The sequence below is a fragment of the Variovorax sp. PAMC 28711 genome, from assembly GCF_001577265.1.
Taxonomy (GTDB): domain Bacteria; phylum Pseudomonadota; class Gammaproteobacteria; order Burkholderiales; family Burkholderiaceae_C; genus Variovorax.
This window is the reverse complement of record NZ_CP014517.1, coordinates 2,813,367-2,869,599: the sequence shown is the minus strand read 5'-3', so window position 1 is coordinate 2,869,599 and position 56,233 is coordinate 2,813,367. Positions and strand designations below refer to the sequence as shown.

Genomic DNA, 56,233 nt, shown 5'->3' with positions numbered 1-56,233 from the left:
TGGCCGCCCATGCCGACATCACCGTCGGCGTCGTGCAGCCGCTCACCGGCCCCGCTTCGGGCCTTGGCATTCCCGTGAAGAACGGGATCATGATCTGGCCCAAGACCATCGCGGGCGAGACGCTCAAGGTCGTGGTGCTGGACGATGCCTCGGATCCGACGCTCGGCGTGAAGGACGCGCAGCGTCTGGTCACTGAAGACAAGGTCGACGTGATTGTCGGATCGAGTGCCACGCCGGTGGCCATCCCGATGGCCGACGTGACGGCCGAAGCGGGCACGCCTCAGCTGGCCACCTCTCCGGCCGGCCTGCCGCCGGGCAAGGACAAGTGGTTCTTCCGCATGCCGCAGTCGAACGACGTGATGGCCTTCGCGGTCGTCAAGCACATGAAGGCTCACGGGGTGAAGACGGTCGGCTTTCTCGGCTACACCGATGCCTACGGCGAACTGTGGCTCAAGGCGCTGACGGCGGAGGCCGAGAAGAACGGCCTCAAGATCGTCGCAACCGAGCGCTTCGCGCGCGCCGACACCAGCGTCACCGGTCAGGTGCTCAAGCTCAACGCGGCAAACCCGGATGCGATCCTGATCGTCGCCTCGGGCAGCGGCGCAGGCATGCCGCAGAAAGCGGTGATGGAGCGCGGGTTCAAGGGCAAGGTCTACCAGACGCACGCCGCCGCAACGCAGGACCTGATGCGCACCGCCGGCAAGGACGCAGAAGGCACCTACGTCGTGTCCGGCCCGGCGACCGTCGCCGAGCAGCTGCCCGACAGCCATCCGTCGAAGGCCATGGCGGTGGCCTTCGTGCAGAACTACGAGAAGGCCTACGGCGTCGGTTCGCGCAACCAGTTCGCCGGCCACTCGGCCGACGCGCTCACGGTGCTCGAAAAAGCGATACCGGTCGCGCTGAAGAAAGCCAAGCCGGGAACACCGGAATTCCGCTCCGCGCTGCGCGACGCCCTGGAGAACATGGGGCGCACAGTGCTCGCTCACGGCGTGCTGAACTGGACGGCACAGGACCATTGGGGCTACACGAACGAGACCGGCGTGATGCTCAAGGTCGTCGACGGCAAGTTCAAGGTCGAACAGTAAACCGATGGATTTTTCGATCGCCAGCATCCTGACGCTGGACGGACTGACCAACGGCGCGATCTACGCCCTGCTGGGCATGGGCATCGTGCTCGTGTTCACCGTCACCCGCGTCATCTTCATCCCGCAGGGTGAGTTCGTGGCCTACGGCGCGCTCACGCTGGCGATCTTCCAGACCGGCAAGACGCCGGGCACCGTCTGGCTGCTGCTGATCCTCGCGGGGGTCGCGGCGCTGATGGAACTCGTCACCACCTGGCGGCACCGCGGCAGCGCGGGGCCGGCGGTGATGGCGGCGCTGCGCACGTTCATCGCGCCGGCGGTCATCTGCGCGATCGCGGCCTGGGCCGGCCCGCGCAACCTGCCACTCACGGTGCAGGCGCTGCTCACCGTGTGCATCGTGACCGCCTTCGGACCGCTGGTGTACCGGGTGGCGTACCAATCGCTGGCGGGCTCGAGTTCACTGGTGCTGCTGATCGTCTCGGTCGGCGTGCACTTCGCGATGACCGGCCTCGGTCTTCTCTTCTTCGGGGCAGAGGGTTTTCGCAACCCGCCGTTCTGGGACGTGCGCTTCGCGCTCGGCCCGATCAACCTGAGCGGTCAGACGCTCATCATCTTCGGTGCCTCGGCTGCGCTCATCGTTCTGCTGTGGCTCTTCTTCGAGCGCAGCCTCTACGGCAAGGCGCTGCGTGCGACCGCAGTCAACCGCCTCGGGGCACGGCTCATGGGCATCTCGACGCAGGCGGCCGGCCAGCTGACCTTCGCGATGGCCGGGCTCATCGGTGCGCTCTCGGGCCTGCTCATCGGGCCGACCACGACCATCTTCTACGACTCGGGTTTTCTGATCGGCCTGAAAGGCTTCGTGGCCGGCGTGATCGCGGGGCTCGCAAGCTACCCCGGCGCGTTGATCGGTGCGCTCGCCGTGGGCGTCATCGAGGCGTTCGGATCCTTCTGGGCCAGCGCCTTCAAGGAAGTGATCGTGTTCACGATCATCCTGCCGGTGCTTCTGTGGCGGTCGCTGCGCAGCGGCCATTCCGATGAGGACCACTGACATGGCGGCCGCACAAAAAAGCATGCTGCGCACCGGGGGCCCGCTGGTCCTGGTGGCGGTGCTCGTCGCACTGCCGCTGTTGCCGCTGCCCGACTTCTGGATCCTCCAGCTCAACTACATCGGCATCTACGCGCTGCCAGTGCTCGGGCTGGTGCTGCTCACCGGCGTGGGCGGGCTCACTTCTTTCGGGCAGGCGGCGTTCGTGGGCATCGGGGCGTACACCTCGGCCTACCTCACGACGACCCTGGACCTCTCGCCCTGGCTCACGCTCTTCATCGGGCTCGGGCTCACGGCCATCAGCGCGGCCCTCATCGGCGCGATCACGCTGCGCATGTCAGGGCACTACCTGCCACTGGCCACCATCGCCTGGGCGCTCGCGCTCTACTACCTCATGGGCAACCTCGATGCGCTCGGCAAGTACGACGGCATTCTGGGCGTGAAGGGGCTCTCGCTGTTCGGCTTGGAGATCGGGCAGCAGCGCGTCTTCTTCGGCGTGGTGTGGGCTTTCGTGCTGATCGCATCGCTCGCCGTCATCCGGCTGCTCGACTCGCGCAGCGGTCGCGCGATCCGTTCGCTGGCCGGCGGTTCGCAGATGGCCGAGGCGATGGGCGTGAACACGCTGCGCTTCAAGATCGGCATCTTCGTGCTGGCGGCGATGTTCGCCTCGGTGTCGGGCTGGCTCTTCGCGCACTTCCAGCGCACGGTGAACCCCTCGCCCTTCGGCTTGAAGATGGGCATCGAGTACCTCTTCATGGCAGTGCTGGGCGGCGCGGCGCATGTGTGGGGCGCCATCGCGGGCGCGGCCATTGTCAAGCTGCTCGAAGACCAGTTGCAGGTACTGCTGCCCAAGTTGATCGGCACCAGCGGCAACTACGAGCTCATTGTCTTCGGCATCATGATCGTGCTGGTGCTGAAGTACCTGCCCGACGGGCTCTGGGCTTTCGTCGACCGGCGCTTGCCGCGGCCGCAGCGCACGGCCGATTGGCACGACGGTACCGGCGTGGCCGACCTGCCGTTCCGCGTGAAGCCCGCAGCCGGCGCGGTGGTGCTCGACGTGCAGGCGATCCGCAAGACTTTCGGCGGCCTCGTGGCCGTGAACGACATCAGCTTCCAGACGCGCGCCGGCCAGATCGTCGGGCTGATCGGGCCGAACGGCGCGGGCAAGTCGACCACCTTCAACCTCGTGACCGGACTGCTGAGCCTGAGCGGCGGCGCAGTGCAGTTCCGCGGCGAACCGATCGCGGGCCTCTCGTCGCGCCAGATCGCGCAGCGTGGCATCTCGCGCACCTTCCAGCACGTGAAGATGGTGCCGGACATGACGGTGCTCGAAAACGTCGCACTCGGTGCCCACCTGCGCGGCCGCAAGGGCGCCGTCGCGGCCATGCTGCGCATCGATCGCGCGGAAGAGCGCGCGCTGTTTCGCGAGGCCGAACGCCAGCTGCAGCGCGTCGGCATGGCTGACTTGATGCACGAGACCGCGGGCAACCTGGCCATGGGCCAGCAACGCCTGCTGGAGATCGCACGCGCGCTGTGCGCCGACCCGGCGCTGCTGCTGCTCGACGAACCCGCCGCGGGCCTGCGCCACAAGGAAAAGCAGGCGCTGGCCGATGTGCTGCGCACGCTCGCCGGCGAAGGCATGAGCATCCTGCTGGTCGAGCACGACATGGGCCTGGTGATGGACATCTGCGATCACATCGTCGTGATGGAGTTCGGCACGCACCTGATGGAAGGCACGCCCGCCGAAGTGCAGCAAAGCCCGAAGGTGCGCGCGGCGTACCTGGGCACGGAACACTAGGATGAAGCTCACCCCCAGTCTTCGCGCACTTCGTGTCGCTTCGCCAACCCCCTCACCGGGGGCAACACCAGCGGCCCGGCAAAGCCGGTTCCGCGGTGTTCACCACGACAGGCAGGCCTTATGACCACTCCGCTTTTGCGCATCCGCAATCTGCACGCCGGCTATGGCCGGGCCGAGGTGCTGCACGGCATCGCCCTGCAAGCCGACAAGGGCAGCGTCGTGACGGTAATCGGCCCCAACGGCGCGGGCAAGTCGACCTTGCTCAACGCGCTCATGGCCATCCTGCCGGCCAAGGGCGGCATCGAGTACCAGGGCCAGTCGATCGCCGCGCTGTCGCTCGAGGAGCGCGTGATGCTCGGCATCGCGCTGGTGCCCGAGAAGCGCGAGCTCTTCGGCACGATGCCGGTCGAAGACAACCTCGTGCTCGGCGCGTTCCGCCAGGTGCGCCTGCGCAACAAGCAGTGGCGCGACCAGATCGACCAGGTCTACACGCTGTTCCCGCGCCTGAAAGAGCGGCGGGCGCAACTCGCCGGCACGCTCTCGGGCGGCGAGCGCCAGATGCTTGCGGTCGGCCGCGCGCTGATGTCGCGACCCTCGCTGCTGATGCTCGACGAACCCAGCCTTGGCCTCGCGCCGCTGGTGGTGCAGGAAATCTTCCGCACCGTCGAGGCGTTGCGCGCGACCGGCGTGACGATCCTGCTGGTCGAGCAGAACGCGCGCGCCGCACTCGAGGTGGCCGATCATGGCTACGTGCTCGAGATGGGCAATGTGAGCCTGGAAGGGCCGGCCCGTCAGCTCGCTGGCGATTCGCGTGTCATCGACACCTACCTCGGCGCTGCACGCACCTGATCGCACCATGAACTACCAGCCCCGCCTCGATGACGTGCGCTTCGTGCTGCACGCCGTGCTCGACGCCACGCCGCAACTGCGCGCGCTCTCGCCTTTCGCCGATGCCGACGAAGCGCTTCAATTGCAGGTGCTCGACGAGGCTGCGAAGTTCGTAGCCGAGGTCGTCGCGCCGGTGAACCGCGTCGGCGACGAGATCGGCTGCCGCTTCGAAGACGGCGAAGTCGTCACGCCACCGGGTTTTCGCGAGGCCTACGCCGGCTTCCGGCAAGGCGGCTGGCCGGCAGTGTCGGCGGCGCCCGAAGACGGCGGCCAGGGCCTGCCGGGCGTGCTCGAAGCGATCGTCTTCGAGTGGCTCAGCGGGGCCAACCACGGGCTCACGATGGCGCCGGGCCTGCTGCACGGTGCGTACGAATGCCTCAAGCACCACGCGAGCGACGACCTGAAGGCGCGCTACCTGTCGAAAGTCGCCACCGGCGAGTGGCTCGCGACGATGTGCCTCACCGAAGCGCATGCCGGCAGCGACCTCGGGCAGGTGCGCACACGCGCCCTGCCGCAGTCCGATGGAAGTCATGTCGTCAGCGGCAGCAAGATCTTCATCTCGGGTGGCGAACACGACCTCACGCCGAACATCGTCCACCTCGTGCTGTGCCGCCTGCCCGATGCACCGGCCGGGTCGAAGGGTCTGTCGCTGGTGCTCGTGCCCAAGCGGCTGCCCGACGGCACGCGCAACGCGGTGGTCTGCGAGCGCATCGAAGAAAAGATGGGCCTGCACGGCAGCTCGACCTGCAGCATGCGTTTCGACAATGCGACCGGTTGGCTCATTGGCCAGCCGAACCGCGGCCTGGCTGCGATGTTCGTGATGATGAATTCCGCGCGCCTGCACTGTGCGATGCAGGGCATCGGCCTGCTCGACGCGGCCTGGCAGAAAGCCGACGCCTATGCCAACGAGCGCCGCCAGATGCGCGCACCGGGCGCCGACGGGAGCGGTCCCAGCCTGCTGGCCGAACACCCCGCGATGCGCCGCATTCTCGATACGCAACGCGCGTGGATCGACGGTGCGCGCGTGCTGGCCTACCGCACCGCGATCCAGCTCGATGTGGCGAAGCACGCCGACGACACGAAGGCACGCGACAAGGCGCAACGCTGGTGCACGCTGGTCACGCCGGTGCTCAAGGCGGCGTGCACGCAACAGGCGTTCCAGGGCGCGAGCGAATGTCTGCAGGTGTTCGGCGGCCATGGCTACGTGCGCGAATGGGGCATCGAGCAGGTGGTGCGCGACGCGCGCGTGACCATGATCTACGAGGGCACCAACGAGATTCAGGCGATCGATCTCCTGGTCCGCAAGGTGCTGGCCGATGGCGGCACCGGCATGTCGGCCGTACTGATCGAACTGCGCGATGCGCTCGAAGCCTCGCGCGAGACCGATGCCGACGTGCAGCGCCGCCTGGCGCAACTGCGCTACCTCACCACCACCATCGCCATGGCATCGCACATCGATCCGGTGCTGCCCTACGAAATCGCCGACGACTACCTGCGCGTGGTGATGATCACGATGCTCGCCTGGGCCTGGGCGCGCATCGACGTCGCCGCGCCGCCCGGCGACGCGCGCTGGTCGCGGCCCTCGGCGGCTTTCCGTCGCTGGGTGCTGCCCGAATTCGACATGCGCCTGGGCATCGTCAAGCGGGCCTGCGACGCGACGATGGCAAAGCACGCCGCGTCGACGGCGGCCTGAGCCGCGTCTTTCGGCAGTACCCTTCGCCGATGGCCACCTCCCGCAAAAAACCCGCCGCAGCGCCGACCTTGTCGGAGCGGCTCGACAGCCAGGTGCTCGAAGAACTGGTCGGCTACAACGCGCGGCGGGCCTATTCGATGATCAGCGAGGTGTTCGCCGAGCGCATGGCGCCGTACGGGCTCAAGCAGGTCGATTTTTCGGTGCTCTCGCTGCTGGCGCACAACCCTGGCGCCACCTCGCGCCAGCTGTGCAGCACGCTCGGCATGCTGCCGCCGAACCTGGTGAGCCTGATCGCGTCGATGGACAGCCGCGGCCTGATCGAACGGCGCCCGCATCCGCACGACGGTCGTGCCGTCGGCCTGCATCTCACACCAGCGGGCAACACGCTGGTGCGCGAGGCCGAGCAAGCGGTGACGCAACTGGAGCTCGACGCCAGCGCCAGGCTGAGCGCGCGCGAGCGCGAGTCACTCATCCGCCTGCTGCAAAAAATCTACCAGTGACCGCGTCGGGCGCGGCTCAGGCAGCGTCGCGAACGTCCGCCACCGGGTTGCTGCCGAAGTCCGGCCGGGCCAGGTAGGCCAGCACCTTGCCGGCCGCGGTCGCAGGCGAATCCAGCAGGCCCTGCGCCTGCAGGTTGACGAAGCGCGTGCGGTCCGGGAACAGCGACGGATCGGTCGCACGCAACTGCACCTGCATGTCGGTATCGATCACGCCCGGCGCCAGCGACACGATGCGCGCACCGTTCTGCGCGGCCGCTTCCTCGAGCGCCACGGCGCGCGAGAAATGGTCCATGCCGGCCTTGGCCGCGCAGTACGACGCCTGACTCCCCATCGCGTTGCGGCCGAGCCCCGACGAAATGTTCAGCACCTTGCGTGCGGCGCGCCAGTCCCGGGTGGCGCGCAGGAACGCCGAGGTGAGCAGCAACGGCGCTTCGAGTCCGACGCGCATCGCCTGCGCCAGCGAAGCGGCATCGGCGGCGGCCAGTGGTCGCGGGTCGCCGATGGTGCCGGCGTTGTTGATGAGCGTGGCATGGTCGAAGGCTTGCGCATCCTGCTGGCCCAGCCACTCGGCGACGCGCGCCGCGACCGGCACCGGATCGGCGAGGTCTGCTTCCCATTGTTCGAGCGACACGTCGTGCGCCTTCGCGGCCGCCGAGAGTTCCGCCACGCTGTGGCGCGACAGGCAGACCAGCACATTGCCCGGCTGCAGCAACTGCTCGGCCATGGCGCGCCCCATGCCGCGTGAAGCGCCGGTGAGCAGGATGAGATGGGATGTGGACATGGGGTCTCCGGGTCGTGATGGGTTCGGGGTGGACCGCCATCATGCCCAGATCGGGCCCGCGCTGCGCTCAGCGTTGCGTCGCTGCGCTCCCGCCAGACGCCGGGTGCGTCAGGTGAAGGCGACGCGCAGGTGGCTGCCGTCGTGCGGCGCCAAGTTCCATGAAAGCGCTTTCCACCAACGGTTTTCCGTCGATCGTGTGCGCGCAGCTGTCGACCAGCACCGCCGATTCGCGGATGCTGTGCGCCAGCTCGTCATCCAGCGGGTTGGCGTAACGGCTCATCGCCACCACCACGAACAGCCCCACGCTGAGGACGCACAGAAGTGCGACGACGAATCCGGTCTGCGAGAGAACGTGCATGAGGGGCTCCCGCCGGTTTTCCGGCAGCGGTTGGGACGAAACGCAGTCTCACACTTCTGCGCGTTGGGCTCTATTCGCCATTTGGCTAACACCGGCACGCAAAACGCGCCCGGACGCGGCACAAAGTTCTAAGCCAAGCGACCTCCATCGCCGGGAGGACGGAAAAGCCGACTTCTATACTTCGAACCCGAGCACCGCGCGACACACGTTTTCATGAACTCCACCCTTTCGCGGCCTCGCATCTACCTCGCCGGGCCCGACGTTTTCTTCCCCCAAAGCCGGCAGGTTTTCGACGGGTTGCGCGCGACGTGCGACCGGCTCGGTCTGGCCGGCATCGAACCGTCGGACGGCGGTCTTGCAGAGGGATTCACCGGCTCGGACGAGGCGCTCGCGCAGCGCATCTACGACGGCAACATCGCGCTGATCCGCTCGGCCGACGGCGTGATCGCCAACCTGGTGAATTTCCGCGGGCACGAGCCCGACTCCGGCACCGTGTTCGAAGTCGGCTTCGCGCGCGCGCTGGGCAAGCCCGTCGTGGCCTACGGCGTGGCCGAAGACAGTTATGCCGATCGGGTCGGGCGCACCATTCCGTGCGCGCTCGACAGCCAAGGCGTCACACGCGAGATCGCGAGCGGCGCGATGGTCGAGGGGCTGGGCCAACGACTCAACCTGATGCTCACCCGTTCGGTGGACATCGCCCCCTCGTCGGCGGCTGCACTGGCGCAATTGGCCGTGCTGCTGCGCGCTTCCCAGCGGCCATGAGCGCGCCCGCGCCGGCGGCCGCTGGCGAATGGACCGTCTTCTGTGACGGCAGCGCGGTTCCCAATCCGGGACGCATGGGCCTCGGCGCCGTCATCACCGCGCCGGACGGCGCGCGCCAGACGCTTTCCGTCGCCACGCACGCCATCGGCTGCAACAACGAAGCCGAACTGCGCGCACTGATCGCGGCACTGCAGGCGCTCAACGCCCAGGGCGCGACCGCCGTGCGGGCGTTCAGCGACAACAGCGTGCTGGTCGCGCAGCTCGCCGCCGTGCCGGCGAAACCGGTCGTGCGCCTGGCCGCGCTCTTCGACGAAGCGCGCACGCTGCTGCACAGCTTCGAGCGCGCCGAGGTGCAGTGGATCCCGCGTCATCGCAACGGCGAGGCCGACGCCCTCGCACGCGCCGCGCTCGGTATCCCACCAAAACCCCCTGCCAAATGGGCCAAAAAACATCGACGCTGAGAGCGACGCGCTAAAGTTGCGGGTTCATTGCACAAGAGGTCACCCATGGCTGCCGGAAAATCCAAGATCATCTACACCCTGACGGACGAGGCGCCGCTGCTGGCAACCGCCTCCTTGCTGCCCATCATCAGGACTTTCGCGGCGCCGGCAGACATCGACGTCGTCAGCAGCGACATCTCCGTGGCGGCGCGTGTGCTCGGCGAATTCCCCGAGTACCTGACCGACATCCAGAAGGTGCCCGACAACCTGGCCGAGCTGGGCCGCCTCACGTTGCTGGCCGACACCAACATCATCAAGCTGCCCAACATCAGCGCCTCGGTCGGTCAGCTGCAGGCCTGCATCAAGGAACTGCAAGGCAAGGGCTACGCGGTGCCCGACTTTCCGGAGTCGCCCAAGACCGATGAAGAGAAAGCCATTCGCGCCCGCTACGCGAAGTGCGTGGGCAGCGCGGTCAACCCGGTGCTGCGCGAAGGCAACTCCGACCGCCGCGCACCCAAGGCCGTGAAGGAATACGCGCGCAAGAACCCGCACTCGATGGCCGAGTGGAGCCAGGCGTCGCGCTCGCACGTCTCGCACATGCACAGCGGCGACTTCTATCACGGCGAAAAATCGCTCACCCTCGACGCTGCGCGCGACGTGAAGATGGAACTGATCACCGCCAGCGGCAAGACCGTGGTGCTCAAGCCCAAGGTGTCGCTCAAGGCCGGCGAGATCATCGACAGCATGTTCATGAGCAAGAAGGCGCTCCTCGAGTTCTACGAGAAGGAAATCGACGACGCCTACAAGACGGGCGTGATGTTCTCGCTGCACGTCAAGGCCACGATGATGAAGGTCTCGCACCCGATCGTGTTCGGCCACTGCGTGAAGATCTTCTACAAGGACGCTTTCGCCAAGCACGGCAAGCTGTTCGACGAGCTGGGCGTCAATGTGAACAACGGCATGGCCAACCTGTACGAGAAGGTCGCCACGCTGCCCCAGTCCACACGCGAAGAAGTGCTGAAAGACCTGCACGCCTGCCACGCGAACCGCCCCGAGCTGGCGATGGTCGACTCGGCCAAGGGCATCACCAATTTCCATTCGCCCAACGACATCATCGTGGACGCCTCGATGCCCGCCATGATCCGCAACGGCGGCATGATGTGGGGCGCCGATGGCCGGCTGAAGGACGTGAAGGCCGTGATGCCCGAATCGACCTTCGCCCGCATCTACCAGGAGATCATCAACTTCTGCAAATGGCACGGCAACTTCGATCCGCGCACGATGGGCACCGTGCCCAACGTGGGCCTGATGGCGCAGCAGGCCGAAGAGTACGGCTCGCACGACAAGACCTTCGAGATCGCCGAAGCCGGCGTCGCCAACATCGTCGACCTCGCCACCGGTGAAGTGCTGCTGTCGCAGAACGTCGAACAAGGCGACATCTGGCGCATGTGCCAGGTCAAGGACGCGCCGATCCGCGACTGGGTCAAGCTGGCCGTCACGCGGGCCCGCAACTCCGGCATGCCGGCCGTGTTCTGGCTCGACCCGTACCGCCCGCATGAAGCCGAAGTGATCAAGAAGGTCGAGACCTACCTGAAGGACCACGACACCAGCGGCCTGCACATCGAAATCATGAGCCAGGTGCGCGCGATGCGCTTCACGCTGGAACGCGTGGCCCGCGGCTTGGACACCATCTCGGTGACCGGCAACATCCTGCGCGACTACCTCACCGACCTGTTCCCCATCATGGAACTCGGCACCAGCGCCAAGATGCTGTCGATCGTGCCGTTGATGGCCGGCGGCGGCATGTACGAAACCGGCGCCGGCGGCTCGGCGCCCAAGCACGTGCAGCAGCTGGTCGAAGAGAACCACCTGCGCTGGGATTCGCTCGGCGAATTCCTGGCACTGGCCGTGTCGCTCGAAGACCTCGGCATCAAGACCGGCAACGCCAAGGCCAAGGTGCTCGCGCAAACGCTCGACGCCGCCACCGGCCAGCTCCTGGACAACAACAAGAACCCGTCGCCCAAGACCGGCCAGCTCGACAACCGCGGCAGCCAGTTCTACCTCGCGATGTACTGGGCCGAAGCGCTGGCGGCACAGACCGACGACAAGGCGCTGCAGGCGCACTTCGCACCGCTCGCCAAGTCGCTCAGGGCCAACGAGAAGAAGATCGTCGACGAGCTGACCGCCATCCAGGGCAAGCCGGTCGACATCGGCGGCTACTACAAGCCCGACGTCGCCAAGACCGAAGCCATCATGCGGCCGAGCGCCACGTTCAACGCGGCGCTCGAAAGCGCCGCGGCCTGAGCCTGAGCCTGAACCCCTGACCGGCCGATCGACGGCCGGTCAGCTCAGGCCCAGCTGCTTCGCCTCAGCCTCGTAGGCCGCATAAGAGGCCTTCATCACCGCGCCGTTGAGGATCATCTCCGCCACCAACGCGCGCGAACCCGCTTCGTAGACACGCGTGCGGATCCACACCGATTCCGTGCGAGCGCTCTCGCTGAGCGCGACGATCTCGCGTTCGAGCTCGTAGTCCTGGTCGACGAACAGCGGTCCCTTCAGCAAACGGATCTCCTGCCCGGCGAACAGGCCGACCGCCGGTTTGCGCCCACTGAGCCCGGCTTCGGGGCTGGTGCTGCCGAGCAGCACGCTGATCATTTCCATCGGGATGATCGCGCGGCCCCACGGCGACTTCGCACCCTCTTCTTTCGTGTACCAGGCGCAGGGCTCGGTGATGACCTTCAGCTTGTCGGCCAGCGTGAATGGATAGTGGTCGCCCATGTGCTGGTCGAAGCCCATGCGGATTTTTTCGACCGCGGCGCCGCGCTGCCCGACCTTCAGGTCGCGGTTGATCACAAGCCCCGTCGCAGGGCGCAGTTTGGCCATGCGCAACTGGATCTCGTGCGGCAGGCCTTCGGCATTGCCGATCGACGCGCTGCCGGTGAGCACCGGTGTGCCGTCGCGCTTCTCGGCATGGATGCGCACGAAGCGGTCGTCCGGGCGCGTCGGCGGCAGCACGAAGGCACGCACCTCTTCGCCCTCGACCACCATGTTCTGGTAATGCGCGCTGATGCAGCCGGTCTCGAACCAGGCCTGCCCGAAGACCTGGAACAGGAGCGGATCGAACTGGCTGAAGTGCGTCGGCCCCTCGATCGGGCCGGCGCGCAGGCCGAGGCCTTCGGCCATCGCGTCGTCGTGGATGGACTTGTGGCCGTCGTACTTCTGATGCGCGAGCATCTGGTGCGGCTTGCGCAGCGGTCCGCAGAGGCTGGGGGTGTCGGTGAAGGGATGGGTCATGGCAGGTCTCAGACGCGTTCGAGGATCACGGCGATGCCCTGCCCCACGCCGATGCACATCGTGCACAGCGCATAGCGACCGCCCTGCTTGTGCAGCTGGTTCACCGCGGTGGTGGCCAGCCGCGCGCCGCTGGCGCCCAGCGGGTGGCCCAAAGCGATGGCGCCGCCGTTGATGTTGACGCGCGCGTCGTCGTCTTTCAGGCCCAGCAAACGCAGCACCGCGAGGCCTTGCGCCGCGAAGGCTTCGTTGAGTTCGATCACGTCCATCTGGTCGATCGTGAGGCCGGTGAGCGCCAGCACTTTTTGCGTGGCCGGCGCCGGGCCGATGCCCATCACGCGCGGCGCCACGCCCGCCGTGGCCATGCCCACCACGCGTGCACGCGGCGTCAGGCCGTACTTGGTGGCGCTGGCTTCATCGGCCAGCAGCAGCGCGCAGGCGCCGTCGTTCACGCCGCTGGCATTGCCGGCCGTGACCGTGCCGTCGGGCCGCACCACGCCCTTGAGCTTGGCCAGCGACTCCATGCTGGTCTCGCGCGGGTGCTCGTCCTTGTTGACGACGATCGCGTCGCCCTTCTTCTGCGGCACATGCACCGGCACGATCTCGGCGTCGAAGAAGCCGGACTTCTGCGACGCGACCGCGCGCTGCTGCGACGCGAGCGCCATGCGGTCTTGCGCTTCGCGCTCGATCTTGTAGTCGGTCGCGACGTTCTCGGCGGTCTCGGGCATCGAGTCGACGCCGTAGAGTTCCTTCATCTTCTTGTTGACGAAGCGCCAGCCGATGGTGGTGTCGTAAACCGCATTGGCGCGGCTGAACGCGCTCTCGGCCTTGGGCATCACGAAGGGGGCCCGGCTCATGCTCTCGACGCCGCCGGCGATCATCAGGCCGGCCTCGCCGGCCTTGATCGCGCGCGCCGCCGTGCCCACTGCATCGAGCCCCGAGCCGCACAGGCGATTGAGGGTCGCGCCGCCCAGTTCGAGCGGCAGGCCGGCCAGCAGCGCCGACATGCGCGCGACGTTGCGGTTGTCTTCGCCGGCCTGGTTGGCGCAGCCATAGATGACGTCGCCCACGGCCTGCCAGTCGACGTTGGGGTTGCGTTCCATCAAGGCGCGCAACGGCACCGCGCCGAGGTCGTCGGTGCGTACGCTGCTGAGGGCGCCGCCGTAGCGGCCGAAGGGCGTGCGGATGGCGTCGCAAATGAAAGCTTGATTCGTCATGTGGTGTCTCTCGTGAAGGGTGTTCAGGTGGCGATCGGCAGGCCGACCAGCTTTTCGAGTTCGGCGTGTTCGAGGCCGTCGACCTTGTCGATCAGCTTGAGGCCCAGCGGTGTGCATTCGAGTGTGGCGAGATCGGAATACACCCGCTTCACGCACGCGATGCCGGTCAGCGGATAGGTGCACTGCTCGACGAGCTTGCTCACGCCCTGCTTGGTCAGCAAATCCATCATGACCCAGGTCTGCTTGGCGCCGATGGCGAGGTCCATGGCACCGCCGACGGCGGGAATCGCGTCCTTCTCGCCGGTGTGCCAGTTGGCCAGGTCGCCGGTGGCCGACACCTGGAACGCGCCGAGCACGCAGATGTCGAGGTGGCCGCCGCGCATCATCGCGAAGCTGTCGGCATGGTGGAAGAACGAGCCGCCCGGCAGCAGCGTGACGGGCTGCTTGCCGGCGTTGATGAGGTCGTAATCTTCTTCGCCGGCGGCGGGCGCCGGACCCATGCCGAGGATGCCGTTCTCGCTCTGCAAAATCACTTCGCGGCCCGCGGGCAGATGGTTGGCGACGAGCGTCGGCTGGCCGATGCCGAGGTTGACGACGGCGCCGTCGAAGATGTCCTGTGCCACCCGCGCGGCGAGCTGGTCCTTGGTGCGCCGCTGATAAGTGGCGGCATGGGTTGGGGTGGAGATCATGGTCATGCTGCCTTCTTGAAGCCGCCGGCCTGGGTGGCGACGCGGTCGATCCTGACGATCTGTTGCACGAAGATGCCCGGCGTCACGATGGTTTCGGGGTCGAGCGTCCCGAGCTCGGCGATCTCGTGCACGGTCGCGATGGTCTGCTTCGCGGCCATGGCCATCACCGGGCCGAAGTTGCGCGCGGCCTTGCGGTAGACCAGGTTGCCCCAGCGGTCGCCGCGCTCCGCCTTGATGAGCGCCACGTCGCCGTGGATCGGGTACTCGAGCACGTAGTGCACGCCGTCGATGACGCGCGTTTCGCGGTCGCCGGAGAGTTGCGTGCCGTAGCCGGTCGGGCAGAAGAATCCGCCGATGCCGGCGCCCGCCGCGCGGATGCGCTCGGCCAGGTTACCTTGCGGAACCAGTTCCAGTTCGAGCTTGCCGGCGCGGTAAAGGCCGTCGAATACGTGGCTGTCGGCCTGGCGCGGGAAGCTGCAGATGATCTTGCGCACGCGGCCGGCCTTGAGCAGCGCGGCCAAACCCACTTCGGCATTGCCCGCGTTGTTGTTGACCACGGTGAGGTCTTTCGCGCCCTGTGCGATCAGTCCGTCGATCAGCTCGTTGGGAATGCCGGCGGTGCCGAAGCCGCCGATGAGGACCGTTGAACCGTCCTTGATGTTCGCCATCGCCTCGGCGACGGAGTGGGCGATCTTGTCGATCATGTGAGTTTGTCTCCTGTTGCATTGAGGGAAATCACCAAGCAAACGCGCCGATATTTTGTTCGCTGGATTTGTTCGCATAACGAACGTTTGTTCTTATAATGAATTTTAGGAGATCGCACACACCATGGCAAGCGCCCTCGAAAAAGCCGCAAATCCGCGCCCCGGCGACAGCTACGTGCAGTCGTTCGCGCGCGGCCTGGAAGTCATCCGCTCGTTCAGCGCGAAGGCACCGCGCCAGACGCTCAGCGAAGTGGCCGCCGCCAGTGGGCTCACGCGGGCCGGCGCCCGCCGCATCTTGCTCACGCTGCAAACGCTGGGCTATGTGGAGACCGACGGCAAGCTCTTCAGCCTGACGCCGCGCATTCTCGACCTCGGCTTCGCCTACCTCTCGTCCATGCCGATCTGGAACCGCGCCGAGCCGGTGATGGAAGCCCTGGTGCAGGCGGTGCAGGAGTCGTGCTCGGCGGCCGTGCTCGACGCGACCGACATCGTCTACGTGCTGCGCGTGCCCACGCACAAGATCATGAGCATCAGCCTGGGCGTCGGCTCGCGGCTGCCGGCCTGGTGCACCTCGATGGGCCGGCTGCTGCTGTCCGAACTGGACGACAGCGCGCTGCGAGCCCGCCTCGAAGCCTCGGCACCGGAGGCGCTCACCAAACACACGGTGTTCGACATCGAAGCGCTCGTCGCCAAGGTGTCGCAGGCACGCAAGCAGCGCTGGTGCCTGGTCAACCAGGAGTTGGAAGAAGGCCTCGTTTCCATTGCGGCGCCCATCGTCAACCGCAGCGGCCGCATGGTCGCGGCGCTCAACATCAGCGGCCAGGCGAACCGCACGAGCGCCAAGGTGATGCAGGAGACGATGCTGCCGGCGCTGCGCGATGCGGCGCAAAAAATCTCCGGCCTGCTCTGACCAGCCGATGACGCCGAGGCTCAGTCGAGCCCGAGGATCTTGCGGTTGACGCTGTTGCCCGCATCCCCCGCCGCGAAGTCGTCGAAAGCCCGGTCGGCCACGCGGATGATGTGGTCGGCGATGAAGACCGCGCCTTCGCGCGCGCCGTCTTCGGGATGCTTGATGCAGCACTCCCACTCCAGCACCGCCCAGCCCGGAAAGTCGTACTGCGCCATCTTCGAAAAGATGGCCTTGAAGTCGACCTGCCCGTCACCCAGCGAGCGGAAACGCCCGGCCCGGTTGATCCAGCTTTGGAAGCCGCCATACACACCCTGCTTGCCGGTCGGATTGAACTCGGCGTCCTTCACATGAAAGATCTTGATGCGCGAGTGGTAGTGGTCGATGTAGGCCAGGTAGTCGAGCTGCTGCAGCACGAAGTGGCTCGGGTCGTAGAGCAGGCAGGCGCGCGGATGGTGGCCGACGCGTTCGAGGAACATCTCGTAGGTCACGCCATCGTGCAGGTCTTCGCCCGGATGGATCTCGTACGCGACGTCGACACCGGCATCGTCGAAGGCATTGAGGATGGGCAGCCAGCGGCGCCCGAGTTCGTCGAACGCGTCCTCGATGAGCCGGGGCGGCCGCGGCGGCCACGAATACAGATACGGCCAGGCCAGCGCGCCCGAGAAGGTGGCGTGCGCCGTGAGGCCGAGGCGCTCCGACGCTTTCGCCGCATACATCAGCTGCTGCACCGCCCACGCCTGGCGCGCCGCCGGGTTGCCGCGCACTTCGGGCGCCGCGAAGGCGTCGAACGCGTCGTCGTAGGCCGGATGCACCGCCACCAGCTGGCCCTGCAGATGCGTCGACAGCTCGGTGATCTCCACGCCGTGCTGCGCCAGCGTGCCCTTGAGCTCGTCGCAATAGGTCTGGCTCTCGGCGGCTTTCTGCAGGTCGACCAGGCGCGGATCGGTCGGCAGCTGCACACCCTTGTAGCCGAGGCCTGCGGCCCAGCGGCCGAGTGAATCGAGCGTGTCGAACGGCGCGGTGTCGCCGAGAAACTGGGCCAGGAAAATGGCCGGTCCCTTGATGGTCTTCATGAGCGTCTCCTTTGCCGCAATGCTAGCCTTGCGACCATGTTCAATCCCACCCCGGAACAAGTCCGCCGCTTTTTCTGTGACGTCTACCAAAAGCAGCGCCAGGGCCTGCCGATGGAGGCGCTCGAAACCATCGCGGCCGGCTGGATCGACCAGCATCCTGAATACCACGCCGACCTCGCCGATGCAGACGCCGCCGTGGCGCGCGTCTACGACGGCAAGGACGGCCGCGAGAACCCGTTCCTGCACCTCTCGATGCATCTGTCGATCAGCGAGCAGTGTTCCATCGATCAGCCGCGCGGCATCCGCCAGGCGGTCGAGTTGCTGACCGCGCGCCGCGACTCGCTGCTGAATGCGCACCACGAAGCCATGGAGTGCCTCGGCCGGATGATGTGGGAAGCGCAGCGCGCCGGTCGCCCGCCCGACGGCGAGGCCTACGTGGACTGCGTTCAGCGCCGCGCGACGCGCGACTGACGCCGGCGCGGCAACGCACTTTGCCGCTTTGCACCCACGCGCAGCAGTGCCGCCATCGCACTGCGCAGGGCCGATGGTTCCGCGTCGCTGCGCAGCAAAAGACCGACCGGCTCTTCGGTGCCGGCCGTCTTGATCGGCAAGCGCACCAGTCGACCTTCTTCCAGATCGGCGCGCGCAGCACCGAGCGGCGTGATCCAGATCGCCTCCGAGAGCAGGACCAGCGCGCGCGCCACGGACACGTCGAGCGTCTGCAACGTGTTCGCCGGCAACGCCAGTCCGAGCGCCGACAGGAAGCTCTCGGTGTTGTGGCGCGGGATCGTGCCCTCGCCGTAGATCACGAGCGGACAGCCCAGCACACCCTGTACCGATGCGCCGCGCCGCGCCAGCGGGTGACCGGCGCGCGCGGCGAACACCAGCGGTTCGGCAAGCAGCAACTCGAAGCTCAGCCCGGCCATCAGCCCCGGCTCGCTCATGCGGCCAACGACGAGGTCGAGTTCACCGGCGCGCAACTCGTCGAGCAACGACGCATTGGCCGCACTCTTGACGATCACCTGCACGTGGGGCCAGCGCTCGCGAAACTCCGTGAGCGCCTGCGGCAGCAGCGCCGGCGCGACGCTGGGCAGCGCGCCGATGCGCAGCCGCTCCAGGCGCTCGCCAGATGAGGGCGCCAGAGACTGCGCGCTGGCCTCCAGCGCCTCCAGCACGCGCAACGCATGAGCGAGCAGTTGCTCGCCCGCCGCGCTCAAGCCCTGCACGCCGCGCCGGCCCGCGGTGCCGCGCTCGACGAGGCGCGTGCCGGCCATGGCTTCGAGTTCCGCCAGGGTCTTGGAAACCGCAGGCTGGCTCAGCGCCAGCCGCACAGCCGCGCGCGCGAGGTGACGCTCCTGCGCGACAGCGACGAAGCAGCGCAGGTGCCGCAGCTGTACGTTGCGCACGAAAGCCAACGAGGAATCGGGGTGCGATTTCAATTACCGATGCTTATGTAATTTCGATGAATCTTCAATTTACATCATCGAAGCTGCCGCCTAAAGTGACGCCACATCCACAGGAGACAAGCCATGCCGACTGCCATCCAGGCACCGCTCGCCACGCTCGCGCCACGCGACTGGGCCAGCCACCCCGAATACGTTTATTCCGGCTACAAATCGACCGCGAAACGTGGCCCGCTGCAGCCGCTGGTTCCGCTCAAGGCCACGCTCGGCGAACTGCAGCAGCCGGTGTACGGCCACGGCAGCATCGGCGAGCTCGACCACGACCTCACGCGCAACGCCCGCAAGAACGGCGAGCCGCTCGGCGAACGCATGATCCTCACCGGCCAGGTGCTCAACGAGCGCAAGCGCCCGGTCGCGAACACGCTGGTCGAGCTCTGGCAGGCCAATGCCTCGGGCCGCTACGTGCACAAGGTCGACCAGCACGACGCGCCGCTCGACCCGAACTTCCTGGGCGCCGGGCGCTGTCTCACCGATGCCGAAGGCCGCTACCGCTTCCTGACGATCAAGCCGGGCGCGTACCCATGGGGCAACCACCCGAACGCCTGGCGTCCGCAGCACATCCACCTGTCGTTGTTCGGCCCGCACTTCGCGAGCCGCCTGGTCACGCAGATGTATTTTCCCGGCGACCCGCTGTTGCAGTACGACCCCATGGTGACCGGCACGCCCGAGAAAACGCGCAACCGCCTCATCGCCGACTTCAGCCTCGACATCACCGAAGACGGCTATGCGCTGGGCTACCAGTTCGACATCGTGCTGCGCGGTGCCGACGAGACGCCGTTCGAAACCCGCTGAACAGAAGGAGCACCCGCACCATGATGAGTTCGCTCGAAACCAATTTCGGCCAGACGCCGTCGCAGACTGTCGGCCCTTACTTCGCCTACGGCCTCACGGCCACCCAATACGGCTACGACTTCGACCAGCCGTTCGACAGCGTGCTCGCGCTCGACGGCGCCAACGGCGAGCGCATCCGGCTCGAAGGCCGCGTGATCGACGGCGACGGCAAGGTCATCGGCGATGCGCTGATCGAGATCAGCCAACCCGACGGCGCAGGCCGCTATCCGCAATCGGTGGAAGAAGCGCACAACCTCGGCTTTCGCGCCTTCGGTCGCACGGGCACCGGCACCGATGCGCAGAACCGCTTCGTGTTCCACACAGTGAAGCCGGGCGCCGAAACCCCCGGCGAGGCGCCGCACATCAACGTGATCGTGCTCATGCGCGGCCTGTTGCTGCACGCGTTCACGCGTGTGTATTTCAGCGACGAGCAAAACGCCAACGCCAGCGACCCGGTCCTGGCGAGCGTGCCCGCCGAACGCCGCAACACGCTCATCGCCGAACGTGTTGCGCAAGGTGGCGCCGTGAGCTACCGCTTCGACATCCGCATGCAGGGCGCCGGAGAAACGGTCTTCTTCGACGTCTGATCGGCAACCCCGTCACGCCCGCAAAAAAGCCCGCTGACGCGGGCTTTTTCATTGCGGCGAAACGCCGTCCGAATCAATTGCCTGAAGCGCGATGAATGCGCGACTCAGGCACCGTTTTCACTTCGCCCGGCAGCGAGGCAATGTAGCCCGACAGGTCTTTGAGCTCCGCGTTGGTGTACTTCTTGGCGACGCCGCCCATCACACCGTTCGAGCGGCCGGTGAGCGGATGCGTGTCGGCCTTGTAGGCCTTGAGGGCGACGAACAGGAAGTCGGCGTTCTGGCCCGCGAGCTTGGGCACGGTACCGTCGTTCGGGGTGTTGAAGTTGACGCCGTGGCACTTGGTACAGGCGTTGTCCTTGTCGCGCGAGATGAGCGCCTGGACATTTTCGCTCGGTGCCTTTGCGGCACTGGCGGGCGGTGCGTCGCCTTCCTTCAGCCCGAGCTGGCTGTAGTAGGCGGAGAGGTCGGCGATGTCTTGTTCGGTGAGCGAATCGGCGATCGCGCGCATCGTCGGGTGCTTGCGGTCGCCACCCTTGTAGGCTGTGAGCGCGGCCGTGATGTACGTGGCGCTCTGGCCCGCAATCTTGGGCACTTTGTAGACCTCGGGGAAGCTGGCCTGGTAGCCGATGATGCCGTGGCAGCCCACGCACATCGCCACTTTCTTGGCACCGTTCTCGGCGTTGCCTGCGACCTTCTGGGCCTGGGCCGAGACCGTCACGCAAGCGACAGCGAGGGCAAACATCGTGGTCAACAACTTGTTCATTTTGCGCGCACAATCTCGTGGAACTTCTGGTTTCTCATCAACATTCGATTATATGCGGGGGCATCCTGATGCCCTCTGCGGCGAGTGCCAAACGCTCCGCCATGTCGATCGGATGTGCCTTTTCATCCACCTCTCATCGCGCTTCGCGTCACCTCATTCATGAAATTCCAGGGCTCTGACAATTACGTTGCCACGCAGGACCTGATGCTCGCGGTGAACGCCGCCATCACGCTCAAACGACCGCTGCTCGTCAAGGGCGAACCCGGCACCGGCAAGACCATGTTGGCCGAGGAAGTGGCCGAAGCATTGAAGCTGCCTTTGCTGCAATGGCACATCAAGTCGACCACCAAGGCACAGCAGGGCCTGTATGAATACGACGCGGTGAGCCGGCTGCGCGACTCGCAGCTGTCCGACGTCGACGGCGGCGAGCGCGTCAAGGACATCCAGAACTACATCGTCAAGGGCGTGCTGTGGCAAGCCTTCACCGCCGACCAGCCCGTCGCCTTGCTGATCGACGAAATCGACAAGGCCGACATCGAGTTCCCGAACGACCTCTTGCGCGAAATCGACCGCATGGAGTTCTATTGCTACGAGACGCGCGAGCTCATCCGCGCCAAGCACCGACCGGTCGTGTTCATCACGTCGAACAACGAGAAGGAACTGCCCGACGCGTTCCTGCGGCGCTGCTTCTTCCACTACATCAAGTTCCCCGACGCCGCCACGATGAAGCAGATCGTCGACGTGCACTTCCCCGGCCTGAAGCAGGAACTGCTCACCGCCGCGATGAAGACCTTCTACGACGTGCGCAACCTGCCGGGCCTGAAAAAGAAACCTTCGACCTCCGAACTGCTCGACTGGCTCAAGCTGCTGGTGGCCGAGGACATTCCAGTCGAAGCGCTGCAGAGCAAGGACGACAAGGTCGCGGTGCCGCCGCTGGTGGGCGCGCTGCTCAAGAACGAACAGGACGTGACATTGTTCGAGAAGCTCGTCTTCATGCAGCGCAACAACCGATGACGCCAGCGCCGCACCCGACGCGTCAGTTGCTCTTGCTGGGTGTCGCCCAGGCGGTGCTGTTCGTGGCCGGTGCGCTGCTCGGCCGCTGGATCGGCCTGCTGCTCGGCTTCGATGCCTTTGCGAGCGCAGGCTACGGCAACAGCGAGATTTTCGGCATTCTGCTGATCGGCCTGGGGGGTGGCGCCGGACTGCAGCTGGCACGCGCCTGGTACCGGCGCAAATACGGCAATCCGAGGAGTTGAAGTTGGCTTTTGTCGAACCTGTCACCTTGTCGTCGCGCGGTATCGCGTTGGTGCCGCTCAGCCCGGCGCACGAAGACGGGCTGCGCGGGGCGGCCGCCGACGGCGAGCTCTGGACGCTGCGGGTCACCTCGGTGCCGGAGCCCAGGGACACGCGCGCCTACATCGAGCACGCGATGCAATTGCGCGAAGCCGGGAGCCGCTTCGCGTTCGCCGTGACCGACCAGGCAACAGGCGAGGTGCTCGGCAGCACGAGCTATCACGACATCGTGCCGGCCGTGAAGCGCGTGGAGATCGGCTGGACCTGGTATGCCAAGCGCTGCCAGCGCACCCACATCAACACCACCTGCAAGCTGCTCCTGCTGACGCACGCTTTCGAGACGCTGCAGTGCAACGTGGTCGGCTGGCGCACCGACAACTTCAACTTCGCCTCGCAGAACGCGATCGAACGACTCGGCGCAAAAAAGGACGGCGTGATTCGCGGCCACGCGCTGCGGCGCGACGGCACCGTTCGCGACACCGTGATGTACAGCGTCGCGGCCGGCGAGTGGCCCGAAATCAAGGCCCAGTTGCTTTATCTGCTGAACAAGCCCCGACCCCCCAGGGAGTGATGCGCGATGCTGATCGACTTTTTCTACACCTTGCGCTCGGCGAAGCTGCCGGTATCGGTCAAGGAATACCTGATGCTGCTCGAGGCGCTCAAGGCCAATGTGGTCGGACCCGACTCGGACGGCGCCTACGGCCTCGATGATTTCTATTACCTGAGCCGCACGGCGCTGGTGAAGGACGAGAAGCACTACGACAAGTTCGACCGCGCGTTTGCCGCCTACTTCAAGGGCGTCGACATGCTGGCCGACTTCACGAAGGAAATGCCGCTGGACTGGCTTCGCAAGACGATGGAACGCGAGTTCACCGCCGAAGAAAAAGCCAAGATCGAAAAGATGGGCTGGGACGAGCTCATGGAAACCCTCAAGAAGCGTTTCGAAGAACAGAAAGAGCGCCACGAAGGCGGCAACAAGTGGATCGGCACCGGCGGCACTTCTCCCTTCGGCAACGGCGGCTACAACCCGCAGGGCGTGCGCATCGGCGGCGCGGGCAAGAACAAGAGCGCAGTGAAGGTGTGGGACCAGCGCGCCTACAAGGACTACGACGACTCGCAGGAGCTGGGCACGCGCAACATCAAGGTGGCGCTGAGGCGCCTGCGCAAGTTCGCCCGCGAAGGCCACGAGGAAGAGCTCGACCTCGATGAAACCATCAGCAAGACCGCGGCGAACGCGGGCTACCTCGACATCAAGATGCGGCCCGAGCGTCACAACAACGTCAAGGTACTGCTGCTGATGGACGTCGGCGGCACGATGGACGAACACATCCAGCGCGTCGAGGAGTTGTTCTCGGCCGTCAAAACGGAGTTCAAGCACCTGGAGTTCTATTACTTCCACAACTGCGTCTACGACTTCATGTGGAAGAACAACAAGCGCCGCTTCTCCGAGAAGTTCGCGACCTTCGACATCCTGCGCAAGTACAACAAGGACTACAAACTGATCTTCGTGGGCGACGCGACCATGAGCCCCTACGAGATCCTGCAGCCGGGCGGCAGCGTCGAATACAACAACGAGGAAGCCGGTGCGGAATGGATCCAGCGGCTGACCCATGCCTTCCCCAAGTTCGCCTGGATCAACCCCGAACCGCAAGGCGTGTGGCAATACCGCCAGAGCATTTCGGTGATGCAGCAACTGGTGTCGATGCGCATGTATCCGCTGACACTCAAGGGCCTGGAAGAGGCGATGCGGCTGTTGTCAAAATAAGAGCATTTCGAAAAACTTTGTAATAAAACGGAAACTTTCGACTACATTACACAAACTTTAACAGTCGACTTACATCTGTAAAAACAATGTCGAACGTCATGGCTCCCGATCCATTGCGGACCGAAGCGAGTGCCGCACCCGTTGCCACGGGCGAAGGCGATTTCGTCACCATCCGCGGCGTCCGGCTTCAGCTGTCGGAACTCGTCAACCGCAAGCTCTTCGAGCCCGAAGCGCGCAAGAAGCTTCGCGACGAGCTGCTCGCGGCCAAGCCCTTCCCCCACCTGGTGGTCGAAGGCATCTTCCATCCCGATTTGCTCAAGCTCGTTTGTGAAGAGTTCGAACAGCATTCGGGCCTCGCCTGGCAAGACGTCAAGACCCGCTACGAATCCTTTCGCCGCTCGGTGATGGGTGGCCGCCTCGGGCCGGCCTCGCAGCTCTATTTCGATGTCGTCAATTCGGGCTGGTTCGTCGAATGGGTGTCGAGCATCACCGGTGCGCCCTACCTGCTGTCCGACCCGCATCTTTATGGCGGCGGCTTGCACGAAAGCCGCACCGGCGCCGCGTTTGCGATCCATCGCGACTTCAACCGCCATCGGGCGACCGGCCTCCAGAACGAGATGGTGCTCATCACCTACCTCAACAAGGACTGGCAGCCCGAATGGCATGCCGCGCTGGAGCTGTGGGACAAGAACAAGAAGGCGTGCGTCAAGCGCGTCGAGCCGGAATTCGGCCGCAGCATCTTCATGCTGCACGGACCCGCCAGCTTCCACGGCCATCCGACCCCTTCCAAAGCGCCTGAAGGCCGGCCACGTCGCTCGATCGCAGCCTATTACTACAGCAGCCCCGAAGCCGGAAAGCCCAGCCAGGACAAGATGCTCACGAACTTCATGACGCGCTTTGGTGCCGACCGCTTCGTGGCCATCGCACGGGTGATGACGCCGCCCATCGTCTGGACGGCGCTGAAGAAAGTCACCGGCCGCTGAAGGTCCGCGGGCCGGGGTCTTACAAGCCACGCCGCGCCCTGCTGTCAGAATGGCCGGATGGTCAGGGTCGTGTCCCGTTTTGTGCCGGCATGGATGCCGGCTTTATTTTTTGCAAGTGTCCTGCTGCTGCAGGGATGCAGCTTGCTGCCGGGCCGAGCCAAGCCGGCCGATTCCCAGGAAGGCAGTCCGGTCGCCAGCAGCAGCAGCACCGCTGCGTCGCGCGACGCCTTCTCTCTCGAGGTCCGTGGGCCCGACACGGTGCGCGAGTACCTCACGCTGCATCTCGAAATCCAGCGCTATCGCCAGGTCGCCGACCTCGGGGCCTCCGAGCTGTCGCGACTGATGGTGGCTGCCGAGGGCAACGCGCGCGAGTTGCTCGGGACGCTCGGCTACTTCACGCCGACGCTCACCCTCGTACTGAACGAAACCCCCGACGCCAAGGCGCCGCGCGAAGTGGTGGTCACGGTCGAACCCGGAGAGCTGACCCGCGTCAGCAACGTGCAGATCGGCTTCGGCGGCGCGATCGCGAACGACGCCGCGGCCGAATCGCAGCGCGACACGCTCCGCACCGCGTGGTCGCTGCGCGCCGGCCAGCCTTTCACCCAGTCGGCGTGGGACAACGCCAAGACAGTGGCACTGCGCAACCTGACGGCCAAACGCTTTCCGACCGCCAGCATCGCTACCAGCCGCGCCGACATCGATGCCGACCGCAGCGAAGCCAAACTCGGCGTGAGCTATAACTCCGGCCCGGCCTACCGCTTCGGCCTCCTGCAGATCAACGGCAGCGAGCGCTACGCGGCCGATGGCGCGCGCCGCATCGCGCGCCTGCCGACCGGCACCGACTACGACCAGCAAAAGCTGCTCGATGCCCAGCAGCGCCTGGCCAGCAGCGGCTACTACGACTCGGTGTTCCTCACGCTCGACACGGAAGGCAGCGACCCGCAATTCGCCACCGTGGTGGCGCAATTGCGCGAAGCGCCGCTGCAGAAGATCGTGCTCGGCGTCGGCTTCACCACCGACAGCGGGCCGCGCCTGTCGGTCGACCACATCCACAACCAGGTGCCGCTGCTCGGCTGGCGCGCGGTGTCCAAGCTGTCGTTCGACCGCGAAACCAAATCGCTCGGCACCGAGCTCAACTCGATCCCCGACGACCGCGGCTGGCGCTGGTTCGGCGGCGGCGAAATCAAGCGGGAAGCTTCCGGCACCTACGAGGTCGACAGCGGCCGCGTGCGGGGCGGACGCAGCAAGTCGAGCGACCACATCGATCGCAGCTATTTCCTGCAATACGACTATGCCCAGAACCGCGGCGAGAACGCCCCGCCCTCTGCGTCGGCGGTCAGCGCCAACTGGGGCTGGACCGGGCGCTACTTCAACGACAACACGATCCCCACCCAGGGGCAGGCGCTCGCCCTGGAGCTGGGCGCCGGCTACACGCTCACGGGCGAACGCCTGCCTTTCGTGCGCACGTACGGGCGCTGGCTCGGCATCCTGCCGATCGGCAGCGTGGACGGCGAAGGTGACACCGAAGCGCGTCGCAGCCGGCTGCAATTCAGACTGGAAGGCGGTGTCGTGTCGGCGAAAGACAACGCGCAGGTTCCCTCCACCCTGCAGTTCCTGACGGGCGGCGACACGACGGTGCGCGGCTACAGCTACCGGCAGATCGGCACAGTGCAGGCCGACGGCACGATCGTCGCGGGGCGCTACCTCGGCGTTGCCAGCATCGAGTGGCAGCGCCCCTTCGTCTACCAGGGCAAGCTGACCGATTGGGAGACGGTCGCCTTCGTCGACGCCGGTGCGGTGGCCGACAAGCCGGCCGAGCTGAAAGCCAAGGTCGGCGTGGGCGTCGGCGCGCGCTGGCGCAGCCCGGTCGGCCCGGTGCAGGCCGATGTCGCGTACGGCGTCGATGTCAAGAAATTGCGGCTGCATCTGCGGCTGGGCTTCACATTCTGAGATGGCGGAACCGATCCCCGCTTCCCCATCCGCAGCGGCACCGCCTCCCGTGAAGCGTTCACGCGCGCGCCGCGTGCTGCGCGCGCTGGCGTGGAGCTTCGCCGGCCTGATCGCCCTGGTGCTGGCGCTCGGCGCCGGCAGCTGGTGGTGGCTCGGCTCCAACCAGTCGCTCGCTTTCGCGCTGGCGAAAGCTGCGCGCTACATTCCGGCAGGCCAGACGCTCGAAAGCCGCGATGTGAGCGGTTCGCTGCGCACCGGCGGGCACATCGGCTGGCTGCGTTGGCAAAGCCCGACGCTCGCGGTCGAGGTGAAGGACGCGACCATCGGCTGGCGACTCGCGCCGTTGCTGCAACGCAAGGTGCAGCTGGGCGAAGTGCATGCCGTGCAGCTCTCGATCGAGCGCCGCGGTCCGCCGAGCGGCAAGCCTTCCGAGCCGCTGACGCAGCTCGCGTTGCCGATCGACATCGACGTGCCCTTTCGCATCGACAGCCTGCGCTGGGCCGGGCCACCGCTCGTGGAAGCGATCCATCTTGCGGGGCACTATCGGTACGCCAACGCGCATCACGATCTCGAGATCGAGGGCGTCGACCTGGCCGACGGCCACTACAGCGCGCGCGTCAAGCTGCAAGGCCCTGCGCCGATGGCGATCGACGCGACGCTCGATGGCCGCGTCAAGGCGCCGCTGACCGAAGGCCGCAGCCTCGACGTGCTCGCCGCGGCCAAGGTGACGGGCACGCTGGCCGGCGCCGATGCGCGGCTCGACGTCGCGGCCGACCTGAAACCCGCCGACGAAGACGCCGACCGACCGATGCAAGCCAGCTTGCGCGCGCAGATCGCGCCGTGGCAACCGCAACCGGTGATCGAAGCGCACGCCGACCTGAAAAACGTCGATGCCGCCCGGCTGCTGCCGGACGCGCCGCAAACGCAGCTGACGGGCACCGTCGACATCCGCCCCGATGCGGCCACGGGCGCCTCGGCTTGGCAGGGCCAGGTCGACATCCGCAACGCCGTGCCGGGCCCGTGGGACAAGGGCCGGCTGCCGGTCGAACAGCTTGCCGCGCGCTTCGGTTACGACGGGAAGACCTGGACGCTGCCCGATGCGGTCGTGCGGGCCGGCGGCGGCCGCATCGCCGCCCAGGGGGAATGGAGCCCGGCACCCGAGCCGTGGCAGGCCAAGGCCACCGTGACCGGCGTGCGCCCCGGCGAACTGCACACCGAACTGGCCGGCGCACCGATCAGTGGCCGCCTCACCGCCGAGCAGAAGGGCGACGCGATCGATTTCGACGTCGCGCTGCAAGCCCAGGGCGGTGCCGGCAGCGCGGCGCTCAAGGGCTTCGGCCTCGATCGCGCGCTGGCCCAAGGCCGATGGAAAGACCAGGTGCTCGACCTGCGCATGCTGCGCATCGAGGCCGAGCGCGCCCGCGTCGAAGGCAAGTTGCAGGTGCGCGTGGCCGAGAAGGCCGGCAGCGGCAACTTGCTGCTCGTGTTGCCGGGCGGCGGCGCCGAACTGCAGGGCCGCATCGCGCCGAACCAGGGCAGTGGCGACCTCAAGGCGCGTATCGACGATGCGGCGACCCTGCAACGCTGGGTCGAGAGCCTGCCCGGGCTCGCGGGCGCATTCGGCGGCATGGCGGCGCAAGGCGCGGCGCAACTCGACGCCAAATGGCAAGGTGGCTGGCAAGCCGTGCAGCAGCGCCTGCAGAATGTGAACGCGCCGGCGGCGCGCGGCGTGACCGAGCCGACGCTGCAAGCGACGCTCGCCGCACCGAAGCTCGACCTGCGCCTGCCCGCACCCGCCACCGGGCCGGCGACCTCGGTCGAGCTGCGCAATCTGCGCGCCGAGCTCGGCGGCAGCCTGGCGCAGGCCACCTTGTCGCTGCAAGGCGAAGCGGCCACCGGCACCCGAAAATTCGCGCTCGACACGCGCGCCAGCGGCGGCCTGGAGCGCGCCAACCAATGGCGTGCCGCGCTCGCCAGCCTGCGCCTGCAAGCGCAGGACAGCACGCGCCCGGGTGCGTGGATGCTCGAACTGGGCAAGCCCGTCACCGCGAGCGTGCGCACCGGCGGCGATCGGCTCGACGTCGAAGCCTCGGCCGCATCGGCAAGCGTGCGCGGCCCGGCACCCGGCACCGTGCGCATCGACTGGCAGCCGCTGCGCTTCAGCCAGAGCGGCACCGCGGCCCAGCGCGCCTACCGCCTGCAATCGAAAGGGACGCTGCAAGGCCTGCCGATGGCATGGGCCGAAGTGCTGGGCGCCAGCACCGCGCTGGCCGACGCCGGCGTGACCGGCGACCTGCTGTTCGACGGCGACTGGGACATCGACGCCGGCGACGCCCTGCGTGCCCGCGCCCGGCTGGCGCGTCGGAGCGGCGACATCCGGGTGCAGGCGGGCGAGGCGGCACTGGTCACGCGCATCACCAGCCACGGCACCGGCACCGCCAGCGAGCGCACGATGACCAACGGAACGGCGGCCGGCGCAGGCGCCGTGAGTCCGAGCACGCCGGCCGGCCTGCGCCAGGCCGAGCTCACGCTCGACGCCCAGGGCGACGCGATCAAAGCCACCCTCGCCTGGGACAGCGAGCGCGCCGGCAAGGTCAACGCCGAAGCCGGCACGCGTGTCGTGCAGCGCGACGGTGGCTGGCAGTGGGCCGACGACGCACCGCTCTCCGGTCGCGTGAGCGCCAGTCTGCCGAGCCTCGGGGTGTGGTCGATGCTCGCGCCACCGGGCTGGCGCGTGGCCGGCACGCTCGACGCCAACGCCACGCTGTCGGGCAGCCGCGCAGCGCCGCGCTGGAGCGGCACGCTCGGCGCCGACCAGCTCGCGCTGCGGGCGCCGGTCGAAGGGCTCGACCTGCGCGATGGCCGCCTGCGCGCCGTGCTCAGCGGCGACCGCGTGCAGATCACCGAATTCACGCTCAAGGGCGGCGCCGGCAGCACCGCCCGCATCGGCGGGCAGAGTGGCAACCGCAGCACCGCGGCCAGCGAGGCCGCCACCGATGGCGGCAGCGTCTCGGCCACGGGCGACATGCGCTGGGGCGCCGACGCGCCCTCCGGTGGCTCGGGCATCCGCATGGCGCTGGAGGCCCGGTTGGCGCGCCTGCGTGTGCTGGTGCGCAGCGATCGGCAGGTCACGCTGTCGGGCGACCTGCAGGCGCGTCTCGACAACGGGCAGTTCACCGTGCGCGGCAACCTCAAGACCGATCGCGCCGTGATCATCCTGCCCGACGAGACCGCGCCCAGCCTGGGCAGCGACGTGGTGGTGCATTCCGCCGCCAAGGACCGCGAAGCCGCGGAAGCAGCGCGCAAGCTGGCGCGCCAGGCCGCGCGCGACGACGTCAAGGTGAACCAGCCGCAAACCGCCAAGCCACCGGACATCGCGGTGGTGTTCGACCTGGGCGACGACTTCGCGGTGCAGGGCCGCGGCATCACGACCCGGCTCGAAGGCAAGCTCGACATCCGCAGCACCGTGCTCAGTGCACCGCCGCGCATCACCGGCGAAGTGCGCACCGTGCGCGGCCGCTACCGCGCCTACGGTCAGGAGCTCGATGTGGAGAGCGGCATCGCCCGCTTCAACGGGCCTTTCGACAACCCAGCGCTCGACATCCTGGCGATCCGCCCGAACATCACCCAGCGCGCGGGCGTGCAGGTCACCGGCAGCGCACAGGCGCCGCGCGTGAAGCTGTATTCCGAACCCACCCTGTCGGACGCCGAAACGCTGTCGTGGGTGATCCTCGGTCGCGCGCAGGCCACCAGCGGCGGCGAGTCGGCGCTGCTGCAACAGGCTGCGCTGGCCATGCTCGGCGGCCTCGGCAAGGGCGGCACTGGCGGGAGCCTCGCCAGCCGGTTCGGGCTGGACGAGATCGGTTTCAAGGGGCCGGGCAGCGGCGGCGACCTGCGCGAATCCGCCGTCACGCTCGGCAAGCGACTGTCGAAAGACTTCTACGTGACCTACGAGCGCAGCCTCGGCGGCGCGTTCGGTTCGATCTTCATCTTCTATGACCTCACGCAACGCCTCACACTGCGCGGCGAGGCCGGCGTGAAGAGCGGGCTGGACCTGATCTACACGCTCAAGTACGACTAGGCTGGTAAAGTCGCCCGCGCTCTGCCGCACCCGAAGTCTTCGTAGTTCAATGGATAGAACGGGGCCCTCCTAAGGCTCAGATACAGGTTCGATTCCTGTCGAAGGCACCAGATTCCATGCTTCTCCCCACGCACGACGCCGCCGTCCTCATCGGCCGCTTCCAGCCTTTCCACAACGGCCATCTCGCCCTGCTGACCGCCGCGCTCGCGGCGGCGCCGCTGTGCATCGTCGTGATCGGTTCGGCCTTCCACGCGCGCTCGCCGCGGCATCCGTTCAGCTGGCAGGAGCGCGCCGAGATGGTCTGCGGCGTACTGCCTGCGGCCGACCGGGCACGGCTGCGCTTCGTGCCGGTGCGTGACCACCACGACGACGCGCGCTGGGCTGCAGCGGTGCGCCAAGGCATTGCGCTACACAGCGGCACGGCGCCCGCGAACACGCTCCTCATCGGTCACCTCAAGGACGCGACCACCGACTACCTTCGGCAGTTCCCCGAGTTTCAGCTGCGCATCCTCCCCGCCGTACCGCAGGCCACCGCCCTCGCCGCGCGCGATGCCCTGTTCGGCCAGGGCGTGGACGCCGCCGCCGAATGGGTGCCCGCAACGCTCGTCGAAGGGCTCCGCGCCTGGGCCGCACGACCTGCTTTCGCCGAACTCCAGCAGGAGTGGCAGATGCTGCAGGGCTACCGCGCCACCTGGGCCGTCGCGCCCTACCCGCCGGTGCTCGTCACCGTGGACTGCGTGGTCCGGTGCGGCGACCACGTCCTGCTGATCCGGCGCGGTGCGGCACCCGGCAAGGGCCTGCTCGCAGTACCCGGCGGCTTCATGGAGCGACGCGAAACGACGCGCCGTTCGGCCCTGCGCGAACTGGAAGAAGAAACGCACCTCGACGTGCGCGACGACGACCTGCATGCCTGCCTCCATGCGACCGCGGTGTTCGACCATCCGGACCGCAGCGAGCGTGGCCGCACGATCACGCACGTGCACTTTTTCGATCTCGGCGAGCGGCCGTTGCCCGCCGTGCGCGCCGACGACGACGCGGCCTCTGTCGCCTGGACGCCGATCGCGGAGATCGTGCCGCAGGAAGACCATTTCATGGACGACCACTTCCAGATGCTCATGCACTTCATCGCTCTGCCCGGCGCCTGAGGTGTAGGCACGCGCCCACGCGCAGCGGATGCGTTCTCCGGCAGGGTGGCCGAGTGGCACGGACGAAGCTCACTGCTTAGTTCAACCACCGGAGACCTTCATGAAAAGCATCATCCTCTGGCTCTGCGGCGTGCCAATCGTCGCGATCATCGCGCTGAAGATCTTCGGCATCCTGTAACCGGTTATTCCTCCTCCGGCGCGCACTCCGCGCCGTTCAAGGGCGCCCTTTGGGACGCCCTTTTTTTCGCCCGCTAGAAGGTGTCGCGGCGCAGTTGCTGCACGTCCTGGTGAAGCGACTGGGCCCAGCTCCTGCGCTCGCGCGCGTACGAGGATTGCGGTTCGCCGAAACGCACGATGGCCAGCAGCGGCGGCGCTTTGAGCGTGTTCCACACAGAGGTGAGCAGGTTGTCGTCGTCGATGTAGCGAGGCGCCTGGCTGGTTTCCCCGGTGGCCGCTTCGGCAAAGCGCAGCGCAGCGGGCTGCACCGGCGCGCCCGACGAGATTGCTGCCTGCAGCAGGTTGGCGTGAAAGGGCAACAGGCCGCGTCCATCGCTCGTCGTGCCTTCGGGAAAGATCGCGACCAGGTCGCCGCTGCGCAGTGCCTCGGTCATGTGGTGCACCACGCGCAAGGCATCGCGCCGCCGTTCGCGCTCGATGTAGAGCGAGCCCGCGCCGGTCGACAGCGCGCCGATCACCGGCCACGCTTTCACACCCGACTTGGACACGAAGCGCATATGCCGCGCGCCGTGAATCGCGAGGATGTCGAGCCACGAGAGATGGTTGCTGATGACCAGCACCGGCCCAACGGCCGGCGGCGTGCCCTGCACGACCAGCTGCACGCCCATTGCCGCGAGCATCTGCTGCGCCCACTGCTGGACGCGCAGCGCGCGTTCGTCCGGCGAGAGCTTCGGAAAGGTGAAGCGGATGGTCCACCAGCCACGCAGCACCAGGCCGACGGCGCGCCAGAATTTCAGAACAGCAGCAAGCGAGTGCACGGCGTCGATCGGCGAAGTCAGCCGTGCACGATGCGGCCGCCGACCAGCGTGTGCCGCACGCGGCCGCGCAGCGCATAGCCCGCAAACGGCGTGCTCTTGCCCTGGCTCAGCAGCGCGTCGGGCAGCACTTGCCATTCGTTGGCTGGGTCGACCACGCAGAGGTCGGCCACGCCGCCCGCCGCCAGCTGCCCGGCGCCGGACACCGCGAGCAGTCTTGCCGGCGCGGCGGTCACGACTGCCAGCGCACGCAGCAGGCCGACGCCGCGGTCCTCACCCCACTTCATGGCGAGCGGCAGCAGCAGTTCGAGCCCCGTGGCGCCGGCTTCGCTCTCGGCGAAAGGCAGCGTCTTGGCATCGGCTTCGACCGGTGTGTGATCGGACACCAGCGCATCGATGGTGCCGTCGGCGAGCCCGGTCGACAGCGCATCGCGATCGCGTTGCTGGCGCAGCGGCGGGTTCAGGCGCGCCTTGCTGTCGAAGAAACCGATGTCGGTGTCGATGAGGTGCAGCGAGTTGATGCTGACGTCGCAGCTGATCGGCAACCCGAGCGCCTTGGCATCGCGCACCAGTTGCACGCCCGCCGCGCTCGACAGGCGGCACACGTGCACGCGCGCGCCGGTGCTCTTCATGAGTTCGATAAGGGTGAAAAGCGCGATGGTTTCCGCCGCGACCGGCACGCCCGCGAGCCCGAGCCGCGTGGCGAGCGGACCGCTGGCGGCCACGCCCTTGCCGAGGTCGCGGTCTTGCGGGCGCAGCCACACGGTGTAGCCGAAGGTGCTGGCGTAGAGCAGCGCGCGTTGCAGCACCTGCGTGTCGGCCAGCGCCACGTCGGCCTGGCTGAAGCCGATGCAGCCGGCCTCGGTGAGCGCCGCCATTTCGGTGAGCACCTCGCCGGCCAGGCCGCGCGTGAGGGCGCCGAGCGGATAGAGGCGCGCGCCTCGCTGCTTCTCGGCACGAAAGCGCAGCATCTCGATGAGGCCGGGTTCGTCGAGCACCGGATCGGTGTCGGGCGGACACACGAGGCTCGTGATGCCGCCGGCCACAGCCGCCGCCATCTCGCTGCCGAGCATGCCTTCGTGTTCATAGCCGGGCTCGCGCAGGCGCGCAGCAAGGTCGACGAGCCCGGGCACGACGATGCAGCCCGCCGCATCGAGCGTGCGCCCGGCCTCGAAGCCGTTCGGCGCCTGGCCGATGGAGAGGATCTTGCCGTCGGCGATGGCGATGTCGCCCTGCTGGTCGAGCCCGGAAGCCGGGTCGATGACGCGGCCATTCGTGATGAGGATGTTCATGCTTCGTTGCCTGCGACGATGCTCATCACGGCCATGCGCACCGCGATGCCGAACGTGACCTGCGGCAGGATCACGCTCTGCTTGCCATCGACCACGGCCGAGTCGATCTCGACGCCGCGGTTGATCGGGCCCGGGTGCATCACGATGCAGTCGGGTTTGGCGAGTTGCAGCTTCTCGGGCGTGAGGCCGTAGGTCTTGAAGAATTCCTGGCTCGACGGCAGCAGCGCGCCGCTCATGCGCTCGTTCTGCAGCCGCAACATGATGATCACGTCGCAGTCCCTGATGCCTTCTTCGAGCGTGTGGCACACGCGCACGCCCATCTGCGCCATGTCGCCCGGCACCAGCGTCTTGGGGCCGACCACGCGCACTTCGGCGCAGCCCAGCGTGGTGAGCGCATGGATGTCGGAGCGCGCGACGCGCGAGTGCAGCACGTCGCCGACGATCGCCACCGTGAGGTTCGCGAAGTCTTTCTTGTAATGACGGATCGTGTACATGTCGAGCAGGCCCTGCGTCGGATGCGCATGGCGCCCGTCGCCGGCATTCACCACGTGCACATGCGGCGCGACGTGCTGCGCGATCAGGTACGGTGCGCCCGATTCGCCATGGCGCACCACGAACAGGTCCGCCGCCATCGCGGAGAGGTTGGCGATGGTGTCGAGCAGCGATTCGCCCTTGGTCGCCGACGAGCGCGCGATGTCGAGGTTGATCACGTCGGCCGACAGGCGCTTGGCCGCGATCTCGAAGGTGGTGCGGGTGCGCGTCGAGTTTTCGAAAAACAGATTGAACACGCTCTTGCCGCGCAGCAACGGCACCTTCTTCACCTCGCGATCGCTCACGCTGGTGAAGTTCGCGGCGGTGTCGAGGATGTGCGTGAGGATGCTCTTGGGCAGCCCTTCGATCGACAGCAGGTGGATCAGCTCGCCGTTCTTGTTGAGCTGCGGATTGCGTTTGTAGAGCATCAGGTCTTGTCCTCCACCTGGAGGCTGAACGCGCCGCCGTCGCCGCGCGCCAGGGCCAGCAGCTGCGTGTCGGGCAGCGTGAGCGCGGTGGCCGAGAAGTCGGCGGCGACGGGCAGCTCGCGGCCGCCGCGATCGACCAGCACCGCCAGCCGCACGCAGGCCGGCCGGCCGAAATCGAAGAGTTCGTTGAGGACCGCGCGGATCGTGCGGCCGGTGTAGAGCACGTCGTCGAGCAGCAGCACGTCGGCGCCGTTCACGTCGAAGGGAAGCGCCGTTTGCGCGCTGGCCGCCAGGCCGCGACGCGCGAAGTCGTCGCGGTGCATGGCCGACGAAATGATGCCGGGCGCACCCGCCAGGCCCAGGTCTTTTTGCAGCCGTTCGACCAGCCAGGCGCCGCCGGAGGTGATGCCGACGAGACGCGTGTCGGTGCGCATGAGCGGCTTCACGCCGGCGAGCAGCGCGGTGTAGAGCGACTCGGCGTCGGGGATGGTGGAACTCACGGAAGACTCCTCAGGAACTGTTCCAGGATGATGCAGGCCGACGCGGCATCGGCGTCGCGGGCACCGGCGGCGAGCGCCTCGGTCGTGCTGTAGCGCTCGTCGACCTCGTAGACCTGCAGGTTGAAGCGGCCGCGCAGCTGCCGCCCGAACTTTTGCGCGAGGCGCGTGTTCTCGTGCGGCGCGCCGTCGGGGTGGTACGGCACGCCGATGACCAGCGCATCGGGCTGCCATTCGCGAATGCGCTCGGCCACCTGCGCGAAGCGCGCATCGCCTTCGGCCTTGATGGTGGCTTGCGGTGTCGCGGTGAGCAGCAGGCGGTTGCCGGTGGCGACGCCGGTGCGCTTCTGACCGAAGTCGAAGGCCAGGAAACTCTGGAAGTGGGCGGGAACGGGAACGGAAACGGGAACAGGGACGGGTGCGTTGGTTGGCATGGCCACAGCGCTCATGCGTGCCCCGCGTCCGGCGACAGCTTCCAGGCCTCCAGGCCCAGCAGCATCAGCGCACGGTCGTAGCGCTGCTCGACCGGCGTGTCGAAGATCACGGCCGGGTCGGCATCGACGGTGAGCCAGCTGTTCTCGGCGAGCTCGGATTCGAGCTGGCCCTGCTCCCACGCCGCGTAGCCGAGCGACACCAGCACCTTGCGCGGTCCGGCGCCGGTGGCCAGCGCTTCGAGCACGTCTTTCGACGTGGTCATCTCCAGGCCACCCGGAATGGTCATGGTCGAGGCGTAGACGGCTTCTTCGGGCTTGTCGCCATCGGCGAACACGGGTTCGTGCAGCACGAAGCCGCGCTCGGTTTGTACCGGGCCGCCCTGGTAGACCATCGGCTCGCCGAATTCGGGGCTCGACAGGCGCAACTCGATCTTTTCGAACAGCACCTTGAGGTTCATGTCGCTCGGCTTGTTGATGACCAGCCCGAGCGCGCCGCGTTCGCTGTGCTCGCACAGGTAGACCACGCTGCGGCTGAAGGTCTCGTCCTGCAACCCCGGCATGGCAATCAGAAAATGATGCGTGAGGTTCATCGGGGCAGAATCGGAAGACATGCCTCCGATTTTACTGGCCGTCGACAAAACCTATCCCAAGGGCCTGATGTGGTTCCGCCGCGACCTGCGCGTGGACGACAACGCGGCCCTCTATCACGCCCTGCGCACCTGCCGGCAAGTGCTCTGCGTGTTCATCTTCGATCGCGCGATCCTCGACGCGCTGCCCGAAGCCGACCGGCGCGTGGAATTCATCCGCGAGTCGCTGGTCGAGCTGGAGGCCGAGCTCAAGCGTCTGGGCGGCGGCCTCATCGTGCGGCATGCGGTGGCGGTCGACGAGATCGCCTCGCTGGCGCACGCGCTCGACGTGCAGGCCGTGTTCGCGAACCGCGACGACGAGCCTGCCGCGCTGGCGCGCGACACCCAGGTGTTCGGCGCGCTGGCGAACGTGGGCGTGACGTTCCAGACGTTTAAGGACCAGACCCTCTTCGAGCGCGACGAGGTGCTGACCAAGACCGGGCAGCCCTACACCGTGTTCACGCCGTACAAGCGGGCCTGGCTCGCGAAGATCGAGCCGTTCTTTCTCAAGGCCTATCCGTCCCGCGGCTACGCCGATGCGCTCGCACCGCCGCCCCCGTCGCATCACGCGCCGGTGCCGTCGCTCAAGGACCTCGGCTTCACGAAGACCAACCTGGTCGAACTGGAAATCCCCACCGGCGCGCAAGGCGCGGCCGCGCTGTTCGACGATTTCTTCCAGCGCATCGACCGCTACGACGAGGCGCGCAACTTCCCCGCAGTGCGTGGGCCGAGCTACCTCAGCGTGCACCTGCGCTTCGGCACGGTGTCGATCCGCCAGCTGGCCGGCATTGCGCACCAGCTGTCGCTGCAAGGCGATGCCGGCGCCACGACCTGGCTCAGCGAACTGATCTGGCGTGACTTCTATTTCCAGGTGCTGGCACACAACCCGCACATCGCCGAAGGCAAGAGCTTCCGGCCGGAATACGACAAGATCGTCTGGCATCACGGCAAGCACGCCGACCTGCTGTTCGACGCCTGGTGCAACGGCCAGACCGGCTATCCGCTGATCGATGCCGCCATGGCGCAGATCAACCAGAGCGGCTACATGCACAACCGGCTGCGGATGGTCGTGGCGAGTTTTCTCTGCAAGGACCTGGGGCTCGACTGGCGCCGCGGCGAGGCGTACTTCGCGACGCACCTGAACGACTTCGAACTTGCATCGAACAACGGCGGCTGGCAGTGGGCGAGTTCCAGCGGCTGCGACGCGCAGCCCTATTTCCGCATCTTCAATCCGGTGACGCAGAGCGAGCGCTTCGATCCCGAAGGCAAGTTCATCCGGCGCTACCTGCCGCAGCTGGCCAAGCTGTCGAACACCTCGATCCATGCGCCCTGGGCGGCGACGCCGGTGGAACTGGAAGCCGCAGAAGTGAAGCTCGGCGAGAACTATCCAAAGCCCGTGATCGACCACGCAGAGGCGCGAGAGCGCACTTTGCAGCGCTACGGCGTGGTGCGCGGACCGAACGCCAAGACGCCAACGAAATGATGGCGTTCATGGCATCCGGTGCCCGGGCCGGCTGAAGGAAAGTTCAGGCCGGAACGGCCAGCGGAACGTCGCTCGTGTAGCTGCGCACCAGCCGCATCAGCTCTTCTTCCGAATACGGCTTGCCGAGGTAGTGGTTGACGCCCAGCGTGCGCGCGTGGTCGCGGTGCTTCTCGGCAATGCGTGAGGTGATCATGATGATCGGCAGGTCGGCCAGCGCCGCGTCTGCGCGAATATTGCGCGCCAGGTCGAAGCCGTCCATGCGCGGCATTTCGATGTCCGACAACACGACCGCCGGGCGCTCCTGCTGCAGGCGTTCAAGCGCCTGCAAGCCATCGGCCGCGAGCGCCACGCGGTAGCCTTCGCGCTGCAGCAGGCGCTGCGTGACGCGGCGCACCGTGATCGAATCGTCCACCACCAGCACCAGCGGCACGCGGGGCGCCACCGGCGGCAGCAAGTCGGCCGCGCCCGGGCCTTGCGCGGTTTGCGACTCGCCCGGTGCGTTCACCCGCTGCAGCTTGCCGGCTTGGTCGCCATGCACCGCGGCCAGCGCCACCGGGTTGTAGATCAGCGCGACCGCACCCGACGCGAGCACCGAGATGCCTGCCATGCCCGGCAGGCGCGAGAGCTGCGGTCCGAGGTTCTTGACCACGACTTCCTGGTTGCCCAGCACTTCGTCGACGTGCAACGCCACGCGCTGCGCCGCGCTCCGTACGATCACGATGGTGTTGTGCTTGCCGGGCGCGCTGTCGCTGCGGGCGGAGGCCTGCAGCAACGCGCCCGCCCAGTAGAACGGCACCTGCTCGGCACCGAACGCATAGGTGTGGTTCCGGTAGCCGACTTCGACCTCGGCACCGCTCACGCGCTGCACCAGTTCGACCAGGCTCGAGGGCACGCCGATCGACACCGCACCGGCCCGCATCATGACGACGTGCGTCACTGCGGTGGTCAGCGGAAGCACCAGCTTGAAGGTCGTGCCCTGGCCCGCCGTGCTGTGGGTTTCGATCCGGCCACCGAGCGCTGCGACCTGCGAGCGCACCACGTCCATGCCGATGCCGCGACCCGCGAGTTCCGACACCTGGTCGGCCGTCGAGAAGCCGGGCTTGAAGATCAGTTCTGCGGCTTCTTCCGGCGACAGCTGTTGCGAGGCTTCGATCAGGCCGAGCGCGCGCGCCCGGTCGACGATGCGCTGCTGATTGAGACCGGCACCGTCGTCCTTGAAGCTGACCGACACGTCGTTGCCTTCGTGGTGCAGCTCGATGACGATCAACCCGCTGGCGTCCTTGCCCGCCTTCTCGCGCGTTGCGGCGTCTTCGATGCCGTGCGCCACGCAGTTGCGCAGCAGATGCTCGAAGGCCGGCGTCATGCGGTCCAGCACGCCGCGGTCCATCTCGATCGTGCCGCCGGTGATATCGAGGCGCACCTGCTTGCCGGTGTCCTTCGACGCCTGGCGCACCACGCGATAGAGACGGTCCGACAGCCCTTCGAACTCGACCATGCGGGTGCGCAGCAAGCCGCGCTGGAGCTCGCGCGTTTGCCGTGCCTGGGCGCTCAGATCGTCTTCCGTGGCCTGCACCGTCTTCTGCAAGGTGCGCTGCAAGGTGGCCACGTCGTTGACCGACTCGGCCATCATGCGGGTCAGTTCCTGCACGCGGGTGAAGCGGTCGAACTCGAGCGGATCGAAACCCTGCTGCGAGTCCTTGGCCTGCGCGAGACGCGACTGCATCTGGCTTTCGGCCTGCACCTCCACGTCGCGCAGCTGCTGGCGCAAGCGCTCCAGATTGCCGGTGAGGTCGCCGAGCGAGCTTCGCAACTGGCCCAGCTGGGCTTCGAGCCGCGAGCGCGTGATGATGACTTCGCCAGCCTGCGCGACCAGCCGGTCGAGCAGTTGTGTACGGATGCGAACGGCCCCGCTGGAGGCGGCGCGCGAGACCACCAACGGCACAGGCGTCGGCAGGTTGAGCACGTTGCCTGCACGGGCCGGGGTGTCGTCGATGGCGATCGGGGCGACGGCAACTTGCGGCGCCGCTGGCGCCTCGCGCACCTCCGGCGCTGCGCCGGCCGCTTCGGCGACCACCGGCAAGGTGACGACCGTCAGCGGTGCGGCGACCTTCGATGCCGCAGCCAGTGCAGCGGCGCGTTGCGCCATTTCGTCCTGCGCTGAAGTGTCGGCGACACGCAATCCGTCGAACGTGGCCTGAAGGGCGTCGAAGCGGGCCAGCAAGCGCTCGACCGCGACGGGGTCGGCATGGGACGCGCCGATGGCCTCGATCTCGGATTCCATGCGGTGTGCCCGCTCGCCCAAGCGCATGGCACCAGCGAGACGGGCGCTGCCCTTGAGCGTGTGCAGCGTGCGCAGCGTGGACGCGCGGGGTGCCGCGTCGTCCGGACGCTGTGCCCACTGGCGCAAGGCGCCGCCGAGTTGGGGCAACAGCTCGGCCGCCTCCTCCTCGAAAATCGGGAACAGGTCGACATCGACCGCGTCGACCAGGTCGATCGCGTCCTCGGCGTCTTCCATCGCCACATCGGCGAAATCGAGCGGCGCGACGACGGTCGTCGTCACGCGCTCCGCCTTGCCCGCGAGCGGCTCGGCCGGCAATTGCGACGACGCGACTTCGCGCAGCGAACGAAGCGTGGCTTCGGAAGGGTCTTTCAGGAAGCCAGCCGCAAACTGGTGCAGCAGGCGACGCAGTTCCTCGGCCGCCGCGACGAGCACGACGCCCTGTTCGGCGGTGCCGCTGCCCTGCATGTGCAGATGCTGCAGCGCGGCCTCGAACGAGCGCGCCATGCCGGACAAACTCTGGAAGCCGACCGTCGCCGAACTGCCCGCAAGCGAGTGCGCGAGCGCGATGGTCGAGTCGGCCACGCGGGTGTGCGGCTCGAGTGCCCACTCACCCACTTCGTTGGCGAGCTGGCGCGACCATTCGTCGGCCTCGTTCAGGTAGACGTTGTAGAGCGCGATGCCGATGCGCAGCGGGCCGATCGCCTTGACCGCATCGTCCGCGCTCGGCGCGGGCGGCGCAACCTCGGCGACGGGCTCGGGCTCGAGAGCCGGCGGCAGTTCGGCGACAGGCTCAGGCGCTGCAGCCACTTCGACCACGGGTTCGGGCTCTGGCTCTGGCTCTGGCTCTGGCTCTGACAGTGAAACTTGTGCAACCACGGGCGCTTGGACGACCGGTTCCGGTGCGACATCCGGCTTCACTCCGTCTTTGGCTTCGGTCTCCAGCGGCGCTTCCCACATCGACCGAACGACCGGCGCCGGCGCGCGCGCGGGTTCTTCCGCGAGGTCAGGCGGCAGGTCGAAATCGGTGATGTCGAAGGTCGGCTCGATCGGTGCCTGGACCGTGGCGAAGAAATCGATGTCTTCGCTGCCCGGCAACACGCTGGGCTCGCGCTCGGCGGGTACCGGCTTGTCGTCGAAATCCAGGAAGTCGGTCGACGCGAAGCCGTCGTCGGCGGGCAAGCCGCGCCGGGCGGAGTCCACGAACTCGGCAGGTGCCTCGTACGAGGTGGCGTTGAAATGGAGGTCCGGGAAAGCGGGCAGTGAGAGCGCGATCGGCTTCGACGGCGCTTGCTCGGCAGCGATATGGCGGGCCGCGACGGCCAGCGCGTCGGCGCCGGACACGCGGGCCGGAAGCGCCGTGGTCTCGCCCGTGCGCAGCGCGTCGGCGGTGGCCCGAAACGGTGCGGACTGCCAGGCGTGCGGTTCGCCGCTGGCGATCGCCTCGACCCATTTGGCGAAGTCCTTCAGCGACTGGCCGGTGATCGCGATCAGTTCTGCATCGACCGGCCGCTGGTCGGCCAGCCAGGTGTTCAGCACCTGCTCGAACGACCAAGCGGCGTCGCCAAAGTCGGTCAGGCCGACCATGCGCGAGCTGCCCTTGAGCGTGTGGAAGGCACGGCGCAGCACGGTCAGCTCGCCGGTGTCGGACGGGTCGCGCGCCAGAACAGCTGCGGCGGCCAGGCCGTTGTGGAGCACTTCCCGGGCTTCGTCCAGGAAGATGTTCTGCAGGTCGTCTTCTTCGAGCTCGGTGACTTCCGTGTCCGGCAACATCGGCTCGAGCGGCGCGGGCCCGGTGATTTTGGACGTCCAGCTGTCGGCCGCGCGGCTGAATTCCTCGATCGGCGAGGCCCTCTTGCGGCCGGGCGAGGCCAGCGCGGCGAGCTTGGCGGCGATCTGCGCGTCGATCTCGGCCACGCTGAGCACGGTGTCGTTGCGGGTCACGGGCGCAGAGGCGGTCGCGACCGCCGATTGCGGCAATGGCTGCGGCTCGGCGACCACCGAATCGTTGGCCTGGCGGCCCATGAGCGGCTTGAGTTCGCCCAACGTCTCATCGAACACGAAGAGCCGTTTGGCGAGCGCGGGCTGGTAGCCGAGCATGTCGATCAGGAAGCCGAGCGCACCCAGGTTGTTGCCCAGCGAATCGAAGTCGCGCGTTTCGGCCGCTTCGGACTCGCCGGCCACCAGGTGGTCGACGCTGTCGCGCATGCATTGCACGGTCTTCGCGGCCTGGTCGAGCCCCAGGACCGAGAACACGCCGCGCATCTGCAGCAGCTGGCTCGGCACGGTACGCAGCAGTCCCTTTTCCGCAGGACGGCGGAAAAACTGGTCGAGCGATTTTTCGAGATCACCCAGATGCAGGCGCAGCTCGTCGACGACGGTGCCCATCGTCTGGCGCTCGCTCACCCGGCGGTAGAGCTCTTCCATCCACGGTTCGAGCGGCTCCGAACGGCCGCCTTCGCGGGCGCGGTCGATGCGGCCGGCCAGCTGGACGGTGCGCGCAGTGAGTTGCCGATCGTGCGGATCCAGATCTTCGAACGCCGCTTCGAGATAAAGCACGGAGGTCGCGACCTCCATGGCGAGTTCGGTGGCGGGCGGCTGGCCGGCACGCGTGGAGGCGTCGACCGCGTTGTTGAGCGCCTGCGCCATCGGGGCGCTCGGCGGATGCAGCTTGTTGAGCGATTCGCCGAGCTGCGAAAACGTGTCGGCGACCTGGCGCATGCGGGTCACGTCGCCGCCCGACAAAGCCGACCACATTTCCTTGGCCGCTTCGATGCGCTTGCGCGCCTGCGTCAGGACCAGCGGATCGAAGCGCCCGAACTGCTCGACGGTGTAGTCGACAGGTTGTTCGTTTGCCACGCCCCACGCCGCGCGCACTTCGCGCAGGGTGGTGGCTTCTTCACGCGCGCCGGGCGCGGCCTGCGCGCAAAAGAACAGCAGGTCCTGGCCGAGCCGGTCGGACACGGTATTGTCGCCGCGCGCCAGCGTCGCGTACTGGAGCAGCACACGGGACGCCGCCCGCTTGAGGTACACGTCGGTCGGCACCAGGCCGAGCGACAGGGCCTGGAAGAAGCCCGCGGCCAGCGTCCAGAAACTCGCGATGCGCGGCACCGAGGCACCGCGGGCCAGGCCGAGACACAGCACATGCAGGCGCCGGGCGGCTTCGTCGTCGCCGCTCTTGACCACCTTGAGCACTTCGCGATCGAGCTTGGAGCGGACGGCCGGGTCGTACACCAGCGCCGGCTGGCGCTCCGATGCCGTCACGTCCACCCAACGCCACGGCATGCTCCACAGGTCGGCAGGATGCACGCGCTCGTTGCCCACCAGCTCGAGCACATCGCGGTACTGCGGAAAAAGGGCGACGGACGACACCGTCTTGCCGGCCAGCATCGCGCTCAGGAAATCGGTGACGGCGAATCCCGCGCGTTCGATCTTTGCCACGGCGGCCTCGGTGCAGCGCACCGGCTCGCCGACAAAACCCTGAACGGCGAACTCCATCGCACCGAGCACCATGGCCGGCGCCGTGTGGCCCACCATCTGCAATGCGCCGACGGCCTGGTGCAGATGCTGGCGCGCCATGCGCAGGGGTCCGATGTCGAGTTCGGGCACGTGATCGGTGTCGCGCGCGAAACGGCGCAGCGACTTGCCGACGCCGTCGATCGATTTCTGGATTTCACCGAGCACCCAGGCCAGCGGCCCGAGATCTTCGGTGGCCGGCGCGTGGTCGGCAACGGGGGCGGTGACGGGGCTGGGGGTCGACACGTTGGCGCTCGGGTGAAGGTCTTCAGGCGATCTTGAAACGCGACACCGACTGGCGCAGCTCTTCGGCCATGTGCGAGAGCTCGCGCACCTGCTGCGCGGTGGTCCGCGTGCCTTCGCCGGTCTGTTCGGTCACCGCAAAAATGTGCTGGATGTTGGCGGCCACGACGTTGGCCGAATCGGCTTCGCGCGAAGCGGACTGAGAAATCTGCTCGATCAGCTCGGCGAGACGGCGCGACACGCGGTCGATCTCGGACAGCGCGGTACCCGCGTTGTCGGACAGCTTGGCCCCTTCGACCACACCCTGCGTGGAGCGCTCCATGGCGCCGACGGCATCTTGCGTGTCGGTCTGAATCGCCTTCACCAACGCCGAAATCTGGCGCGTCGCATCGGCCGACCGTTCGGCCAGTCGTTGCACTTCTTCGGCCACCACCGAGAAGCCGCGACCGGCTTCACCGGCGGAGGCGGCCTGGATGGCGGCGTTCAGCGCCAGCACATTGGTCTGTTCGGTGATGTCCGAGATCAGCTCGGTGATTTCGCCAATTTCCTGCGACGACTCGCCCAGGCGCTTGATGCGCTTGGAGGTTTCCTGGATCTGGTCGCGGATCGAGTTCATGCCGCCGATCGCGTTCTGCACGGCCTGCAGGCCCGACGACGCCGCCTGCAGCGACTGGCGCGCCACCGTGGCGGACTCTTGCGCCTGCGACGACACGCCGTTAATGCGCTCGGCCATCGTCAGCACCGACTGGCCGGTTTCGCGAATCTCGCGCAGCTGCTCGGTCGAGGCCGCCAGCAGCTCGGTCGAAGTGCTTTCCACGGCCGACGTGGTTTGTGCCACGCGGGTCGCCGTGTTCTGCACGTTGCCCACCAGGAGGCGCAGTTCTTCCACCGTGTAATTCACCGAGTCGGCGATGGCGCCGGTGATGTCTTCGGTCACGGTGGCTTCCTGCGTCAGATCGCCTTCGGCCACCGTTTGCAGTTCGTTCATGAGCCGCAAAATCGCAGCCTGGTTGGCCGTGTTCACGCGGCCGGCTTCTTCGCTCAGGCGCTCTGCCTCGATGCGATCGCCTTCGGCTGCAACCGCCCGCTCGCGACCTTCGCGCACCTGCACGAAACCGATCGCAACGGCCAGGCCGAGCGCACCCAGCGACAACAAGAACAGCATGGCCACCGTGCCGGCGCCCAGGCCGGTGCGGGCCGACAGCTTTTCCTGAAGGTCGCCGAGCGCCAGCCGCAGGGGTTCGCTCTCGGTCAGGATCTGGGCCTGCGCTTCGCGGGCGGCCACCAGGCCCTGCAGATTGCCCAGGATCGCGCCGGCCTGGCCGCGGGTCTGTTCGTAGGTCTTGAGGATGGCCTCGAGCTGCTGGCGCGTTTGCGTGTCGCGCGTGCCGGGCAGCCGCTGCTGTGCATTGCCGTCGAGCAGGCCGCGGGTGATTTCCTGGAAGGTATTCAGGTCCTTGCCGAGCAGGAACACCGCGTCGGGGCTCACGCCTTCGACCGTCAGGAATTCGTTGGCCGACTTGCCGATGCGCTGCGTCAGCATGACGAGCTGGCCGGCGGCAGAAATCTCGGGCACCGTGGCCGACTGCTGCATCTTGAGCGAGGCGACCGTCTCGGTCATCTCAAGCAGCTCGGACGACTGACGGTTGATGTTGCGCAACGCGGCACCGACGCGGGTCAGGATTTCCTGCTGCGCCAGCACGGCCTTCGCGCTTTTGTCGGCACCGTCGACCAGCGGCGTGATCTTTTCGAGTTCGGCGTCGTACTGCGCGCCGACCCGTTCCAGCTTGAGCGACTCGTCGCCGGTGGCCAGGCCCTGGATGCGGCGTGCCAGATCGTCGGAGCTTTCCTTCACTTCGACGAAGGCCGGGACATTGCCCACCAACGCCTGCGACACCGATTTGGCGAGCCGTTGCGACTGCATGAGTGCCTGACCCGTGGACGCGACCTGCTGCGCCAGCCGCTCCGCACGGAGGATGGCCGAACCCGCCACCAGCAGCAGCAGCACCACGACCCCTCCGAGGATGGCCGCCAGCACACGCTGTTGACGCGCCAGCGGCGATCGCGCCGTCGCGGACGCGGCCACCGCCGCCAACGGTGCAGCTGCCGGCGCTGCTTCCGCCTCGACGGTGTCGGCGAAGCTGCGGCTCGGCTGAAAGTCTTCATGCCCGTGCGGCGGCGTCGCTGCGAGCACCGGCTCGGACTCGGCCACCGGCTGCACCGGCGCCGCCGCGTCGTGGAGTGCGTCGCTTCTGTACAGCACGGTCTTGTCCTCGGGCGGCTGCTGCGTCTCCACGTTGTCGAGCGACATGGCGGCGGCATTGTCGGCGTGGACGGTCACGCCGTCCTCGCGAACGGGCAGAAACTTCTTGAACTTGTCGGCGATCGAGCTCACGGTCGGTCCTTCGGGTGGGTATCGGTGGCTGGCGCCCTCAGGCGCCGATGCTCAAAAACCGGGGTTGCTGGGCCATGGCCTGCAAATTGACTTCTTGCCAGCGCTCGCCGGCCACGTCGGTGTAGGCGTGCCCGAGCCAGGCGGGCGCTTCGGTGCCGGGCGGATCCGAGGCGGTGAACGCTTCGACGCCGCGCAGGCCGACCAGGCGATCGACCAGCAACGCGCAATTGACTTCGAGCAATTCGTTGAACGCCACCATGCGCGACTGCGCGCGAGCGACTTCGCTGGCGGCCAGTGGCGTGGCAACGCCCGACGCGAAGCTGGACAACTGCACCACGCCGTAAAGGCCACCGCGCAGGTTGGCCACACCGAGGAACCATGGCTCCGTGTACGGCACCGCGAGCGGCGGTGTCCACGGAAAGATCTCGCCGGCATGGCCGAGCGGGAAAAGGTATTTGGCGTCGCCGGCCTCTACCGCGAGCCAGGACGCCGAAACGCCTGACGTTTTGGCCGCCTGGAGTCGGCTGGCAAGCCGGGACTGGAAAGCGCGGAGAGCGTCGCGGTTGGCCATGAACTCGGGGTGTGGCGATCAGGCCAGCGCGTTGATCTTGGCCAGCAATTCAACCGCGTTGACCGGCTTCACGATGTAGTCGCGTGCGCCCTGGCGCATGCCCCACACACGATCGGTTTCCTGGTTCTTGCTGGTGCACAGAATGATCGGCACCGCGGCGTAGAGCGGATTGCGCGCGATGCTGCGCGTCAGCTGGAAACCGTTCTGGCCGGGCATCACCACGTCCATCAGGATCAGGTCGGGCTGCTCTTCCTCGAGGCGGCGCATCGCGTCGTCGGCGTTCTCTGCGGTCTTCACGGCGAAGCCGTTCTTTTGCAGCAGATCGGTCAGGAACATCAGTTCCGTCTTGGAGTCATCGACCACCAGCACTTTGTGAATCGGCATTACGTGGCTTCCGGTTGAACGAGGCCGAACTGCTGCACGGCCTGCAGCAACTGGTCTTTGGTAAAGGGCTTGGTGAGGTAGTCCTGCGAGCCGACCATGCGGCCGCGCGCCTTGTCGAACACGCCGTCTTTCGACGACAGCATGACGACAGGGACGTTCGAGAACTGGGCGTTGCGCTTGATGATGGCGCAGGTCTGGTAACCGTCGAGGCGCGGCATCAGGATGTCGCAGAAGATCAGGTGCGGCTTGTGGTCGTTGATCTTCGAAAGGGCGTCGAAACCGTCTTCGGCGAGCAGGACTTCATGGCCGCCCTGCTTGAGGAAGATCTCGGCACTGCGTCGAATGGTGTTGCTGTCATCGATGACCAGCACCTTGTAACCGGATCCGCTCGTGCTCATGGCACTCCTCGTTTGACACCCATCAGGAAGGCAACCGCGCGTTGCACCTGCAGCCGCGCAAAAAGCACGGCCCTATGCCATGCTTTCAGATTTCAACCATTTCGAAGTCTTCCTTGCGTGCACCACACTCGGGGCACGTCCAGTTCATCGGGACATCCGCCCATGCCGTGCCGGCCGCAATACCATCCTCTGGTACCCCTACCGCTTCGTCATAGATCCACCCGCAAATCAGGCACATCCAGGTTTTCGTATTCATCGCAGCTTAAAGTCCCTGTACATAGAATGCAACGATTGTATCTAGGCGTATCACGCGATCGCGTGACCAACGTCTCACATATGCCACCATCGAGATGACACGGACCGGCATATGACCACTTACTTATTACCAGCAGCCCAAACCCGTCCGCCGGGCGATCTTAACGACCCCGCGAACGACGAAGCCGAGGTCGTCGACGCCGACCTCAACCCGCCGTGCGTGCTCGTTTTCAACGCGAGCGATCCGAGCGGGGCCGGCGGCCTGGGCGGCGACGCCTTGGCCATGGCATCAGTGGGCGCCCACATGCTGCCGATCGTGACGGGCGCCTACGCCCGCGACACCGCCGAAATCTTCGACCACTTCGCTTTCGACGAAGAAGCGGTGGCCGAGCAGACCCGCGCCGTGCTCGAAGACGTGCCGGTGCAGGTGATCAAGGTCGGTTTTGTCGGTTCGCCCGAAACGCTGAGCACCGTGGCCGAGACCGCGACCGACTACCCCGACGTGCCCGTGGTCGCCTACATGCCCAACCTGTCGTGGTGGGACGAGAACCAGATCGAGGCGTACCTCGACGCCTTTCGCGAACTCGTGCTGCCACAGACCACCGTGCTGGTCGGCAACCACAGCACGCTGTGGCGCTGGTTGCTGCCCGACTGGACCGGCGACCGCCCGCCGGGCGCGCGCGACATCGCCAAGGCCGCCGGGGAATTCGGCGTGCCTTACACGCTCGTCACCGGCATCATGCTGCCCGACCAGTTCATCGACAACGTGCTGGCCTCACCGCAATCGGTGCTCGCCAGCGAAAAGTACGAGCGCCTCGAAGCCGTCTTCGCGGGCGCGGGCGACACCTTGTCCGCCGCGCTGGCGGCGCTGCTGGCCAGCGGCACCGACCTGGTGGCCGCCGCCAGCGAAGCGCTGAGCTACATGGACCGCTGTCTCGACGCGGGTTTCCGGCCCGGCATGGGCCACGTGCTGCCCGACCGCCTCTTCTGGGCCCAGGCCGAAGACGACGATGACGACGAAGACGAGATCCCCGACATTTCCGGCCCCGACTTCGGCCTCCCCCCGCACGACACCCGACACTGACCGATGACGACTTCCACCGACCCCAACGACATCCTCTTCGAGCGCGCCCGCGCCGTGATCCCCGGCGGCGTGAATTCGCCGGTGCGCGCCTTCAAGGCGGTCGGCGGCACGCCGCGCTTCATCCAGCGTGCGCACGGCGCTTACTTCTGGGATGCCGCCGACAAGCGCTACATCGACTACATCGGCTCATGGGGTCCGATGATCCTCGGCCACGGCCATCCCGCGGTGGTCGAGGCGGTGCAGAAGGCCGTGCTCGAGGGCTTTTCGTACGGGGCGCCGACCGAGCGCGAGATCGAACTGGCGGAGACCATCCTCGCGCTGGTGCCGTCGATGGAGATGGTGCGGCTCGTCAGCTCGGGCACCGAAGCCGCGATGAGCGCATTGCGCCTCGCGCGTGGCGCGACCGGCCGCAAATACATCATCAAGTTCGAAGGCTGCTACCACGGCCATGCCGATGCGCTGCTGGTGAAAGCCGGCTCCGGCCTCGCCACCTTCGGCAACCCGACCTCGGCCGGCGTGCCGCCCGAAGTGGTTCAGCACACGCTGGTGCTCGAGTACAACAACCTCGCGCAACTCGAAGAAGCCTTCGCGCTGCATGGGCACGAACTGGCCTGCCTGATGATCGAGGCGATCGCCGGCAACATGAACTTCGTGCGCGCCAGCGCCCCGTTTGCCAAACGGTGCCGCGAACTCTGCACTCAGCACGGCGCGCTGCTGGTGTTCGACGAAGTCATGACCGGCTTTCGCGTGGGCCTGCATGGCGCGCAGGGCGTGCTCGGCATCACGCCGGACCTCACGGTGCTCGGCAAGGTCATCGGTGGCGGCATGCCGCTCGCCGCATTCGGTGGGCCGCGCGCCATCATGGAATTGCTGGCGCCGCTCGGACCGGTGTATCAGGCCGGCACGCTGTCGGGCAACCCGGTCGCCACGGCCTGTGGCCTGGCGACCCTCAAGGAAATCTCGAAGCCCGGCTTCTACGAAGCACTGTCCGCCAGGACGCGCTCGCTGACCGACGGATTGAAATCCGCTGCATCGGCCGAGGGCGTGCCCTTCAGCGCCGACAGCGAAGGCGGCATGTTCGGCTTCTTCCTGTTCGACCAGTTGCCGCAGAACTACGCCACCGTGATGACGACCGACAACGCCAAGTTCAATGCGCTGTTCCACGGCCTGCTCGACCGTGGCGTCTACATCGCACCCGCGTTGTACGAGGCCGGCTTCGTGAGTGCCGCGCACACCGACGACGACATCGCCGCCACGGTCGAGGCCGCTCGCGAGATCTTCAAGACGCTCGCGCAGCAATAAGATCTGCGCCCGAAATCAGGGCGGTGGCGGCGGCTGGCTCAGTACCCACCGCGCCAGCACCAGCGCATCGTCTTCCGACAACTGCGGCTGCCGCGGCATGATGAGCCGGCCCCAGGTGCCGACGCTTCCGTTGCGGATCTTCGCGGCCAGTTGCGGCGCGAGCGCCGCATCGTTGCGATAGCGACGCGCCACCTCGGCAAAACCCGGCCCGACCTGCTTATGGACCAGCCCATGGCACGCCATGCAGCTGTTCTTTCGGGCGAGCGCTTCCGGCGTGAGCGCCTGGGCCTGCGCACTCGCGGCCCCGCCCAGACACAAAGCAACCGTTGCGAGGCGAAGCCGCAGCACTGCGTTCAATGCCGGAAGTGGCGCACGCCGCTGAGCACCATCACCACGCCGCGCTCGTCTGCCGCGTCGATCACTTCCTGGTCGCGCATCGAACCGCCAGGCTGGATCACGCAGCTCGCGCCGGCATCCACCACCACGTCGAGGCCGTCGCGGAACGGGAAGAAGGCATCGCTCGCGACTGCCGTGTCTTTCAGCGACAGGCCCGCGTGCTCGGCCTTGATGCTCGCGATGCGTGCGGAGTCGAGGCGGCTCATCTGACCGGCACCGACGCCCATCGTCATGCCACCTGCGCAGAACACGATTGCGTTGCTCTTCACGAACTTCGCGACCTTCCAGGCGAAGAGCAGGTCTTCGAGTTGCTGCGGCGTCGGCTGCTTCCTGCTGACGACCTTGAGCTCGCTGGCTTGCAACACGCGGTTGTCGGCGGTTTGCATCAGGAGCCCCGAGCCGACGCGCTTGACGTCCATGGCATTGCGGCCGTTGTCCCAGTCGGTCGCGCCACCCGGTGGCAGCGCGATTTCGAGCACGCGCACGTTGAGCTTGGCCTTGGTGGCCTGGAACACGGCGAGCGCCTCGGGCGTGTAGCCGGGCGCCATCAGCACCTCGACGAACTGCTTGTTGATCTCCTGCGCGGTGGCCGCGTCGACTGGGCGGTTGAAAGCGATGATGCCGCCGAAGGCCGAGGTCGGATCGGTCTTGAAAGCCTTGGCATAGGCTTCGCCAGCGCCCTTGCCGACGCCCACGCCGCACGGGTTGGCGTGCTTGACGATCACGCAGGCCGGCACGTCGAAGCTCTTCACACATTCCCACGCCGCATCGGCGTCAGCGATGTTGTTGTAGCTGAGCTCCTTGCCCTGCAATTGCTTCGCACTCACCAGCGAGCCGGGTGCCGGGAAGAGGTCGCGATAGAACGCGGCCTGCTGGTGCGGGTTCTCGCCGTAGCGCAGGTCCTGCAGCTTGACGAAGCGGCCGTTGCTCTGCGCCGGAAACAACGCGCGTGTCGGCGCGGGCTGGCCGATGCTGGCGTCGAAATCGATGGCCGACAGGTAGTCGCTGATCGCGCCGTCGTAGTCGGCGATGCGGTTGAACGCCGCCACCGAGAAGCCGAACTTCGTCTTGTCGCTGAGTTGGCCGGTGGCCTTGAGCTCGGCGAGCGCCACGGGGTACTGCGAGGCATCGGTCAACACGCCGACGTCCTTCCAGTTCTTGGCCGCGCTGCGCACCATGGCCGGTCCGCCGATGTCGATGTTCTCGATCGCGTCTTCGAGCGTGCAGCCCGCCTTGGCGACAGTGGCTTCGAACGGGTAGAGGTTGACCACCAGCAGGTCGATGGTGTCGATGCCGTGTTCCTGGATCGCCGCCACGTGCGCCGGCAGATCGCGGCGTGCGAGCAGGCCGCCGTGGATCTTCGGGTGCAGCGTCTTCACGCGGCCGTCGAGCATCTCGGGGAAACCGGTGTGGTCGGCCACCTCGGTGACCGGCAGGCCCGCATCGGCGAGCAGCTTGGCGGTGCCGCCGGTGGACAACAGCTTGATGCCAAGCGCGTCGAGCGCCTGGGCGAATTCGAGGATGCCGGTCTTGTCGGAAACGGAGAGGAGTGCAGTCAATGCCATGCGCGTTCTTTGTTATTTCAGGAGTTTGTGTTCGACGAGTTTTTTCCGCAGCGTGTTGCGATTGAGGCCCAGCCATTGCGCCGCGCGCGACTGATTGCCCTCGGCGCGCGCCATGACGACGTCGAGCAGCGGTTTTTCGACCACGCGCACGAGCATCTCGTACATGCCGTCGGGTTCGGTCCCGCGCAGGTCGCGAAAATAGCCGTCCAGACTGCTGCGCACGCAGTCCTCGATGTGTTTCTTGCTCATGCTTGTTTCTTTGCTCTTCGCAACTGGCCTCAACCGGCGGCGCAGGCCGCCTCCTCTGCACCGGACCACTCTGCGATGTCCTGGTGATCGGGCAAGCGGTCCATGCAGTCCGCCAACCCGTCGAAATAGTCCCCCACCGCACGCAGTTGCTGTGCACTGTCTTCGATTGAATTCATGCGTGCGCGGAACGCCTCGCCGCCGGCCAGGCTGCGCACATACCAACCGATGTGTTTGCGCGCCGTGCGCACGCCGCTCCATTCGCCATAGAGCGCGTAGTGCTCGACCAGGTGATCGAGCAGCAGACGCCGCACTTCGACGACCAGCGGCGGTGCAAGGTGCGTGCCGTGCTCGAGGAAATGCGCGATCTCGCGAAAAATCCAGGGACGCCCTTGCGCGGCGCGACCCACCATCACCGCGTCCGCGCCGGTCAGCGCCAACACGTCACGGGCTTTTTCGGGGCTCGTCACGTCCCCATTCGCGACCACTGGAACGCGCACCGCGGCCTTGACGGCGGCGATGGTCTCGTATTCGGCGGCACCCTTGTAGCCCTGCTCGCGCGTGCGGCCGTGCACCGTCAGCATCTGCACGCCGGCCGACTCGAAATCGCGTGCGAGCTTCACCGCATTGCGCTGGTCGTCGCTCCAGCCGGTGCGCATCTTGAGCGTGACCGGCACGTTGTGCGGCGCCGCCGCATCGACCACGGCCTGTACGATTTCGAGGGCCAGCGGCTCGTCGCGCATCAACGCGGAGCCGGCCCACTTGTTGCACACCTTCTTGGCGGGGCAGCCCATGTTGATGTCGATGATCTGCGCGCCGCGGTCGATGTTGTAGCGCGCCGCCTCGGCCATCATGGCCGCGTCGGTGCCGGCGATCTGCACCGCGATCGGGCCGGGCTCGCCCTCGTGGTTCGCGCGCCGCGAGGTCTTGAGCGAGCCCCACAGCTCCTTGCGCGAGGTGACCATTTCGCTCACCGCGTAGCCCGCCCCAAGCGTTCGGCACAGCATGCGGAACGGCCGGTCCGTCACGCCGGCCATGGGCGCGACGAACAGCCGGTTTTCCAGCGCGATGTGGCCGATGAGGAGGGACATGGGAAAGGAGTGGCGGCGCGATGCGGCTGCTGAAAAATGAGGCACGATTGTAGCCACGGACGATTTCAGTGACTGAAACGATTTGCACCGGAATACCCGGGCTTGCGCCGCGCCGTGCGGGGGCGTACTCGGGCGATGTCCGGCGCATTCTCCGACGCGGCGCTCCGGCGGCCCTTCCTATACTCCCCGCACCATGCAAGCCTGGCTCGATTCCCTTCTGGCGCTGCTCGCGCTGCCGCAGTTCGGACTGTCGACACTCTTCATCGCGGCCTTTGTATCGGCCACGCTGGTGCCGGTGGGCTCCGAGCCCTTTCTCTTCGGCCTGCTCAAGCTCAACCCCGACATGTTCTGGCCGGCCATCGCGGTCGCGACGATCGGCAACACCCTCGGCGGCGCTGTCGACTGGTGGTTGGGCTACGGCGCACACAAGGTGGCCGACAAATACGCGAACTCGAAGCACCATGTGCGCGTGCTCGGCTGGCTGGAAAGGCTCGGACCGAAGGCGTGCCTGCTGAGCTGGCTGCCGCTGGTGGGCGACCCGCTCTGCGCCGTCGCGGGCTGGCTCAAGCTGTCGTTCTGGCCCTGCGTGTTCTACATGGCCATCGGCAAATTCGCGCGCTACGTCACGATGACGGTCGCGCTCCTCTACATCTGGCCGGACTGATTTTTTTCAGCTCAGCAGGCCGTACGGGCCGCCGCGCTGCAGCGCGCGCTTGTAGGCGGGCCGTGCGTGGATTCGGTCGAGATACGCCATCAGTTTGGGCCGCGAGGCGTCGAGTCCGCCCCGGGCTTGCGCGGCCTCGATCGGAAAACTCATCTGAATGTCGGCACCGGTGAAGTCCTCGCCCGCGAACCAGCGGCTCTTGCCGAGTTCACCTTCCAGGAAATCGAGGTGCGTCGTGATGTTGGGCGTGATGAAGCCGGCCTTGGCCTTGCCCGCAATGGCCCGGGCGATCGGCTTGGCGAAGAACGGCATCTTCGTGCTTTCGATCTTGTCGAAGATCAGCTTGAGCAAGAGCGGCGGCATGGCCGAGCCTTCGGCGTAATGCAGCCAGTAGCGGTAACGCAGCGATTCGGGGGTGCCAACAGCCGGCGCGAAGCGACCCTGGCCGAAACGCTCGATCACGGCCTCGACAATCGCACCCGATTCGGCGAGCGTGAGCCCGTCGTCGGTGGTGACAACCGGCGACTTGCCCAGCGGATGCACTTGGCGCAGCTCGGGCGGCGCCAGCATGGTTTTCGGATCGCGCTCGTAGCGCACGATGTCGTAGGGCAGGCCCAGCTCTTCGAGCAGCCAGAGCACGCGCTGCGAGCGGGAGTTGTTGAGGTGGTGAACGGTGAGCGTCATGGCGGGTATTGTGGGGTGGCGTCCTTGCTCGGTTGGCTGGGGAGCGCCCGTCATGCGGCACGGGCTGTGCGACCCCACTGCGCGGGCCCTTCGGGCTGCCTTGCGGTACTCGCTCCGAGCGGGGTCTGCAGAACTCGCTTCGCTCAAACAGCTGCAGCCCTGATCCGCCCTGCGCTCCGTTCCTCAGCCGCGCAGAGGGGAATCGCCCAGCCCGCACCGCGTGCCGGACTTGGTGACGGTTTGAGTGTCAATATCAGCCGCGCCTTCGCGCACGGGCAGGCGTGGCGGATTTTTCAGCGCATCACGCACGACCTGAGCAACGCTCGTCTCTGTGATTGCCTTGCGCAAGCAATACGTAGACTGGAGCCAATTGGACAATTCCTTTGCCCCTTTGCTCGCATTGCAGGACATGCAACAGCGAGCAATGTTGTCGCTGCTAACGATGCGAACGTCATTGATGATGTGTTCCCAAGACGGTCGCTCTCCTTTGGAACTGGGCACTACGGCAAAGGAAACATTGCAATAGATGCATTGCCGGTCTCGCTCGATCACGAGCTGCTCCAACGTCGCTGGAATGCTCCACCTGTTCAAGGCGTGCCCAATGTCAAGCTCAGGAGCTGAACAGGAAGTTCATCACGTCGCCGTCCTTGACGACGTATTCCTTGCCTTCGCTGCGCATCTTCCCGGCATCCTTCGCGCCCTGCTCGCCCTGGAAGGCGATGTAGTCGTTGAAGGCGATGGTCTGGGCCCGGATGTAGCCCTTCTCGAAGTCGCCGTGGATCACGC

Annotated in this window: 53 protein-coding genes and 1 tRNA gene (2 of these 54 only partly in view); 27 read left to right on the top strand and 27 right to left on the bottom strand. The window is 66.9% G+C overall.

Going from position 1 to position 56,233, the window contains the following annotated elements; genetic code table 11:
• The 6 genes from AX767_RS13910 to AX767_RS13885 form a co-directional block, all read left to right on the top strand.
• A protein-coding gene (locus AX767_RS13910) for an ABC transporter substrate-binding protein (protein ID WP_068631884.1) crosses the window boundary here: on the top strand, positions 1-1,085 show its 3' portion. It extends 49 nt beyond the left edge of the window; the window shows 1,085 of its 1,134 coding nt (coding positions 50-1,134); its start codon lies beyond the left edge, outside the window; its stop codon occupies positions 1,083-1,085.
• 4 nt (positions 1,086-1,089) lie between these two features.
• Positions 1,090-2,130 (top strand): branched-chain amino acid ABC transporter permease, encoded by a 1,041-nt coding sequence (locus tag AX767_RS13905; protein ID WP_068631883.1) that lies wholly within the window; start codon positions 1,090-1,092, stop codon positions 2,128-2,130.
• A 1-nt stretch (position 2,131) separates the two neighbouring features.
• Positions 2,132-3,925: a branched-chain amino acid ABC transporter ATP-binding protein/permease gene (locus tag AX767_RS13900; protein ID WP_068631882.1), complete on the top strand. Its 1,794-nt coding sequence runs from the start codon at positions 2,132-2,134 to the stop codon at positions 3,923-3,925.
• A gap of 120 nt (positions 3,926-4,045) precedes the next feature.
• Entirely contained in the window at positions 4,046-4,774 is a 729-nt protein-coding gene (locus AX767_RS13895; protein WP_068631881.1) for an ABC transporter ATP-binding protein, read from the top strand.
• Between the two features lie 7 nt (positions 4,775-4,781).
• Positions 4,782-6,506 carry an acyl-CoA dehydrogenase family protein gene (locus AX767_RS13890; RefSeq protein WP_068631880.1) on the top strand — a complete coding sequence of 575 codons (1,725 nt, stop codon included), beginning with the start codon at positions 4,782-4,784 and terminating at the stop codon, positions 6,504-6,506.
• Between the two features lie 29 nt (positions 6,507-6,535).
• Positions 6,536-7,006 (top strand): MarR family winged helix-turn-helix transcriptional regulator, encoded by a 471-nt coding sequence (locus AX767_RS13885; RefSeq protein WP_068631879.1) that lies wholly within the window; start codon positions 6,536-6,538, stop codon positions 7,004-7,006.
• 16 nt (positions 7,007-7,022) lie between these two features.
• Here the strand turns inward: AX767_RS13885 and AX767_RS13880 are convergent, their stop codons facing one another.
• On the bottom strand, positions 7,023-7,787 hold the full coding sequence (locus AX767_RS13880; RefSeq protein ID WP_068631878.1) for an SDR family NAD(P)-dependent oxidoreductase: 765 nt from the start codon (positions 7,785-7,787) through the stop codon (positions 7,023-7,025).
• Between the two features lie 67 nt (positions 7,788-7,854).
• The gene (locus AX767_RS13875; RefSeq protein ID WP_068631877.1) at positions 7,855-8,145 is read right to left on the bottom strand and encodes a hypothetical protein; all 291 of its coding nucleotides are present in this window, start codon (positions 8,143-8,145) and stop codon (positions 7,855-7,857) included.
• 213 nt (positions 8,146-8,358) lie between these two features.
• Here AX767_RS13875 and AX767_RS13870 point away from each other — a divergent pair, with 213 nt between their 5' ends.
• The 3 genes from AX767_RS13870 to AX767_RS13860 are packed head-to-tail and all read left to right on the top strand — an operon-like array spanning position 8,359 to position 11,651.
• A complete protein-coding gene (locus tag AX767_RS13870) occupies positions 8,359-8,907 on the top strand; it encodes a nucleoside 2-deoxyribosyltransferase (protein WP_068631876.1) in 549 nt (182 codons plus the stop codon).
• On the top strand, positions 8,904-9,368 hold the full coding sequence (locus tag AX767_RS13865) for a ribonuclease HI family protein (RefSeq protein ID WP_068631875.1): 465 nt from the start codon (positions 8,904-8,906) through the stop codon (positions 9,366-9,368). Before AX767_RS13870 ends, AX767_RS13865 begins: the two co-directional genes overlap by 4 nt.
• Positions 9,369-9,413: 45 nt before the next feature.
• Positions 9,414-11,651 carry an NADP-dependent isocitrate dehydrogenase gene (locus tag AX767_RS13860; RefSeq protein WP_068631874.1) on the top strand — a complete coding sequence of 746 codons (2,238 nt, stop codon included), beginning with the start codon at positions 9,414-9,416 and terminating at the stop codon, positions 11,649-11,651.
• Between the two features lie 39 nt (positions 11,652-11,690).
• Here AX767_RS13860 and AX767_RS13855 read toward each other — a convergent pair whose 3' ends face one another.
• Genes AX767_RS13855 through AX767_RS13840 form a run of 4 tightly spaced genes read right to left on the bottom strand, consistent with a single transcriptional unit; the run spans position 11,691 to position 15,248 of the window.
• Entirely contained in the window at positions 11,691-12,641 is a 951-nt protein-coding gene (locus AX767_RS13855; protein WP_068631873.1) for a hypothetical protein, read from the bottom strand.
• A gap of 8 nt (positions 12,642-12,649) precedes the next feature.
• Positions 12,650-13,855 (bottom strand): 3-oxoadipyl-CoA thiolase, encoded by a 1,206-nt coding sequence (gene pcaF / locus AX767_RS13850; RefSeq protein ID WP_068631872.1) that lies wholly within the window; start codon positions 13,853-13,855, stop codon positions 12,650-12,652.
• Between the two features lie 23 nt (positions 13,856-13,878).
• On the bottom strand, positions 13,879-14,544 hold the full coding sequence (locus tag AX767_RS13845; protein ID WP_068633704.1) for a 3-oxoacid CoA-transferase subunit B: 666 nt from the start codon (positions 14,542-14,544) through the stop codon (positions 13,879-13,881).
• Positions 14,545-14,546: 2 nt separating this feature from the next.
• Positions 14,547-15,248, bottom strand: a complete 702-nt coding sequence (locus AX767_RS13840; protein ID WP_068631871.1) for a 3-oxoacid CoA-transferase subunit A — start codon at positions 15,246-15,248, stop codon at positions 14,547-14,549.
• Between the two features lie 124 nt (positions 15,249-15,372).
• Between AX767_RS13840 and AX767_RS13835 the strand changes: the two genes are divergently transcribed.
• The gene (locus tag AX767_RS13835; RefSeq protein ID WP_068631870.1) at positions 15,373-16,158 is read left to right on the top strand and encodes an IclR family transcriptional regulator domain-containing protein; all 786 of its coding nucleotides are present in this window, start codon (positions 15,373-15,375) and stop codon (positions 16,156-16,158) included.
• Positions 16,159-16,178: 20 nt separating this feature from the next.
• Here AX767_RS13835 and AX767_RS13830 read toward each other — a convergent pair whose 3' ends face one another.
• Positions 16,179-17,231, bottom strand: a complete 1,053-nt coding sequence (locus tag AX767_RS13830; protein WP_068631869.1) for a sugar phosphate isomerase/epimerase family protein — start codon at positions 17,229-17,231, stop codon at positions 16,179-16,181.
• Positions 17,232-17,267: 36 nt separating this feature from the next.
• On the opposite strand from AX767_RS13830, the gene AX767_RS13825 reads away from it, so the two are divergent.
• Positions 17,268-17,702, top strand: coding sequence for a DUF1841 family protein (locus tag AX767_RS13825; RefSeq protein WP_068631868.1), 435 nt, complete (start codon positions 17,268-17,270; stop codon positions 17,700-17,702).
• On the opposite strand, the gene AX767_RS13820 is transcribed toward AX767_RS13825, so the two are convergent.
• Entirely contained in the window at positions 17,678-18,670 is a 993-nt protein-coding gene (locus AX767_RS13820) for a LysR substrate-binding domain-containing protein (protein WP_068631867.1), read from the bottom strand. The two genes, AX767_RS13825 and AX767_RS13820, sit on opposite strands and share 25 nt — an antisense overlap.
• A 90-nt stretch (positions 18,671-18,760) precedes the next feature.
• Here AX767_RS13820 and pcaH point away from each other — a divergent pair, with 90 nt between their 5' ends.
• Together pcaH and pcaG are read left to right on the top strand one after the other, a co-directional pair.
• The gene (gene pcaH / locus AX767_RS13815) at positions 18,761-19,486 is read left to right on the top strand and encodes a protocatechuate 3,4-dioxygenase subunit beta (RefSeq protein ID WP_068631866.1); all 726 of its coding nucleotides are present in this window, start codon (positions 18,761-18,763) and stop codon (positions 19,484-19,486) included.
• A 23-nt stretch (positions 19,487-19,509) separates the two neighbouring features.
• Positions 19,510-20,112 (top strand): protocatechuate 3,4-dioxygenase subunit alpha, encoded by a 603-nt coding sequence (gene pcaG, locus AX767_RS13810; protein ID WP_443082781.1) that lies wholly within the window; start codon positions 19,510-19,512, stop codon positions 20,110-20,112.
• Between the two features lie 73 nt (positions 20,113-20,185).
• On the opposite strand, the gene AX767_RS13805 is transcribed toward pcaG, so the two are convergent.
• Positions 20,186-20,875, bottom strand: a complete 690-nt coding sequence (locus AX767_RS13805) for a c-type cytochrome (protein WP_068631864.1) — start codon at positions 20,873-20,875, stop codon at positions 20,186-20,188.
• Positions 20,876-21,034: 159 nt separating this feature from the next.
• On the opposite strand from AX767_RS13805, the gene AX767_RS13800 reads away from it, so the two are divergent.
• The 9 genes from AX767_RS13800 to AX767_RS13760 all read left to right on the top strand — a co-directional run bounded on the left by AX767_RS13800 (position 21,035) and on the right by AX767_RS13760 (position 32,092).
• Positions 21,035-21,889, top strand: a complete 855-nt coding sequence (locus AX767_RS13800) for an AAA family ATPase (RefSeq protein WP_068631863.1) — start codon at positions 21,035-21,037, stop codon at positions 21,887-21,889.
• The gene (locus tag AX767_RS13795; RefSeq protein ID WP_068631862.1) at positions 21,886-22,131 is read left to right on the top strand and encodes a hypothetical protein; all 246 of its coding nucleotides are present in this window, start codon (positions 21,886-21,888) and stop codon (positions 22,129-22,131) included. Before AX767_RS13800 ends, AX767_RS13795 begins: the two co-directional genes overlap by 4 nt.
• A 2-nt stretch (positions 22,132-22,133) precedes the next feature.
• Positions 22,134-22,739 carry a GNAT family N-acetyltransferase gene (locus AX767_RS13790; protein ID WP_068631861.1) on the top strand — a complete coding sequence of 202 codons (606 nt, stop codon included), beginning with the start codon at positions 22,134-22,136 and terminating at the stop codon, positions 22,737-22,739.
• Positions 22,740-22,745: 6 nt separating this feature from the next.
• A complete protein-coding gene (locus AX767_RS13785; RefSeq protein WP_068631860.1) occupies positions 22,746-23,933 on the top strand; it encodes a vWA domain-containing protein in 1,188 nt (395 codons plus the stop codon).
• A gap of 98 nt (positions 23,934-24,031) precedes the next feature.
• Complete coding sequence (locus AX767_RS13780; RefSeq protein WP_168164829.1) at positions 24,032-24,916, top strand: 2OG-Fe(II) oxygenase; 885 nt, start codon at positions 24,032-24,034, stop codon at positions 24,914-24,916.
• A 57-nt stretch (positions 24,917-24,973) separates the two neighbouring features.
• Positions 24,974-26,866 carry an autotransporter assembly complex protein TamA gene (locus AX767_RS13775; protein ID WP_068631858.1) on the top strand — a complete coding sequence of 631 codons (1,893 nt, stop codon included), beginning with the start codon at positions 24,974-24,976 and terminating at the stop codon, positions 26,864-26,866.
• A gap of 1 nt (position 26,867) precedes the next feature.
• On the top strand, positions 26,868-30,947 hold the full coding sequence (locus AX767_RS13770; RefSeq protein ID WP_068631857.1) for a translocation/assembly module TamB domain-containing protein: 4,080 nt from the start codon (positions 26,868-26,870) through the stop codon (positions 30,945-30,947).
• A 35-nt stretch (positions 30,948-30,982) separates the two neighbouring features.
• Positions 30,983-31,057, top strand: a tRNA-Arg gene (locus tag AX767_RS13765).
• A gap of 6 nt (positions 31,058-31,063) precedes the next feature.
• The gene (locus AX767_RS13760) at positions 31,064-32,092 is read left to right on the top strand and encodes an NUDIX domain-containing protein (protein ID WP_068631856.1); all 1,029 of its coding nucleotides are present in this window, start codon (positions 31,064-31,066) and stop codon (positions 32,090-32,092) included.
• Between the two features lie 251 nt (positions 32,093-32,343).
• Here AX767_RS13760 and AX767_RS13755 read toward each other — a convergent pair whose 3' ends face one another.
• From AX767_RS13755 to AX767_RS13730, 6 genes are read right to left on the bottom strand one after another with little or no spacing between them, the layout of a single operon-like run.
• Positions 32,344-33,087 (bottom strand): lysophospholipid acyltransferase family protein, encoded by a 744-nt coding sequence (locus AX767_RS13755; protein ID WP_068631855.1) that lies wholly within the window; start codon positions 33,085-33,087, stop codon positions 32,344-32,346.
• A 17-nt stretch (positions 33,088-33,104) separates the two neighbouring features.
• Complete coding sequence (locus tag AX767_RS13750) at positions 33,105-34,376, bottom strand: dihydroorotase (protein WP_068631854.1); 1,272 nt, start codon at positions 34,374-34,376, stop codon at positions 33,105-33,107.
• Entirely contained in the window at positions 34,373-35,335 is a 963-nt protein-coding gene (locus AX767_RS13745) for an aspartate carbamoyltransferase catalytic subunit (RefSeq protein ID WP_068631853.1), read from the bottom strand. The genes AX767_RS13750 and AX767_RS13745 overlap by 4 nt, the downstream gene beginning before the upstream one ends.
• Positions 35,335-35,835, bottom strand: coding sequence for a bifunctional pyr operon transcriptional regulator/uracil phosphoribosyltransferase PyrR (gene pyrR / locus AX767_RS13740; protein WP_082755020.1), 501 nt, complete (start codon positions 35,833-35,835; stop codon positions 35,335-35,337). The genes AX767_RS13745 and pyrR overlap by 1 nt, the downstream gene beginning before the upstream one ends.
• Positions 35,832-36,281, bottom strand: a complete 450-nt coding sequence (gene ruvX / locus AX767_RS13735) for a Holliday junction resolvase RuvX (RefSeq protein ID WP_237288459.1) — start codon at positions 36,279-36,281, stop codon at positions 35,832-35,834. The genes pyrR and ruvX overlap by 4 nt, the downstream gene beginning before the upstream one ends.
• Positions 36,278-36,877 (bottom strand): YqgE/AlgH family protein, encoded by a 600-nt coding sequence (locus AX767_RS13730; protein WP_068631852.1) that lies wholly within the window; start codon positions 36,875-36,877, stop codon positions 36,278-36,280. Before AX767_RS13730 ends, ruvX begins: the two co-directional genes overlap by 4 nt.
• Between AX767_RS13730 and AX767_RS13725 the strand changes: the two genes are divergently transcribed.
• Positions 36,876-38,375, top strand: a complete 1,500-nt coding sequence (locus AX767_RS13725; protein WP_068631851.1) for a cryptochrome/photolyase family protein — start codon at positions 36,876-36,878, stop codon at positions 38,373-38,375. The genes AX767_RS13730 and AX767_RS13725 overlap by 2 nt on opposite strands.
• A gap of 43 nt (positions 38,376-38,418) precedes the next feature.
• Here the strand turns inward: AX767_RS13725 and AX767_RS13720 are convergent, their stop codons facing one another.
• The 6 genes from AX767_RS13720 to AX767_RS13695 form a co-directional block, all read right to left on the bottom strand.
• The gene (locus AX767_RS13720) at positions 38,419-44,415 is read right to left on the bottom strand and encodes a hybrid sensor histidine kinase/response regulator (RefSeq protein WP_068631850.1); all 5,997 of its coding nucleotides are present in this window, start codon (positions 44,413-44,415) and stop codon (positions 38,419-38,421) included.
• Positions 44,416-44,437: 22 nt separating this feature from the next.
• On the bottom strand, positions 44,438-46,807 hold the full coding sequence (locus AX767_RS13715) for a methyl-accepting chemotaxis protein (RefSeq protein WP_068631849.1): 2,370 nt from the start codon (positions 46,805-46,807) through the stop codon (positions 44,438-44,440).
• A gap of 37 nt (positions 46,808-46,844) precedes the next feature.
• Positions 46,845-47,378, bottom strand: coding sequence for a chemotaxis protein CheW (locus tag AX767_RS13710; RefSeq protein ID WP_068631848.1), 534 nt, complete (start codon positions 47,376-47,378; stop codon positions 46,845-46,847).
• A gap of 18 nt (positions 47,379-47,396) precedes the next feature.
• Positions 47,397-47,762 carry a response regulator transcription factor gene (locus tag AX767_RS13705; protein ID WP_068631847.1) on the bottom strand — a complete coding sequence of 122 codons (366 nt, stop codon included), beginning with the start codon at positions 47,760-47,762 and terminating at the stop codon, positions 47,397-47,399.
• Entirely contained in the window at positions 47,762-48,160 is a 399-nt protein-coding gene (locus AX767_RS13700; RefSeq protein WP_068631846.1) for a response regulator, read from the bottom strand. The genes AX767_RS13705 and AX767_RS13700 overlap by 1 nt, the downstream gene beginning before the upstream one ends.
• An 85-nt stretch (positions 48,161-48,245) precedes the next feature.
• Complete coding sequence (locus tag AX767_RS13695) at positions 48,246-48,416, bottom strand: rubredoxin (RefSeq protein WP_007838397.1); 171 nt, start codon at positions 48,414-48,416, stop codon at positions 48,246-48,248.
• A 111-nt stretch (positions 48,417-48,527) separates the two neighbouring features.
• On the opposite strand from AX767_RS13695, the gene thiD reads away from it, so the two are divergent.
• Positions 48,528-49,499, top strand: a complete 972-nt coding sequence (thiD, locus tag AX767_RS13690) for a bifunctional hydroxymethylpyrimidine kinase/phosphomethylpyrimidine kinase (RefSeq protein WP_068631845.1) — start codon at positions 48,528-48,530, stop codon at positions 49,497-49,499.
• Between the two features lie 3 nt (positions 49,500-49,502).
• Entirely contained in the window at positions 49,503-50,801 is a 1,299-nt protein-coding gene (gene hemL, locus AX767_RS13685) for a glutamate-1-semialdehyde 2,1-aminomutase (protein WP_068631844.1), read from the top strand.
• Positions 50,802-50,816: 15 nt separating this feature from the next.
• Here hemL and AX767_RS13680 read toward each other — a convergent pair whose 3' ends face one another.
• Genes AX767_RS13680 through dusB form a run of 4 tightly spaced genes read right to left on the bottom strand, consistent with a single transcriptional unit; the run spans position 50,817 to position 54,099 of the window.
• On the bottom strand, positions 50,817-51,149 hold the full coding sequence (locus AX767_RS13680; protein WP_168164828.1) for a c-type cytochrome: 333 nt from the start codon (positions 51,147-51,149) through the stop codon (positions 50,817-50,819).
• A gap of 5 nt (positions 51,150-51,154) precedes the next feature.
• Positions 51,155-52,762, bottom strand: a complete 1,608-nt coding sequence (gene purH, locus AX767_RS13675; protein WP_082755019.1) for a bifunctional phosphoribosylaminoimidazolecarboxamide formyltransferase/IMP cyclohydrolase — start codon at positions 52,760-52,762, stop codon at positions 51,155-51,157.
• 12 nt (positions 52,763-52,774) lie between these two features.
• Positions 52,775-53,011 (bottom strand): Fis family transcriptional regulator, encoded by a 237-nt coding sequence (locus tag AX767_RS13670; protein ID WP_068631843.1) that lies wholly within the window; start codon positions 53,009-53,011, stop codon positions 52,775-52,777.
• A 29-nt stretch (positions 53,012-53,040) separates the two neighbouring features.
• Positions 53,041-54,099: a tRNA dihydrouridine synthase DusB gene (gene dusB / locus AX767_RS13665; RefSeq protein ID WP_068631842.1), complete on the bottom strand. Its 1,059-nt coding sequence runs from the start codon at positions 54,097-54,099 to the stop codon at positions 53,041-53,043.
• Between the two features lie 193 nt (positions 54,100-54,292).
• On the opposite strand from dusB, the gene AX767_RS13660 reads away from it, so the two are divergent.
• Positions 54,293-54,763, top strand: coding sequence for a YqaA family protein (locus AX767_RS13660; protein ID WP_068631841.1), 471 nt, complete (start codon positions 54,293-54,295; stop codon positions 54,761-54,763).
• A gap of 6 nt (positions 54,764-54,769) precedes the next feature.
• Here AX767_RS13660 and AX767_RS13655 read toward each other — a convergent pair whose 3' ends face one another.
• Positions 54,770-55,447 (bottom strand): glutathione S-transferase, encoded by a 678-nt coding sequence (locus tag AX767_RS13655; RefSeq protein ID WP_068631840.1) that lies wholly within the window; start codon positions 55,445-55,447, stop codon positions 54,770-54,772.
• A gap of 240 nt (positions 55,448-55,687) precedes the next feature.
• On the opposite strand from AX767_RS13655, the gene AX767_RS21695 reads away from it, so the two are divergent.
• A complete protein-coding gene (locus tag AX767_RS21695; RefSeq protein ID WP_210392483.1) occupies positions 55,688-56,068 on the top strand; it encodes a hypothetical protein in 381 nt (126 codons plus the stop codon).
• Here AX767_RS21695 and ychF read toward each other — a convergent pair.
• Positions 56,058-56,233 carry the 3' portion of a redox-regulated ATPase YchF gene (gene ychF / locus AX767_RS13650; RefSeq protein WP_068631839.1) on the bottom strand. The gene runs 916 nt beyond the window's last position, so only the last 176 of its 1,092 coding nucleotides appear in the window; the start codon falls outside the window, past its right edge; its stop codon occupies positions 56,058-56,060. The two genes, AX767_RS21695 and ychF, sit on opposite strands and share 11 nt — an antisense overlap.

Excerpts from the sequence above, each read along its gene's own strand:
- AX767_RS13905 (WP_068631883.1), top strand. The coding sequence starts at position 1,090 with ATGGATTTTTCGATCGCCAGCATCCTGACGCTGGACGGACTGACCAAC.
- AX767_RS13900 (WP_068631882.1), top strand. The coding sequence starts at position 2,132 with ATGGCGGCCGCACAAAAAAGCATGCTGCGCACCGGGGGCCCGCTGGTC.
- AX767_RS13895 (WP_068631881.1), top strand. The coding sequence starts at position 4,046 with ATGACCACTCCGCTTTTGCGCATCCGCAATCTGCACGCCGGCTATGGC.
- AX767_RS13890 (WP_068631880.1), top strand. The coding sequence starts at position 4,782 with ATGAACTACCAGCCCCGCCTCGATGACGTGCGCTTCGTGCTGCACGCC.
- AX767_RS13885 (WP_068631879.1), top strand. The coding sequence starts at position 6,536 with ATGGCCACCTCCCGCAAAAAACCCGCCGCAGCGCCGACCTTGTCGGAG.
- AX767_RS13880 (WP_068631878.1), bottom strand. The coding sequence starts at position 7,787 with ATGTCCACATCCCATCTCATCCTGCTCACCGGCGCTTCACGCGGCATG.
- AX767_RS13875 (WP_068631877.1), bottom strand. The coding sequence starts at position 8,145 with ATGCACGTTCTCTCGCAGACCGGATTCGTCGTCGCACTTCTGTGCGTC.
- AX767_RS13870 (WP_068631876.1), top strand. The coding sequence starts at position 8,359 with ATGAACTCCACCCTTTCGCGGCCTCGCATCTACCTCGCCGGGCCCGAC.
- AX767_RS13865 (WP_068631875.1), top strand. The coding sequence starts at position 8,904 with ATGAGCGCGCCCGCGCCGGCGGCCGCTGGCGAATGGACCGTCTTCTGT.
- AX767_RS13860 (WP_068631874.1), top strand. The coding sequence starts at position 9,414 with ATGGCTGCCGGAAAATCCAAGATCATCTACACCCTGACGGACGAGGCG.
- AX767_RS13855 (WP_068631873.1), bottom strand. The coding sequence starts at position 12,641 with ATGACCCATCCCTTCACCGACACCCCCAGCCTCTGCGGACCGCTGCGC.
- pcaF (WP_068631872.1), bottom strand. The coding sequence starts at position 13,855 with ATGACGAATCAAGCTTTCATTTGCGACGCCATCCGCACGCCCTTCGGC.
- AX767_RS13845 (WP_068633704.1), bottom strand. The coding sequence starts at position 14,544 with ATGATCTCCACCCCAACCCATGCCGCCACTTATCAGCGGCGCACCAAG.
- AX767_RS13840 (WP_068631871.1), bottom strand. The coding sequence starts at position 15,248 with ATGATCGACAAGATCGCCCACTCCGTCGCCGAGGCGATGGCGAACATC.
- AX767_RS13835 (WP_068631870.1), top strand. The coding sequence starts at position 15,373 with ATGGCAAGCGCCCTCGAAAAAGCCGCAAATCCGCGCCCCGGCGACAGC.
- AX767_RS13830 (WP_068631869.1), bottom strand. The coding sequence starts at position 17,231 with ATGAAGACCATCAAGGGACCGGCCATTTTCCTGGCCCAGTTTCTCGGC.
- AX767_RS13825 (WP_068631868.1), top strand. The coding sequence starts at position 17,268 with ATGTTCAATCCCACCCCGGAACAAGTCCGCCGCTTTTTCTGTGACGTC.
- pcaH (WP_068631866.1), top strand. The coding sequence starts at position 18,761 with ATGCCGACTGCCATCCAGGCACCGCTCGCCACGCTCGCGCCACGCGAC.
- pcaG (WP_443082781.1), top strand. The coding sequence starts at position 19,510 with ATGAGTTCGCTCGAAACCAATTTCGGCCAGACGCCGTCGCAGACTGTC.
- AX767_RS13805 (WP_068631864.1), bottom strand. The coding sequence starts at position 20,875 with ATGAACAAGTTGTTGACCACGATGTTTGCCCTCGCTGTCGCTTGCGTG.
- AX767_RS13800 (WP_068631863.1), top strand. The coding sequence starts at position 21,035 with ATGAAATTCCAGGGCTCTGACAATTACGTTGCCACGCAGGACCTGATG.
- AX767_RS13795 (WP_068631862.1), top strand. The coding sequence starts at position 21,886 with ATGACGCCAGCGCCGCACCCGACGCGTCAGTTGCTCTTGCTGGGTGTC.
- AX767_RS13785 (WP_068631860.1), top strand. The coding sequence starts at position 22,746 with ATGCTGATCGACTTTTTCTACACCTTGCGCTCGGCGAAGCTGCCGGTA.
- AX767_RS13780 (WP_168164829.1), top strand. The coding sequence starts at position 24,032 with ATGGCTCCCGATCCATTGCGGACCGAAGCGAGTGCCGCACCCGTTGCC.
- AX767_RS13775 (WP_068631858.1), top strand. The coding sequence starts at position 24,974 with ATGGTCAGGGTCGTGTCCCGTTTTGTGCCGGCATGGATGCCGGCTTTA.
- AX767_RS13770 (WP_068631857.1), top strand. The coding sequence starts at position 26,868 with ATGGCGGAACCGATCCCCGCTTCCCCATCCGCAGCGGCACCGCCTCCC.
- AX767_RS13760 (WP_068631856.1), top strand. The coding sequence starts at position 31,064 with ATGCTTCTCCCCACGCACGACGCCGCCGTCCTCATCGGCCGCTTCCAG.
- AX767_RS13750 (WP_068631854.1), bottom strand. The coding sequence starts at position 34,376 with ATGAACATCCTCATCACGAATGGCCGCGTCATCGACCCGGCTTCCGGG.
- AX767_RS13745 (WP_068631853.1), bottom strand. The coding sequence starts at position 35,335 with ATGCTCTACAAACGCAATCCGCAGCTCAACAAGAACGGCGAGCTGATC.
- ruvX (WP_237288459.1), bottom strand. The coding sequence starts at position 36,281 with ATGAGCGCTGTGGCCATGCCAACCAACGCACCCGTCCCTGTTCCCGTT.
- AX767_RS13725 (WP_068631851.1), top strand. The coding sequence starts at position 36,876 with ATGCCTCCGATTTTACTGGCCGTCGACAAAACCTATCCCAAGGGCCTG.
- AX767_RS13730 (WP_068631852.1), bottom strand. The coding sequence starts at position 36,877 with ATGTCTTCCGATTCTGCCCCGATGAACCTCACGCATCATTTTCTGATT.
- AX767_RS13710 (WP_068631848.1), bottom strand. The coding sequence starts at position 47,378 with ATGGCCAACCGCGACGCTCTCCGCGCTTTCCAGTCCCGGCTTGCCAGC.
- AX767_RS13705 (WP_068631847.1), bottom strand. The coding sequence starts at position 47,762 with ATGCCGATTCACAAAGTGCTGGTGGTCGATGACTCCAAGACGGAACTG.
- AX767_RS13700 (WP_068631846.1), bottom strand. The coding sequence starts at position 48,160 with ATGAGCACGAGCGGATCCGGTTACAAGGTGCTGGTCATCGATGACAGC.
- AX767_RS13695 (WP_007838397.1), bottom strand. The coding sequence starts at position 48,416 with ATGAATACGAAAACCTGGATGTGCCTGATTTGCGGGTGGATCTATGAC.
- thiD (WP_068631845.1), top strand. The coding sequence starts at position 48,528 with ATGACCACTTACTTATTACCAGCAGCCCAAACCCGTCCGCCGGGCGAT.
- hemL (WP_068631844.1), top strand. The coding sequence starts at position 49,503 with ATGACGACTTCCACCGACCCCAACGACATCCTCTTCGAGCGCGCCCGC.
- purH (WP_082755019.1), bottom strand. The coding sequence starts at position 52,762 with ATGGCATTGACTGCACTCCTCTCCGTTTCCGACAAGACCGGCATCCTC.
- AX767_RS13670 (WP_068631843.1), bottom strand. The coding sequence starts at position 53,011 with ATGAGCAAGAAACACATCGAGGACTGCGTGCGCAGCAGTCTGGACGGC.
- dusB (WP_068631842.1), bottom strand. The coding sequence starts at position 54,099 with ATGTCCCTCCTCATCGGCCACATCGCGCTGGAAAACCGGCTGTTCGTC.
- AX767_RS13660 (WP_068631841.1), top strand. The coding sequence starts at position 54,293 with ATGCAAGCCTGGCTCGATTCCCTTCTGGCGCTGCTCGCGCTGCCGCAG.
- AX767_RS13655 (WP_068631840.1), bottom strand. The coding sequence starts at position 55,447 with ATGACGCTCACCGTTCACCACCTCAACAACTCCCGCTCGCAGCGCGTG.